The organism is Loigolactobacillus rennini DSM 20253 (assembly GCF_001436505.1).
Classification (GTDB): Bacteria; Bacillota; Bacilli; order Lactobacillales; family Lactobacillaceae; genus Loigolactobacillus; species Loigolactobacillus rennini.
In genome coordinates this window covers 1-43,098 of sequence record NZ_AYYI01000006.1, presented here as the reverse complement: position 1 = coordinate 43,098, position 43,098 = coordinate 1, and the positions used below count along the sequence as shown (strand labels likewise).

Below are 43,098 nucleotides of genomic sequence, written 5' to 3'. Positions count from 1 at the left end.
AAAATCTGCCATCAATAATAGATAAATCTATTACCAACAACAGATATTGTAGAGCCCAAAAATGCTGTATTCCCTATTTAGTAAAGAATACAGCATTTAATATCAAACATTACATAAGAAAAAACGGAACGATGCGAAAACAAAATCCCCCTAACATAGCATTAAGGCAGTTTTATTTTCAAAACATTCCGCTAAACCCCTACTTGAAATAATATCTAACCAGTTCAAGCGCAGATTTTTCCATTAACTTCTTACCATACTCTGCTAATACATCTGGTGTCACATTTGTCTGATCGCCATATTCTAAAGCAATGGCCACTTCATCTTTAATTGATGCTTCAGAAGTTTCATTAACAAAGAAAATTAAGTGAAGGTAATAAGCTCGCTTATATTTAAATAAATTAGAAACTGCACCATCTAAATGTAATAATTTAGCTAATTGCACCACATTTTCAAAGTCCTGAAGTTTAATTACCACTTCACGTGTTGGTGTGTCTGGATCATTTAAATAATAGCTATAGTCGTCTTTAGCTTCAGCCTTTGCAGAAGGTTTAAGCGTTGTCCGTCGCTGTTTACCCTTGCCACCATCATTTTCCAATAATTGTTGCTTAATGTAGTCCGACACCGCATCGGAATCTTCAGTAAAGTCACTGCCAGACATACCACCTGGTGCATTTTTACTAATAAATAATTCCAAGCCATTCTTATTCGGTAATACCTGAAAGGTCACCGCGTCATTAGCCTGGAATTGGTGATCTGTATCGACTTCTTCAAGAATTGAATAGAAAAAATTTTCGATTTGTTTATGATTACCGAGCAAATCTAATACTGTAATTCCCCGCTCGGATAAATCTTCATTTTCAAGTAAAACGCGAATGGTATTTTCATTAATGCGTTCCATTTCCATATTTATTGCACCCCGCTTTTTTAATCCAGGTACAGCTCTACAAGTACATTGTACCCGAAATCAGTTGATTGTAAAGCAACGCGCATCTTTTTCTTACCATATAATGTTAGTTAATTTGACTATTGATTACAATATCCACAAATCAACATAAATTACACCTTATTATCGCTTATTTAAAGTGTTAATTGCAAATCTTTTTGCGCGACGGTTACTGGAATATCAGGACCGGTTGCTACTTCAGTTTCTGTTTTCAACTTCTTAAAATCTACTGTTTGTGGCAAATGACTGATTAATAAACTTTTAACTGCTGCATCTTTTGCCAGTAACCCAGATTGTGTAGTTGTCATATGCATAATGGTACCTGTTTTCCGCTTCAAGAAATTTGTGTCCGTAATTAATAAGTCGGCACGGCGCGCAAATTGCGGTAAAGCATCAAAATACGCAGTGTCAGCAGTATAAACTAATGTTTTACCGCTATCGCGCTCAACAATTCGCATAGCATAAGCAGGAACAGGATGAACCGTCGGCAAGAAGGTGATGTCAAACGGCCCAATGGTAGATTTGTGCTGTGCTTGGTAAGCTTTACCTTGCGTAATTCCCTGCATCGTCAGTGCGGCAAAATGTAGCGGATCAGCAGTATGCCCATAAATCGGCAGTACTGACTCTTTTTTATGCCCCTGATGTAATTGCCAATAATACTGTAGTACACCAACATCCGCAATGTGATCATGATGGTAATGAGATAACAAAACAGCATCTAATTGCAACGGATCTAAATGATGCTGCAAACTTAATAAAGCACCACTACCACAGTCCAACAACAAATTATAATTAGCTGTTTGCAATAAATAAGCACTGGTTCCCACATCATGGTATGGATACCCACCATACATTCCGAGAACTGTTAATTTCATAGTCATCAATTCCCCACTTTCAAACTAAATTGGTCGCCTTTATTATAACAGTTTTAATGAAAGATCTTCTAGTTAACAAACCTAGTTTTCTATTACCCATTCCTTTAAAAATGCGTTATGCTATAGGTGTAGACAATGTCAATTATGGTAAGGGGTGTCAGTGTCATGACTCGGCAAGTAATCGCAACTTTTGGAACTAAAGATGTTTTAACACAATATCTAAAACGCGAACCTAAACGGCATTTATTATTGCTGCAACCTGTTGCAGCAGATGCAGATTTCCAATTATTGGATTTATCTGATCGCACCACTTTTTTTAATTCCCCGTTCACCTATCAAGTTCGCTATCATTTCGGTCAAAAAGCATTAACTGGCTTTTTTAATTTTACGTATTTAACATTTGCAACACCAGATAAAGCTAAGGTTTTTACGACAAACTTTGCTGACCTTTCAGTTAATAGTCATAGGTTTATTGGTTTAAACCAACTATTTCTTTTAAAACTAGATGCACCGCAAATTGAATACATTATTTTTTCAAGTTGGCAACGCGATGTCGATTTCTTTAATTGGCGCAAGTCCAAAGACTTTCAAACATTAAAACCGTATATGCATGCAGGCGAGAACGTACAACAATTGCACCAAGCGAACTACACGATTCCTGAAAAAGACTAACGCTAACGCACAAATTTTCGATAAAACTAGGCAACTCACGCAATAGTGAGTTGCCTAGTTTTTATAATCGTTTAAATAAACAATTTAGCATGCACTGACATTAAATTTTAAGTTGGCGTGATCATCCGACAATATATTTTTGCGGTTAGCCACCAATAAACAATATAGACAGCTAAATAAATGGCTCCCAATAAATAAGCAAATGTTAAATCTAACTGATTTAACCAAATATTCAGGATGTGCAAGGCAAAGTAAGCATTGATAACACCTAGCGTGATCGGTAATAAAAAAGCAATGCCAGTTTGTAAATAAATAGTATGATTAATTTCACGTTGACTAATCCCTAGTTTAATGAGTAGCGCATACTGCTGCCGTTTTCCCGAGGCTTCAGCCAACTGTTTCAACATAATAATGCTCCCCGTTGCCATGATGAAAATCAAGCTAAAAAATCCAATGATATAAAAATCCAGACCAAACAGTGTGCGTAACCAGCGAGTAGCAGGATACCGTGCTTGTAACATGGGTAAATTATGCTGTGCTGCTGTAGTACGATGAACTTTACTTAACTGAAAAGTATGGAGGTTTTTAGGTGGCTGTCCTGTCTTTTGAGGATCAAAATAATGATAATGTTGCTGGTAACGGTCGATCAACTGCTGGCTTACCTGTTCACTGTGATGACTGCCCGCAAATTGAAAGGCCATTAAATGCGTCTGTGCATTAGCATTTAAACGCTGGAATACCGCATCGCTAACCACTAACCCAGTACCATTGACATAATTATTAGCACCATAAGGGAATGCTGCACTTACCTGCTTTACTTTAAGTTGCTTGACTGTTGTGGCTGTCAACCGGAGTGTCACCACCTGCTGTCGTTTAGTTTGCCCTGCATAAGCAAGTTTACGCAAAAGTAAAATTACTTGTTGATCATTGAGCCGAAATGCCGGTAAATTAGGCTGTAACCGGCGAGCCGCTTGATAGTCTTGTTGACTAATCACAGTTAGCGGGCCTGTAAATGCACCATAATGAAATCCCAGTAGTGAATCTAACTTGAACTGCGCACCAGTCACTTTAAATGTTGCTGGTTGTTTTTGTTGCACAGTCAACTGATGCTTAGTTAAATGCTGTGCTACTGCAGGTGCCAATTGTCGATCAACAGTTAATGCCAGCGGCTGATCAGTATTTAAACCGTCATAACTTGCGGTATAAATCATAGTAATACTACCTAAAACAGTTAGTGTAATTGCAGCTAAAATTGTTACCAGCCAAGAAATATTGACATGGCGGTGCAATCGCTGACTTAAGTTTGCCAAAGTAAATAAGCGAATTTTACGGTAGCTAAAACGGTACCAGTGGCGTAATTGCATTAATAAGGCTAGCAATGAAAAACGATAAAACAAAAAAGTACCTACTAACACAAACACTAAAATCAATAAAGGGACAATTATTGCTGCAGCTGCACCTAAAAATTTGAAATGCGGCAAAATTTCAGTGTAGAATTGTGCCATCCCATAAGCACTCGCCAATAAAGCCAAGCCTAATAAACCTAGTAAATACCGCCAGAAAGTTATTGGCACAACTTTATCCGTTACAGGTTGTCGAAATAATATTGCCAGCGGATAATGGGCAATTAAACCAGCATCAAATAGTGCCAAAAAAATATAAACCAATAAAAAGGTCCCGATGGTTTGCCCAATTGCCGCACCAGAAAACAACAATCCCACTGAAATTGATGCACCAATTAGTTTGACCAACAAGAGAGCAAATAATTTAGCCAATAAAATCCCTAAAAGTAGCCCTAATATGAGTGACAATAAACCTAACAATAAATTTTCCAAAAAGAAATAACCACTGATTCGCCAGCGCGACACACCTAGTAAATTAAATAACGCAATTTCTCGACGCTGCTGCTGAACAAAAAAAAGATTTGCATAAAACATAAACGCCACAATAAAAATTAAAATGAAGGCATTAGTCGACAGTAAACCATTTTTAATCATCTCAGCATCTGGAAGTGTGTGCCATAAATAAGGTGTTAATGCCAGTGCATTAAAGGCAAAATAAATGGTAATTGCTAAAGCACACGCAAACACATAAACAAAATAACGATTAAAATTTTGTCGTGCATTTTTAAAAGCCAGGCGCAGAAGCACCATTTGTTCGACCTCCCCCACCAATCGTTGCCTGCATATCAATCACTTGCTGAAAGAAAGATTGGCGGCTACCTTGACGAACAATTTCTGCAAAAAGTTGCCCATCTTTAATAAACAAAATACGGCGACAATAACTAGCAGTAAACGCATCATGAGTCACCATCACAACAGTTGTACCAGCTTTAGCGTTAATAATGGTTAAATAACGCAATAATTCTGTGGCTGCTTTAGAATCAAGACTTCCGGTGGGCTCGTCAGCAAACAATAAATGGGGCTGAGTAATAATTGCACGTCCGCAGGCCACCCGCTGTTTTTGACCAGGAGAAATATCATCAGGATAACGGTTTAACAATGAGTTTAAGCCTAAAATTCCCACAATTTTTTGCAGTGCTTGATTAATAGCCACAACAGAATAACCTGCAAGCGTTAAGGGTAACACCAAATTTTCACGAACAGTTAAGGCCGCCAATAAATTAAAGTCTTGAAAAATAAAGCCTAGTTGTTCACGTCGAAATTTAGCTAGTGCTGCGTTTTTCATATAGGTTACATTTTTTTGGTTCAAAAAAATCTGACCGCTAGTCGGTCGATCAATGGTCGACATCAAGTTTAACAAGGTCGTTTTTCCTGCTCCTGAAGGCCCCATAATGCCCACAAATTCACCTTGTAAAACTTGCAAACTGACACCAGCTACTGCAGTGACCAGATTAGCCCGGTGGCCATAAACTTTATGAACATCTTGAACATCAATCAACGGCATTTAATCAGTCCCTTTTTATGCATAGAATTCCGCCCTACGACGGTTGTACTTTTTACTAAAATTGCGTAAGCTTAAGCTAAAAATATTTCCAAGGAGACAACTTCATGTTTAGCGTATTTATCGTTGAAGACGATCAAACCATCACTGAATTAATTCGTGAAAAACTCAGCCAATGGCAATTAAAGACTTATGATGTGACCGATTTTAACGAAGTATTCAAACAATTTTTAACCATTAAACCGCAGCTGGTTTTGCTAGACATCAATCTACCTGTTTATGATGGGTTTTATTGGACCCAAAAAATTCGCCGTGTATCGCAAGTTCCAATTATTTTTATTTCTAGTCGTAACACTAACATGGACAAAGTCATGGCAATGAACATGGGCGGTGACGACTACATGACAAAACCTTTTTCTTTAGAAGTTTTAACGGCAAAAGTCAACGCCTTGTTGCGGCGGACTTATAATTATGCTAACCCTACAGGCAATACATTAGCTCATGGTGGTCTAGTTCTCAATTTACAAGATGGCAGCGTGCAAGTAAAGGAACAACAAATTGAATTATCAAAAACAGAATATAAATTGCTGCAACTATTATTACAGCACCATGGTCAAATTGTTAGCCGCGAAAAATTATTACGCGGTTTATGGCACGATGAACGGTTTGTAGATGATAATACATTAACGGTTAATATCAACCGACTGCGCAAAAAAATCGCTGCTACTGGTTTAAAACATTACATTGAAACTAAAACTGGCCAAGGTTACATGATTCCTTAGCCTAGCAATTAGAGGTTAACTAATGTCATTTTTTAAATATTTACGTGATCAACACCTAACCATCATTTTTTTTGCTGCTTGTTTGGCACTCACTGATTTTATGCTCTGGTTACAACCCAAAGAAGTAATGCCATGGCACGATTTATTGTACCTTAATTTATTACTTGGGCTCTTTTTTTGTGGCTTCCTTGTTGCGACTTATTGGCACCAGCGCCAGTGGTATTTGCAAATCAATTCCCGCTGTCAGGCTAAGGCAGCTGGGTTAAACTGGCGCTTAGAACAACCCCAGACTTTTGCACAACAACAAGTTGTTACTTATGTCAATCAATTATTAGATTACCACCAACAAAGCTTAGCACAGCTATTACGCCAAAACCAAGATCAAAAGGAATTTATCGCCAGTTGGGTTCATGACATTAAAGTCCCTTTGGCGGCACTACAAATGCTAAATGAAAGTTACCAAGACAGATTACCAGAAAAAATCAATTTTCAAATGACAGACGAATTAACCCGCATTGATCATTACGTTGAGCAAGTTTTATATTATTCACGCTTAGATGCCTTTTCTAAAGACTACTTAATCCAAGAACACGCATTAAAAACGATTATCAATCAGGTGGTACGTGATAACGCCACTTATTTTTTGCATAAAAAAATCCATTTTCAATTAAATGGTAAAAATTTAACCGTGTTAACTGATGAAAAATGGCTATACTTTATCCTTAACCAAATTATCGCAAACAGTTTAAAGTATACAGCTCCTAATGGACATATTACCGTAAATCTAAGTCAAACTGAACAAGGTGTTAAATTAAGCATTACCGACGACGGCATCGGCATTGCACCCCAAGATTTACAACGTATTTTTGATAAAGGATTTACGGGTAATAATGGTCGGCAAAAAGCTGTTAAAGCAACTGGCTTGGGCCTTTACTTAGCAAAACAGCTCAGTGAAAAGTTAGGTCATCAGTTAACCGCACAATCAACAATTGCCCAAGGTACGACACTAACCCTGTTATTTCCATTTTTAAGCTACTACAATGATGAATTTAACCGATTATTACGTTAAATAAAAACCACACTTTCTGCTAGTTGCCAAGCATTCGCCTAAAATTGGCCTTTGGAAACATAGCAAAAGTGTGGTTTGCTTAATTCTATTTAATTAAATTAGCCCATAACACAACTTTTCCTTGTGATAGAGATTGCTGAACATCAATGATGCGCTGATTAGCACTACCGCGAAATTGTAAAGTTAAATCTTTTTGTGCTAAGAGAAAACGTCCGTCCACCAAAACATCTAATTCACTTAACAATGTTAATTTATCAGGTGTCTCTTGTTGTAATTCATCCCAAGTATAGCCTGTCCAAGACCAAACATCTTTAGTGTGGCCAAATTCAGCCCGCAATCGTCTAACCAATGCTAAACAGACTTGAGTGTTGAGGAATGGCTCACCGCCTAGCAAGGTTAACCCCTGGACATAAGGTTCTGCCAAATCGGCTATAATCTGATCTTCTAATTCTTGTGTGTAAGGCTGTCCATAATTAAAATTTTGGGCAATCTTATTGTAGCAACCTGGACAAGCAAATTGACAGCCAGAAACATACAGACTATTACGGACCCCTTCACCATCAACAAAATTAAAGGGCTTATAATCCGCAATTTTTAATTGACTGAGTTCACTTGCTTGCCATTCTTGTGGTTGCGGATTTTGTGGTAATTTTTTGCTTGCCATTTGTTCTCCTTATTGTCTTGCTTGAGTAGTTTGATCATTTCCTAAAACCATGTGCTTAACTCGGGACGAAATCTCTTTGTGCCGGCCAAAGACCATTGGCCGTTGCAGTGGATTGCCTAAGTAGCCACAAGTCCGCTTAACCACATCACAAGTTTTTGGATCGTGATTGCCACATTGTGGGCATTCAAAGCCACGTTCCGTAGGGGTGAAATCCCCTTTGTAACCACATTTAAAGCACTGATCAATCGGTGTATTGGTGCCTAAATATGCAACCCGGTCATAAGCATAGTCCCAAACCGCTTCTAAAGCTTTAGGATTTTGTTTTAAATTGGGATACTCACAATAGTGAATAAAACCGCCCGCACTGTATTTTGGATAGTCTTTTTCAAAATCCAACTTTTCAAAAGGTGTCGGTGCTTTACGCACGTCATAGTGAAAACTGTTAGTATAATAATCTTTATCAGTAACATCTTTAACAGAGCCAAATTTCTTACGGTCTGCTTGACAGAAAGTGTTGGTTAAACTTTCTGCCGGTGTGCCATACACGCTAAAATGATAACCGTATTCTTTTTCCCAAGTGGCACAATGATCTGCCAACGCTTTAACAATTTCCAAAGTAAAAGCTTTAGCCGTTGGATTTTTTTCCCAAGCATGACCAAAGAAAACAGCACCGACTTCATATAAGCCAATATAGCCTAACGACACTGTTGCGCGGCGGTTTTTAAATAAATCATCCACAGAATCTTCTGGTTTTAAACGTTTGCCAAATGCTCCATGCTCATAGAGAATTGGCGCATTTTCTGGTGTCGCTTGCTTAGCTCGTTCAACTTTATAAACTAAGGCATCCTTACAAATCTGTAACCGTTCTTCCAATAATTTCCAAAATTTACTTTGATCGCCAGCGGTTTCCAACGCAATCCGCGGTAAATTAATGGTGACCACACCTAAATTCATCCGGCCGGAATTTACTTCCCGACCAGTTTCATCATGCCAACCTTGTAAAAAGCTACGGCATCCCATTGGTGCTTTAAAGGAACCAGTAAGTTCGACTAATTTGTCATACATTAAAACATCGGGATACATTCTTTTAGTGGCACATTTAATGGCTAATTGCTTAATATCATAATTTGGTTCACCAGGATTTAAATTTAAGCCCCGTTTAATGCTGTAAACTAGCTTAGGAAAAATCGCAGTTCGATGCTCCCGGCCTAAACCTTTAATACGCACTTGTAAAATTGACTGTTGAATGGCACGCTCAATCCAGCTAGTACCTAAGCCAAAACCTAAAGTTGTAAATGGCGTTTGCCCTTGGGATGAGTACAATGTGTTAATTTCATACTCTAAAGCTTGCATCGCATCATAAATGTCTTTTTGCGTTTTTGTTTTCGCAAATTGATGTTGCTTTGTATCACCCGTAATCCATTTTTGCGCATCCTGCAAATGTTTTTGATAATTAATCTTCGCAAACGGCGCTAACAATTCATCGACCCGGTCTGCAGAGCAGCCCCCATACTGGGAAGAGGCCACATTGGCGATAATTTGCGCCATTTGTGCAGTGGCAGTTTGAATTGAACGGGGGCTTTCAACTTCTGCATTGCCGATCTTAAAGCCATTAGTCAACATTTCTTTAAAATCAATTAAACAACAGTTAGTCATTGGGCTATAAGGTTGATAATCTAGATCATGCCAATGGATTTCTCCCTTTAGATGGGCATTAGCTACATGAGGTGGCATCATTTTCAAACCTTCAGCTTTAGCAACCGTCCCAGCTGTTAAATCACGCTGTGTGTTAAAAACATTACTATCTTTGTTGGCATTTTCATGAACAACAGTCGCATCTTTTTGTAGCAATTTTTGGATAGTAAAATTGATGTCAGTTGCTTGATTCCGCGCAAAATCCCGTTGTGTACGGTAATTAATGTATTCTTCTGCCAATTCATATTGGTGTTCTGCCAATAAAGTATGTTCTACAATATTTTGAATTTCATAAATTTTGACAGCATCTGTAAAGCGTGCTTGAACTTCCGCAACAACTTTATCTGTTATCATTTCAATTTTTTGATTAGTTAGCGGATCAAGTTTGCCATGAATGTGTTTTTCCGCTTTAACCAGTGCTTGATAAATTTTATTCGCGTTAAAAGTGACATGCCGGCCGTCGCGTTTAATGACCGTACTCACTTTTACAGCGTTTTTAGGTTTCATATTTAACATAACTTTGACGCCCTTTCGCAATGTGAAGAAATTAATTTACATCTTTTATGGTAACTGCTATTTGGAGATAAGTCAATATATAGCACTAAAATTAAAAAAATATTCCGTTTGACAACTATATATAGTATGTGCTAACGGAATAATTTCTAAAACTTATCATTGTGAACTTGTTATGCTAAACGCAATCAGTTACCTTCTATCATAGCAGATTATATTTTAATTCACAGCTACTTTATAACTATTAATTTCAAAAAAAAGCAGCACTAAATGTGCTGCTTTCACTATAAACGCTCAGTACCCTTTAAGCTTGTTGAATTGCCGTAATTTCATAAGGCGTCTCCGCTAAACTTGCTTTTAAAGCTGCCTCTTCAGCTTGACCGGTAATTAAGGCTTCACCGGCTTCTAAGTTAACTTTAACTGTTTTAACGTCAGGCAGATTTTCAAATGCTGCCGTCACACTTTTTACACAGCCATCACATTTCATACCTTTTATTTTAATTAATTGTGCCATTAATAACATTCCTTTCTTTATTTTACTGTTGTTAATTTTGGTGCTTTAAAGTGGCGTAGTCGTAAAGCATTTAACAGTACAGATACTGAACTAAAACTCATCGCCGCTCCAGCAATCATAGGATTGAGCAAAGGACCGCCGAACAAATAAAGTAATCCCATGGCCACCGGTACACCAACTAAATTATACGCAAAAGCCCAAAACAGATTTTCTTTAATATTACGCATGGTTTTACGGGATAATTCCAATGCAATCCCAACGGTTGCTAAGTCACTATTTAGCAATACAACATCGGCAGAATCAATCGCAACATCGGTCCCACTACCCATGGCAATGCCAATTTCAGCTTGTACCAATGCTGGCGCGTCATTGATGCCATCACCAACCATTGCAACTTTTTGCCCTTTTTGCTGTAAATCTTGGACCACTTTTGCTTTATCTGCTGGAAGCACCTCACTGACCACTTGGGATACGCCAACTTGACGCGCCACAGCAGCTGCCGTTTGCTGGTTATCTCCCGTTAACATGACAACCTGCCGACCGGTTTGCTGTAATTGCTGAATAGCCGCTTTACTAGTAGGTTTAATTGGATCAGCAACCGCCAATAATGCAATTAATCTATCAGCAACGCCTAAATATAATGGTGTTTTACCATCCGCAGCTAACTGTTGGGCCGTTGCCTCAGCTTCAGCAGTTTTAATTCCAGCCTGTTGCAGCCATCTTTGGTTACCCAAATACAAAGCCTGGTCATTCACTTGACCACTGATTCCATAACCTGGTGTAGCCTTAAAATTTGTCACTGCAATCGCCTGAACACCGCGGTCTTTAGCCGCTTGTAACACCGCCGTTCCTAATGCATGCTCTGAATAGCCTTCTAGCCCAGCTGCCAAAGCCAAAGCTTGGTGCTGCTGATAATGATTAAAAGTATATAGATCCGTTAAAGCTGGTTGCCCACTGGTAATGGTCCCCGTTTTATCTAAAACAATAGTTTCAACACCTTGAATTGCTTGTAATGCCGCGCCATCCTTAATTAAAATACCATTTTCAGCACCTTTACCAGTTCCCACTAAAATAGCAGTTGGCGTTGCTAACCCTAATGCGCAAGGACACGCAATCACTAAAACAGAAACAAAAATGGTCAGACTAAATGTTAAAGATTGGCCAGCAATCAACCAAGCCACTGCTGCAATGGTGGCTAATGCCATAATAATCGGAACAAAGTAGCCAGAAATAACGTCAGCCAATTGCGCAATTGGTGCTTTGCCTTCCTGTGCTTTTTCTACTAACTTTACAATTTGCGCTAAGACAGTGTGTTCACCTACCTGCGTTGCCTGATAGGTTAGTTCACCAGTTTGATTTAAACTAGCGCCGATTACTTTATCACCGGCTTTTTTAGCAACTGGTCGGCTTTCACCGGTGAGCATCGATTCGTCCACTTGGCTCTGACCGGTAAGGACAACCCCATCAACTGGAATGCTACTACCAGGTTTAACTAAAAGATGATCTCCTGCTTTTACTGTGCTCGCTTCAACACTGACCGGCTGCCCATCTTTAAGCAACAAGGCTTTTTTAGGGGCTAAATTGAGTAAGCTGGTTAAAGAGGCAGTGGTTTTTGCCTTGGCACGACGTTCAAAATATTTTCCTAATGTAATTAAGGTTAGAACAGTTGCCACAGCTTCATAATACAAACCACCGACTAGCGGATTTCCTGCCCAAACTAACAAAGTTTGGACAAAACTGTAACTAAAAGCAGCGGTAGTCCCTAGTGCAACTAACGTATCCATATTTGGATGTTTTTTGAACCAAGTACTAAAACCAATCACATAATAATTCCGGCTAAACCACATAACTGGCAACGTTAATAAAAGTTCTACCAAAGCTGTTAATCTTGGGGCCATTTCAACCTGCAACCAACTAGGCAAAGGCGCACCGATCATGCCGCCCATTGAAATGTACAGTAGCGGTAGTGCGAACAAGACAGACGCGATAAAACGCCGGCGCCAAGTACGTAATTCAACCTGTTTTTTATGCTGACGTTTAGCATCTGCTTCCGCAGCAGTCTCAACGTTTTGCGGAGCCGTAGCTAACTGTGCTTGGTACCCTGCATTACTAACAGCATCAATGATCTGTGCTGATTTAACCTGGTTTTTATCAAAACTAAGATGCAACTTTTCAGTCGCTAAATTAACGTCTGCACGGTAAACCCCCTGAATTTGATTTACAGCACGCGCAACTGCTTGGGCACAACTAGCACATACCATCCCACTAATTTGGTAAGTCGCCGTTTCTGCTAACAAGTGTGCGCCGTAACCCGCATCTTTCACTGCAGCCTCAATTGCCGCAACACTGGAAACTTGTGGTTCAAAATCCAACCGCATTTTTTCTGTGGCTAGATTAACTTGACAATCATGTACGCCTGGTAAACGGCTAGCAGCTTTTGTTACTGCTTGGACACAGCTGGCGCAAACCATGCCTTCCACCGAAAATCTTCCTTCCATTTTACTCACCTCAACAGACACTAGCATTTCATGTAAGCGGTAACCCTAACCGCTATTATCAATTTAGCACTTATGTTTACATTTGTAAACAAAGATAACAAAAAATAGGGGATTCCCTTATTTTAGGGAATCCCCTATCGAGAAAATTATTACTTAAGCTTTAAGGTCAAGGCATTTAAAGCAACAACTACTGTTGACAGTGACATCAAAACCGCACCAACTGCCGGGCTTAAGATTAAACCAATCGGCGCCAAGATACCTGCGGCAAGTGGCAGGGCAATAATGTTATACCCAGCACCCCACCAGAGGTTTTGCACCATTTTACGCATAGTCCGCCGCGCAAGGTTTAAGAAGTTCATAATGTCTGCTGGATCACTGCGTACTAAGACAACGTCAGCAGAGTCAATGGCAACGTCTGTACCAGCTCCAATCGCAACGCCAATTTCGGCTGCTGCTAAACTTGGTGCATCGTTAACCCCATCGCCAACCATTAATACATGGTGGCCAGATCCTTGGTAATCATTAATTAATTTTGTTTTATCTTCTGGTAATAATTGGGCATAAAAGTCTAACATTCCCAATTGCTTAGCAACAACACGCGCAACTTCCTGATTATCACCAGTTAACATCACTGGACGGATATTTTGTGCTTGTAGTTGCTGAATGAATTTCCGTGCATTTGGCTTAATCTGATCACCTTGGGCCACTAAACCTAGAACTTTTTGACCGGTAATTAAGAAACTAATTGAATTGCCTTTAGCAGCTAAGTCTTGATAAGTTTTGTGATCATAATCAATTTTATGCTGTTTTAAATAAGCTGCAGTGACAATAGCATACTTTTCGCCTGCGACTTCTCCTTGTAATCCGACACCAGATAACTGTTTAACTGCTTTGGCTTCTGGCACCGTGATTTTTTTGGCTTTGGCAGCTGCTAAAATACCCATCGCCAATGGATGACTTGAATTAGCTTCTAGTGCCGCTAAGGTAGTTAAAATTTGTGCCTTTGATTGATCTGCTAACGCGACAATTGCATTAACTTTAAAATTGCCTTCTGTTAACGTACCTGTTTTGTCCATCATGACTGTATCAATTTGCTTAGCACTTTCTAGTGCATTCCGGTTACGCAATAATAAACCATGGGTTGCACCTAAAGAAGTGCTCCGTGCAATGACTAAAGGAATTGCCAAACCTAATGCATGTGGGCAAGCGATAACTAAGACAGTTACTGTACGTGCTAAAGCCACGTTCAAACCACTTAATGGCAACCAAACGATAAAGGTCAATAGGCCAACGGTTGCCGCCGCATAAAACAACCAGCTAGCTACTTTATCTGCTAAATTCTCAGCTTTAGATTTACGCTGTTGAGCTTGTTGAACGAGCTTCATCACTTGGCTTAAATAGCCAGTTTCACCAGTGCCGGTAACTTTAATTGTCAAAGTACCTTCACCATTAACAGCACCGCCAATAACCTTGGCACCAGTAGCTTTTTCAACTAACTTAGCTTCCCCAGTAACCAACGCTTCATTAACTGCAGACTGACCAGCAACAACTTGGCCATCAGCTGGGATTTTTTCCCCTGCTTTAACGACAACTTGTTGATCGGTCTTCAAATTAGCTAAATCAACATCCTGAACCGTACCATCTTTTTGTACAACATGAGCCTGACCAGGCAATAGTGCTGCCATTTTTTCTAGTGCATTACCAGCGCTGCTAACAGCATTCATTTCTAACCAATGCCCTAGCAACATAATCGTAATCAATGTTGCTAATTCCCAGAAAAAGTCCATCTGGTGAGCGACATTGGCCATGAAGTGGTTAGCGATAAACGCCCATAAACTATAAATATAAGCAACCGAAATCCCCATTGCAATCAGCGTCATCATTGCTGGTTTACGCTGGGCTAATTCCATCTTACCCCCTTGCAAAAACGGTTTGCCACCATAGAAAAATAAGAAAGTTGCAATGATTAAAACTAACCAATCTGAACCGGTAAATGTAAATTGAAAGGGTAAATGAATCCCCATCATCGGGGTCAATAGTACGATGGGAATAGTTAAAATTAATGATACCCAAAATTTCTGCTTTAAATTCCCCATATGCATCATGTGACCACCATGCATCATCATATCATCATGATTCATATTACCCATATCGTGATTCATTTGCATTTTATCTGCCATATTTCAATCCTCCTGATTTTAAATTAATTTTGTTGACAAGTTCCTGGCTGACATTGACATTTATTAGGCAAGCAATTACACGGAACCTCTTTAGGCGCCGTTTTTTGTTTTGCCTGTAACATTGAGATTAAGTCTTGAATATCTTGCTGACTCAACGTTGTCTCTTGTATCATTTTTTCCAAAGTTTTACCAATTTTATGCTGGCAAAGCTGTTCGACAAACATCTCACTAGCTGTATTCATAGCTTGTTGTTCGGAAATTGCGGGCTGATATAAATACCGCTTACCATCACGCTTAGCGGTTAAAGCACCTTTTTTAACCAACCGGCCCACCAAGGTTTTTACAGTCGCTGCCTTCCACGCCATTTTCTTAGCTAGTAACTGACTAACTGTTTGACTACTGGCCTGCCCTAACGTCCAAATGATCCGCATGACTTGCCATTCTGCATTTGAAATATTTAATGCTGGGCTAATTTCCATTCATATCCGCCTTTTGTTTACAACTGTAATTTCATTTTTAAGTTTACATTTGTAGTCAGTAATTGTCAACTAAAACACTCAAAAAGCTTCAATATGCTGCGCAACTGCTTTAAAATCAGGATTATGTTATACTTATATTGTGTATATCACCAAGAATGAGGTGAAAATTGTGATTACCATTGTAACAAAAGACGGCGAAAAACATGATTTTAAAGACGCAACTCAAGTGGTCGTAATGTCTAAACACGGATCAAACGCTTATCCATTAGATAAATTTTTAGACGTTAAAGAACCGCGTCGTTACATCATATTTCATGACACCACCCTTTTATATGGGGTTAACATCAGTGACATTGACTCAATCAAAGTAAAGTAAAATAAAGCAGGAAACACCAGCAAAATTAATTGCTGATGCTTCCTGCTTTTTTGATGAACACATTGCTCAGTAGCTTAATGCCCAGTTACTAAGCTTTTGTTACTACTGATGATTCAACTAACTAGCCTTATTGAACTAACGCTTGATCAGCTAAATAGCGTTTTAATTTGCGCCGACAGCGTTCCAGTGCATTACGCCTTTGTAAATCAGTAATCTCAGCGACTAAGAAGGTACTTGATGCGCTATGCTTAATGGCTAATTCTTGATAAAACACGGCCCGCTCTAAATCTGATAACTGTCGAATAAAATCTGTTGCGTTTGCGCGAATAAAAACTTGATTAAAAGATTGAAAAGAACCGCGTGCACTAAGCTGCTGTTTAACTTCGAGCTTATCTAAAGGCACAGTGTGTCGATCAATCTGTCGTTTCTTTGCATTCTGTCGTCGAATCAAAGTATAAATTCGGCAAAGTAAGCACCTTTGATAGTAGCGACCAAAAGTCAACCGCGTATCTTCACGGTACCTTTGCGCAGCACGGAAACAGACTAGCCGCGCTTCCTGATCCCAATCATCTGCATCTAAAAGATGTAAATAATACCTTTGCTGCATCTTTTTTAGCATTGGTCGGTAGCGCTGAAATAGTTGCTCTAATGCTTGCGAATCACCATTAGCAGCATTCAAAATTAATTCTTTTGTCTCCATCATTTTGTTTTAACAAGCACGCATTATTAATTTAGCAAGTTAGAAAGCGCTTTACAAGCGAACTCATGTTTATTTGGCCGATTTATCCTGTGCTAATTGATCCCGCAAACGCGCAAGGGAAAATAACTGCTGTGTGTCCCAAGGTGAACGACGATTACGTTCACTTTCTCGATAATGCCGAACATCCTGTGCAATTTCTGCTTTAGCGCGGTTAATCATTAATTTAAATTCACGTGAAGAAATTCGAAAAGCACCACGAGAAAAGACTGTCCATTGTTCAGCTTGGTCACTAGTCACCACCGTAACCTGATTCAAACGATTTTGTAATTTACCTGCTAATTTTTCAATGTAACTATCTGCAGTTTCATCTTCTTGTGTCCAAACAACCTGCAGGTCATACTGAGCGTAACTCTGTGTAATCCCTGGTACATACATTGCATCAAACACTAAAATAATTTTAGCATCTTCATATTTACGGAATTCTGCTAATTGGGCTAACAACTGATCGCGCGCATCAGCGAGTTGGTCTGCATTCTTTAATTTGGCTAACTCTGGCCAATTACCGATAACATTGTAACCATCAATAATCAAAATTTCATGTTTCATGGTAATTCACCATTTTTCTGTTTAACTGTTAGTGCTTGATAAAGTAATAAGCCAGTTGCAACACTAGCATTTAAACTCTGAACGTGTCCGATCATCGGTAAAGTGACAATTTCATCCATTTCCTTTTTTAATAACGGAGAAATGCCCTTGCCTTCGTTGCCAATCACAATCGTAATGGCACCTTGTGCATTCCAATCCCGATAGTCTGTTCCTGCCATATCGGTACCAAATAACCAAACACCACGTTGCTTTAATTCTTTAGCCGTGGCCACTAGGTTAGTTACTCGGACAACTGGTACATGCTCAATGGCACCAGTCGATGTTTTTGCTACAGTGCTAGTTAAGCCAACGGAACGCCGCTTAGGAATGATAATGCCGTGGACGCCAACTGCATCAGCAGTCCGCATAATTGATCCTAAATTATGGGGATCTTCAATTTCATCCAGCATTAAGAAAAATGGTGGCTGCTTTTTAGCTGCAGCACGTGAAAACAATGTATCTAAATCAACATAAGCATACGGCGTAATCGCTAAAACAACGCCTTGGTGATTGCCATGATCACTCATCAAATCTAATTTTGTTTTAGGCACCCGTTGCACTGGTATTTTTTGGGCTTTTGCTTTTTTCTGTAAACTTTCTAAGGCCCCTGCCTTCAAACCAGCTTGCAAAAATAATTTATTGATTCGCTTAGCCCCTTCCGTTTGCAGCGTTTCTTGCGCAGCATGACGGCCAATCACAAAATCAGCTGCTTGGCTGTGCTGATTATTTTTGCCCATGAATGGCACCTTCTTCCACTTTGGCAATGCACCAATTCACAAGTTCCTCTAGCCGTTGCGACTGATTACTAAGCGCTAAATACCCGATTAACGCTTCAAAACCGGTTGAAATTCGGTAAGTGACTGCACTAGTATTTTTAGCGTGCGTATGACTATTAGCGTTACGCCCACGTTTATAAAAGCTCTGCTCCTCATCAGTTAAAATATTTTGTTTTAACATCATTTTAAGCAATCCTGCTTGTGCCTTAGCAGAAACAAAATAAGTTGCTCGGTGCTGTAACCTAGTCGGTTTTGTGATTCCTTTACTCAGTAAATGTCGCCGAATATAAACTTCATAACTCGCATCACCCATATAGGCTAGCGCAATGCCATTTAATTGCTGATAATCTACCTTTTCTGTCATGATTGCCTCCGCCAGCGCGTCCCTTGCGGTGTATCTTCCAATAAAATTCCTTGTTTTCGCAATAAATCACGGATTTCATCGCTGCGCTGATAATTTTTTTGTTTTCGTGCCATCTGGCGTTCTTTTAACAGATTTTCAATGTCTTGATCCAACAAAGCAGTTGGTTTAAACGTTACACCAAAAATTTGTAGCCAATCTGTAAAGCTGGTCAATAATTGTTGCAATGTTGCCGCGTGCACTTCTGGCTGCTCGCTGTAAATATTCATTAATTTAGCTAATTCATAAACTTGGGTCATCCCATTTTGTACGTTAAAATCGTCATCCATCGCAGTTATAAATGCCTGGGTTAAATCAGCAAGTTGCTGATCGACTTGCTGATCATGACCTGTAACAGTCTGCTTTTTACGGTAGTTTAAATTGTCATAAGCAATACGCAATTTTTGCAAATTATTAGCTGCTTCTGCTAGAGTTTCCTGACTATAGCGGATGGGACGCCGATATTGTGTGGTTGCCATAAAAAAGCGGATCACTTGCGGATCGATTTTCTTTAATAAGTCATGCACTGTCACAAAGTTACCTAATGATTTACTCATTTTTTCATCGTCCGCACCAATGGTAACAAAACCATTGTGTAACCAATAGTTGGCAAATGTTTGTCCAGTCTTAGCCTCACTTTGCGCAATTTCATTTTCATGGTGCGGAAATTCTAAATCTTGGCCACCACCATGAATATCAAAAGTTGGCCCTAAATATTTAATTGACATTACAGAGCATTCAATGTGCCAACCTGGTCGTCCGCGACCCCATGGTGCGTCCCAAGCAATCTCATTTGGCTTAGCCGCTTTCCACAGCGCAAAATCAATTGGATCTTGCTTCCGTTTTGTTTCTTCATCAACAGTGTGCTCACTAGCGCCTTGTTCTAATTGATCAATATTTTGATCTGATAGCTGGCCATAGTGTTTAAATTTACGGGCATGATAATAAACATCACCAGCTACAGTGTAAGCATAGCCTTTGTCCAACAACGCCTGAATGAAGGCGATAATTTCTGGAATGTTTTCCGTCGCCCGTGGTCGAACTGTTGCCGGTTCAATGTTTAATGCCGCTGTATCCTGATTAAACGCAGCAATATATTTAGCAGCTAACTGCGGTACTGTTACCCCATCTTTTTGAGCTTGTTTAATCATTTTATCATCGACATCAGTAAAATTAGAGACATAATCAACATCAAAACCCCGAAATTCAAGATACCGCCGAATGGTATCAAACGCAATTGCTGAGCGCGCATTACCAATGTGAATGTAATTATAAACCGTTGGCCCACAGACATACATTTTAACCTTTCCAGGTGTTAAGGGCTTAAAAACTTCTTTTTTCCGCGTTAAAGTATTATAAACTTGAAGCAAAACTGCCACCTCCAAATTATTTATCATGAAGTAAAAGCGCCTTTTGATTTTTCATCAAAAGACGCTTTACCGTGGTCCCACTTTTCTTTGAAGCTAAATAAACTTCCTTTTTCATTCGTTAACGTGAATGATTCCGACGACTACTACTTTAATCATAGTCGCACTCAAAGAGGCATTTCACTCCGTTTAACTACGCTTTTACAGCTACTGAGCGCTCTCTGTCAAGCTAAAAGAAGCTACTTATTCTTATCATCGTTTTAGTTTAATTCATTTAATGTGACCGCTAAATGATGCATAGCTTTTTCACGGCCTAACAACTCAATAGATTCGGCAATCGCCGGCCCGTGAGTTGCCCGTGTTGTTGCAATCCGAATTGGCATGTACAATTGACGACCTTTAACGCCGGTTTCTGCTCGTACTTGCTGGATAACACGGTTGATTTCAACTGCATCAAAAATTTTAATCTGCTTACTTAATTCCGCAAATTTTTGTAAAACAGTAGGCGCCGATTCAACTGCAAGTTCTTTTAAAGCAGCATCATCAAGTTTAGGTGGCTCTGTGAAGAAAACAGCCGACTCTTCCACAACCTGTGCTGCATAACTCATCTGATCATGGTATAAACCAATTAATGTCCGTGCCCATTCTATCGTTTTAGCATCTGGATTTTCTGGAATTCGACCTGCTTTAATTAATTGATATATGCCCATATCGGTTACGCGGTTGCTATCCGTCTTTTTCATGTACTGATTATTGACCCATTCCAACTTTTTAGCGTCAAATTTAGCTGGTGAACGACTTAACCGCTTCGGGTCAAACATTTTAATCAACTGTTTCCGATTGAAGATTTCATCTTCACCTACTGGCGACCAGCCTAACAAAGTAATGAAATTAAACATGCCTTCTGGTAAATAACCCAATTCACGGTATTGCTCAATGAATTGTAAAGTTGATTCATCACGCTTGGATAACTTCTTACCAGTCCGTGTATTAATAATTAACGTCATGTGTCCAAAAACTGGTGGTTCCCAGCCAAATGCTTCGTAAATCATCAATTGTTTAGGCGTATTGGCAATGTGATCATCACCACGTAAAACATGCGTGATTTTCATTAAGTGGTCATCAACCACAACCGCAAAGTTATAGGTTGGCATTCCATCTCGCTTCATGATGACGAAATCACCACCAATTGAATCTGAATCAAATTCAATGTGACCCTTAACTAAATCATCAAAGGTGTAGTTTTTATGCACTGGCACACGAAAACGAATGACAGGTTTAACTCCTGCAGCTTTTGCCTTTGCAATTTTAGCGGCTTTTTCTTCAGCTGTTAAGCCAGCATATTCATCTTCGTAATGTGGCATCTCGTGCCGTGCTTTTTGTGCTTCACGCTGCGCTTTTAACTCATCTTCACTGATGTAAGATTCATAGGCCAAGCCTTTATCAACTAATTCTTGAATTAACGGCCGGTAGATATCACCACGTTCTGATTGCCGATACGGACCAACATCGCCTGGCTTATCTGGGCCTTCATCCCAATCCATGCCTAACCATTTTAACATGGTTAATTGGCTTTTTTCGCCACCTTCAACGTTTCTCTTCGCGTCTGTATCTTCAATTCGGATAATGAATTTACCCTTATTATGCCGTGCAAAAAGATAGTTGAACAATGCCGTCCGTGCATTACCAATATGCAAATGTCCGGTTGGACTTGGTGCATAGCGAACACGAATATTTTTATTTGCCAATTAAATTCCGCCTCTTTCAATTTTCCTTTTTAAATTAAGCTAACTCATACAGTACTTCTAATTTTACTGGTCAATCAAATACTTGTAAAGGTAACCAGGTAATTTATTTATTATGTTCACGTAGACTTTTTTGTGCGTGAGCAGGTTTTGTGAAAATCATGCGGCCAGCTGCCGTTTGCAATGCACTAGTAACAGTTACTGCCAATGATTTATGCATGTAATACTTACCATCTTCTACTACCACCATAGTACCGTCATCCAAATAAGCAACACCTTGTTGACGCTCAGTACCAGATTTAACGACGCGCACCGTCATCTGATCACCAGGAATAACAGCTGGCTTCAAAGTATTGGCTAATTCATTAATGTTTAATACCGGCACATTTTGAAATTGGCTGACTTTATTTAGATTATAGTCGTTAGTAACCACAATGCCATCCACTAACTTGGCTAACCTGATGAGTTTACCGTCAACTTCAGTTAGATCTTCAAAGTCACCTTCATACATTTCAACCGGCATAGCATCTGTTTTCTGCAAATCATTCAAAATGTCTAGTCCGCGGCGACCACGCGTGCGTTTTAATGAATCCGCTGAATCAGCAATTAATTGCAATTCATGTAAAACAAAGTTAGGAATCAATAATGTGCCCTCGATAAAACCAGTTTGCGCAATTTCATAAATTCGCCCATCAATAATCACACTAGTATCCAAAACTTTGTATTTGTGAAAATTATCGTCTACTTTCCGATCTAAAACTTTTGCTTGTTCTTCAGGCGTTTCAATTGTAGCTTTTTTAGTCCGAATTTGTAGTAAACGACGCCAATCTTCCGTTCTGGTGGTCCCAATTCGAAAACCGATGTATCCCAATAAAATCATCAAAATAATAGGTAGCAACGTATTCATTAAGAAAAAATCCATCCGGTACAGCGGAATTGAAATAATATTTGCCAAAATTAGGCCGATAATAGTCGCTAAACTACCAAAAAGTAAATAAGTCGGTGTTTGTTTCCCGATAAAAGTTTCTGTCCGTTTGAGCAATCTATCAAACACACCGATGATTGGTCCCACCAAAAAGAATGAAAGAAAATAAGAAATAATTGCACCAACTAAAACATTAACTAATAAATTATTTAAATAGTGGATGGCCCCTAAACCGACTAATTGCCACAATAAAGGTAAAAATGTACCGGTTAGCGAGGCCCCAATCACAATGATCAATCCGATAATAATTCTTTTTTTCATGCTTGTCACCTTCTTTCAATCAAATGCTTTTTTCAGTGCTTCTGCAATCGTGGTCACGCCGATCACTTGAATCGTTTTAGGAACTTGTAAGCGCTTTGTATTATTTTTGGGAATAAAAATGCGCTTGAATCCTAATTTAGCCGCTTCATTAATCCGTTGTTCAATGCGATTAACACTACGAACTTCACCAGTCAATCCTAATTCACCCACAAAACAATCACGCGCTTGCGTTTCTTTATCCCGGTAAGAAGATGCAATGCTAACTGCTACAGCCAAATCAATCGCCGGTTCATTTAGTTTAACACCTCCGGCAGCCTTTAAATAGGCATCTTGATTTTGCAACATTAAATTGGCCCGCTTTTCTAAAACTGCCATAATCAACGCGGCACGGTTACGGTCAATCCCAGTAGTCGTCCGTTGCGCGTTGCCGAAAACAGTGGGGGTAATCAGCGCTTGAATTTCAACTAAAATGGGCCGTGTTCCTTCTAATGACACCACTACCGCAGAACCAGTGGCGCCAGCAAGACGCTCCTCTAAAAAAATTTCTGATGGATTAGCGACCTCGTGTAACCCGTCCATCTGCATTTCAAAAATCCCGATTTCATTAGTAGAGCCAAACCGGTTTTTCACAGCACGTAAAATTCGGTAAGTCCGTTGTTGATCACCTTCAAAATATAAAACTGTATCCACCATGTGTTCCAAAATTTTAGGCCCAGCAATAGCACCACCCTTAGTTACATGCCCGACGATAAAGACAGTAATTTGATTTTGCTTTGCTAATCTCATCAAATCTGCCGTTACTTCGCGAACTTGTGCAACACTACCGACAGCTGAATTTAAATCCGGTTCCTGCATGGTCTGAATGGAATCAATCACTAAATAATCTGGCTGCAATTGTTTTACTTGTTGTTGAATGCTGCCCATATCCGTTTCTGGGTACAAATATAATTGGCTATTGCCGACACCTAAACGATCGGCGCGCATTTTAATCTGAACCGCACTTTCCTCACCCGACACATAGAGAACCTTCTCTTGATGGCGGCTCAACTGGCCAGAAACTTGTAACAGTAAAGTTGATTTTCCAATACCAGGATCACCACCAACTAACACTAAAGAGCCAGGGACAATGCCACCGCCTAATACTCGGTTCAATTCAGCTAATTGGGTTTTTACCCGTGGTTCTTTTTCGACATTCACACTAGTCAGTAGCCGGGGTTTGGCAATTTGGCCAGCTAAATTAGACTGTGCGTGTACTTCTTTATTTTTTGTGGGCAATTTTTCTTCTACCATTTGGTTCCAAGCACCGCAATTCGGGCAACGACCTAAATAGCGCGGAGAATTATAGCCACAATTTTGACAGACAAATTGTGTTTTTGGTTTTGCCACAGCAGACATCCTTTTCTAGAGTATTAATTTTAGTTTAGCGCTTATTAACGGACTTAAAATCCAACCTTCGGCGGATATTAACGCCCAGAAGAACCAAAACCGCCAGTACGAGTGCTTAGTCCTCCACGATCACCATCAGCTTGTAAATAAGGCATAAAAATACCCTGGCCGATGCGGTCACCCTTTTTAATCACCACATCACGAATACCTAAATTAACTAACTGAAAGAAAATTTCGCCTTCATTTTTAGCATTATTATAATAATCAGCATCTACAATCCCAATGCCATTAGGTAAAATTAACCCGCGTTTAATCGGACCACTAGAGCGGTTAGCTAATAATAAGTATTCATCCGGTTGCATGTAAGCTTTGATTCCAGTAGGAACTAAAAGCGGCCGCAACGTTTTCTCAGCGGCTAAATAGTCTTGGTCGGTTAACGCTTGTTGCTTTCGCGCCTGCCACAACCAGTATAAAAAAGGCCTACGCCAAATACTGGGCAGTTTAAAATCAACTGCTGCCCGAAAATCATAGCCGGCTGCTTGTTTAGTTGCACGCTGAGGTAATTGTAAATTGGCCTCTTGGTAGTGGGTTACAATTTCAAATCCACGTTTCATAAAATAACTCCCTTATTCCGTTTACTTGCTGGTTATCTAACGCCTTTAATCATAGCATTTATTCCTTTAAATGGGTAATCAAGTGCCACTTTTTATACACCATGAAACTAGTGTCTTTAAATCGTTTTCTTGCCTTTTACTAAAACAAACTTTACAATAAATTTAATCATTATTATTGAGGAGGTTCCTTATGGAATTTGCGTATGAACCCGGCCGTTTTTATAATAACGATGCAACTGGGCGTTTGGTGGCCGAAGTAACTTTTCAAACACTCAAAAATGGTCAAATTTTAGCTGTCGACCACACATTTGTTCGAGAAGATCACCGCGGACAAGGCATTGCCCGTCAATTAATTGAAACGATGATCACTTATGCCAAAAAGAAACAGGCAAAAATTTTACCCATTTGTCCTTACGCTAAGAAATTTTTTGCTAAGCAACCTCAATATGCAGACATTGTCGCACAATAATACATTTAGTTAGCTGACAAATCATGAAGTAAAAGGTTAGAATAGACTTAATATCACATTAAAGGAGTGATGATTCTTGGCAAAAGAAATTAGTAAAGAAGCCATTTCAGATTATCAAGCAAAATTACATCAGGAGCCGCAGGCAGCGGCCTTAAAACGCGCCGTAATGAATAATGGGATTTTAGCAACTAGTGAAAACACCGATTCAAAGGTTGCGATGACCCCAACTTTTTCAATCGACCTAGCAGCGGAAAAAGTTTCCGATCAAAAACAAAGCGGTCGCTGCTGGATGTTCGCCGCTTTAAATACCATGCGGCGTAGCATCGCGGCACAGTTTAATTTAAAAGATTTTGAACTCTCCCAAAATTACACTAATTTTTGGGATAAGTTTGAGAAGGCAAACTATTTTTATGAAAACATTTTAAATACAGCTGACCAACCATTATCTAGTCGAAAAGTTGCATTTTTATTGGCAACACCGCAACAAGATGGTGGTCAGTGGGATATGTTGACAGCATTAATTGCTAAATACGGTATTGTGCCGCAATCTGTTATGCCAGAAACCTATAATAGTGAGCGTTCAAACGAAATTAACGCCACATTAAACCTTAAATTACGTAAAGATGCGGTTAGCTTGCGGCAAATGGTTGCTGATAAAGCAAGTGAAGCTGACATTGCTGCAGCAAAAAATCGCTTCTTAAGTCAAGATTATCGTTTATTAGTCTATGCTTTAGGCGAACCGCCAATGAAGTTTGATTTCCAATACCGCGATAAAGATAACCACTATCATTCAGACCGTGATTTAACGCCACAGCGCTTTTTTGAAAAATATGTGGGCTGGGATTTAGATCAATACCAGTCAATTATTAATGCACCAACAGCTGATAAACCTTACAATCATCTTTATACAGTTGAAATGCTAGGCAATGTTGTAGGCGGTCGACAAGTACGTCACCTTAATCTTGATATCAATACTTTCAAACAGTTGGCAATCAAACAATTGCAAGCTGGTGAAAGTGTTTGGTTTGGTTGCGATGTTGGACAATCTTCCGATCGTAAATTAGGTATCATGGACACTGCTATTTATGATAAAAATGCACTTTTCAACGTTGATTTAGATATGACTAAGGCACAACGATTAGATTATGGGGAAAGCATGATGACACATGCCATGGTCATCACTGGCGTTGACTTAGTTGCAGGCAAACCAACAAAATGGAAAGTTGAAAATTCTTGGGGTAATAAAGTTGGTGAAAAAGGTTATTTTGTAATGAGTGACGCTTGGTTAGACCAATACGTTTACCAAATTGTCATCAATAAAAAATACCTTTCTGACGACCTATTAAAAGCAACCAAAGAAGATCCAAAAGTTTTAGCACCATGGGATCCAATGGGCGCGCTAGCATAAAAAGATATTCACTTCGTGTAAAAACTAATAACTGAAATTGCAACAGCCGACCGATTCATTTGGACAATGAAATCGGTCGGCTGTTTTTATCAAATCCCAATCATTATAAAACAAGCTTATCTTTAATTTGTAAGCGGCGATCTAGTGTATAAACAATCGGCTGTCCGTTAGCCACCTCAACTTTATCGATGTCTTGATCTGATATGCCTTCTAAATACTTAATTAATGCGCGGATAGTACTCCCATGCGCGACAATCAACTGATCATGACCATCAATTAATTGTGGACCAACATGATCCACCCAATATGGTACCAACCGGGCTAAGGCCATTTCCAAACTCTCTGCTAACGGCTCAAACTCATAACCCAAACGCGTATAACGCCGGTCATGATCAGGATGCGCTAATTTAGGTGGAACTGTCCGGTAACTACGACGCCACAATGCCACTTGCTTAGGGCCAAATAGTTTACGCGTTACTGCTTTATTTTGCCCCCGCAAAGCACCATAATGCCGTTCATTTAAACGCCAAGTTTTGTATAGAGGCAAATCGCTGATATCTAATTCAGCCATCACAATATTAGCAGTGATAATAGCTCGCTGTAAAACCGAAGTGTGCACAGCGGTGAAGTTAAAATGATAGCCAGCCAAACATTTTCCTGCTTGTCTTGCTTCCGTCGCACCGTGTGTGGTTAATGGGACATCTGACCAACCGGTGTACACATTATCTTGATTTGCTTGGCTTTGTCCATGTCGTAATAAAACCAGCTGTGCCATTTTGTTCCTCCTCAACTTATCATCTATATCATCTTAAACTTAATCATCAACGTAAAATGGTCATTAAAATTGGAATCACAAGTAAACTTAATAAAGTAGACGCTGTTACCATTAAAGCAGCATAATCAGCATCTGCACCATACAGCTTGGCAACAACAGGCGCGTTGGTCATCACTGGCATGGCTGATTGCAAAATAAAAACTTGCTTCATCAGTGCAGGCACAGCTGCTGGCAACACTAACGCACTCATTAAAAGTGGCGGTAAGATAAAACGACCAACTAAAATCCCAATCGTATAGCGATCAAATCGTAATTGTTTAACACCTGCACCAGCAATAGCAATGCCAATAAAAATCATTGATAAAGGAATGGTTAAACTACCAATATAATTGAAATCAGAAAGCAAAAATTTAGGTAGCTGAATTCGTAATAAAACTAGCACAACCGCTAATAAAAAACCTAATAACGGCGGCGAAAAAATCTTTTTAAGCGTCGTTAGCCAATTAAATTTTGCTGTTTGCCAACCATCCCGTTTAATTAGATAAACCCCTAAAGTCCAAAAGAAAGTTGTGTTTGCCATGTAATAAACTAACACGTAAGGAACACTTTTAGCGCCAAACAACGCCATGTTAATTGGCAAGCCAATAAAGACTGTATTAGAATTAAAAAACATTGATTCAAATAGACCGCGACGATTATGACGAATTTGTAATAGCCGAGCAGCCGCAACAGAAATACCGAATAGAATCAACATAGAGACCACTGGAAATTTTAAATTTGGTAGTAGCTGGCTTAATTCCGTTGCAGTAAAATTTTTAGTGATTGTATCTAACATATAGCATGGTAATGCAACTTGTGTCACTAACCGGGCAATCAACCGACTACTATGATCATCAAACCAGCCAGCACGAGCCAAAAAATAGCCAACTAAGACCATCACTAAAATAACCAGTACCCCGCTAATACTGTCTAAAAAGACACTCATCAAATGACACCTACCCTGTAATACTTATCAGTATAACATTTTCACAGGCTTTTCAATAAAATTTTTTAAAAAATTGCGGCTTTAATCCGATGGTGCCACTAAAGCTAAATATTTAGCTTGACGTTGTTGCTTAAGCTTAGCAGGCGACCAGGTTTGTAGCTCCGTCAATTGTGTCGTCAATGCTCGTTGCAGCCGTTGCACTGTGTGCTGATCTTCAGTAATCACCTGATCTGCCAACCCTAATTTCAGTAGCTGCGGCGCAGTCATCGGTAAATAGGCAGTTAGTTCCTGTCGCCGATTTTTCAAAATTGCTTGCACCGCTTCCGGTGAAGCCACTGAATACAAACTATTTCCCAACATTAAAATCCGATTACAGTTTGCCAAAGCCAATGCACCACCACTTTGACCTTCACCCAAAAAGACAGCGATATTAGGAACAGGTAATTGCCCCATTTGGCGAATGGTCGCTGCAATTGCCTGGCTTTGTCCAGTACGTTCAGCTGCAACGTCTGCTGCCGCACCGGGCATATTAATTAATGAAATAACTGGCCAATGAAACTTAGCGGCTTGTTTCAAGCCACGGTTTACTTTCCGGTAACCTGCTGGACTAACCGCCCCAAAATGATAGGCCAAGCGTTGCTGAATGGTCGCGCCCCGATTGACACCAATCATCAAAACAGTTTGCCGCATAAAGCGGCCAAAGCCAACTGTTACTGCAGGATCATCGCCTTGATACCCATCACCGTGGAGCGCAAAAAAATCCGTCGTTAATGCAGTAATTACGGTTGCAGCACTTAATCGCTTAGACGAACGTATTTGTTTTAATTGGTCTTTTAACATAACTTAATTCCTCTTAATGTAATCTGAGCAGCTGACTGACGACTGCCGTTAAATTTGAACGTTGAACGACTGCGTCAAGTTGACCTTGTCGGTATAAACTATCTGCCGTTTGAAAATCAGTAGGCAGCACTTCGTGACTAGTTGCTTCAATTACCCGTTTGCCAGCAAAACCAATAGTTGCCCCAGCTTCTGCTAATACAATATCTGCCGCAAAGGCAAAACTAGCACTAACACCACCCATAGTCGGATCAGTTAAAATGTTTAAAGTAAACAATCCAGCTGCATTTAACGCGTCATAAGCCGCCAAAACAGTATTCATCTGCAATAAAGATAAAATACCTTCTTGCATGCGTGCACCACCAGATGCAATGACCAAAATCAAAGGTAGTTTTCGTTGCTTAGCTGTTTCAATAGCTTGTCGCAGTCGTGCACCGACCACAATATTCAATGTTCCCATCATAAAATGGCTATCCATTACACCTAAGATAAACGTAGCACCTGCCAATTGTGCCTGTCCCGCAACAAAAGCTTCTTTTAAACCGGTTTTTTCTCGTGCTTGTGCTAATTTTTGCTGATAGCCAGGAAAAGTAAATGGTACTGTGTGTTCCGCAAGTTTTGGTAATCTAATAAAATCGTTTCCAGTAGTTAATTGTTGAATTCGTTGTTTGGCTGTTAATCTTAAATAATAACCACAATAAGGACAAATTCGCAACTGACCCCACTCTAATCGATGAACGTGCCGATGACAGCGCGGGCACTGTTGCCATAATCCCTTTTTAGGGAAGTGACTCATTGTGCATCACCTACCAAGTGGGCCAAAAAGTGGATATCAACTAAATTAGCCCGATAACTAGGCAAACCCATAATTTGCTTTAACAAAGGCAAATTAGTCCCAATACCGCTGATTTGTACTCGTTGTAAACAACATTGCATTTTAGTAACGGCTTGTAACCGGGTAGGCTGCTTAACCAAAATTTTTGCAATTAATGCATCATAATAAGGTAATATCTGATCACCTTCACGATACCCAGTTTCAACACGTGCACCAGTAAATAAACGGAACTTCGTTAATTGACCTGTAGCTAACAAATTTTCCTGTGGTTGCGCATTGAGCCGGACTTCAATGGCATGGCCCTTAAAAGTTGCAATTTTAGGTTGTACGGTTTTACCAGCTGCAACTTGAATTTGTGTTGTGACCAAATCCGCGCCAGTTGTCATTTCTGTTACAGCATGTTCGACCTGTAGTCGAGTATTCATCTCCAGAAAATAAAACTGCTGCCCAGTAAATAAAAATTCCAAAGTCCCTAAACCAGTATAGGCTAAGCCAGCCATTAACCGCTGCGCCAATTGATAAAGCGTTTGCCGTTGCTGTGGCTGCAAAATAGCCGCCGGACTTTCTTCGACAACTTTTTGATGGTGACGCTGTAAACTACACTCACGGTCCCCTAAAATTTGCAGATGTCCATTATGATCTTGTAAAATCTGAACTTCAATGTGCCGAGCATGGGGTAAATATTTTTCTAAATAAACCGCATCATTTAAAAAGGCTTGGCGCGCTTCTTCTTGAATCAGGTGATATTGATGGCGCAGTTCGTGGTCTGATGCCAAAACGCGCATACCTTTACCACCACCACCAAAATTGGCTTTCAACATCACAGGATAGCCCAATTGTTTGGCTTTGGTTCGTAGATCTTGTTCATTTTTCAACTGCATGCCACCAGGAATTACAGGGACGCCTTGTTGACGGGCAAACTTTTTTGCCGCAGCTTTATCTGCCAATAATTCAATAACTGATGCTTTTGGTCCGATAAACGTCAAGCCGCATTCGGCACACATCTGAGCAAACACGGCGTCCTCAGCTAGAAAACCATAACCCGGATGAATTGCATCTGCGCCACTGAGCAATGCTGTCATCAAGATACCTTCTCGGTTTAAATAACTAGATTGCGCAGTGTCTGGACCTACACAATACGCTTCATCTGCTTGTTGGACAAATAAACTATGTTGCTCTGCTTGCGCATAAACAGCAACAGTAGCGATCTTCAATTGTTGACAAGCGCGAATGATCCGTAGTGCTACTTCACCACGATTCGCGATCAAAATTTTTCTAAACATTAGTCTGCCTCAGTAATCTCAAATAATGGTGTGGCATACGCCACGGTTTGCTTATCACTCACATGAATGGCAGCCACCGTGCCCGCCACTGGACTAGTAATATCATTAAACAACTTCATACTTTCAATCTGTGCTAAAGTTGTACCCGGTTTTACTGTTTGCCCCACTTCCACAAAAGGCTTTTTTGCATCATCTAACAAATGAACAATTCCTACCATCGGGCTTTTTACCACTTTACCATTTGTTGGTCGAACAGCAGCTGGTTTGGTAGCCGGTGCATGTGCTACTTCCCCCCGGCGTACATGTAAGTACAGATCAGCATCGCGCAATTCAATATCATCAAAATTGCTCTTATCTAAAACGGCTAATAAATCAGCAATGTGTTTTTTGTCCATCCCAAATCCTCTTTCTATAATCGCATTAACAGACTACCATAAGCTAAGCCACCACCAAAGCCTGCTAAAACTGCCAATTTACCTTTTGCATTAGGATAAGCTTCCGCTAAAGCCATTGGTACACCAGCAGAAGATGTATTACCATAACGTGTAACATTGACAGGAAATTTCGTCATGGGTTGCTTTAAAGTTGCCGCAATTTTTTCAATAATCCGTAAATTTGCTTGATGGCAAATAAACAGATCGACGTCATCCGGCGTCAAATGATTAGCTTTTAGCAACGTTAAGATTTGCTGCGGTACGGTGGTCGTTGCAAATTCAAAGACAGCCCGTCCTTGCATGGTAAAAGGAGCGATCATCGGTTTATGCGGCGTCGTCACTTGTGTTAAAGGTGCAACACCACCACTTTCAATCACATCATGGCGCCGCCCGTCATTTTGGACACGGCTAGCGATAAAACTCTCTTTTTCTGCAACTTGCGTTTGCGATAACAAGACACCCCCAGCACCATCACCAAAGAAAACTGCTGTGGTTCGATCTTGCCAATCCAACATTTTACTGTTAGTTTCAGCACTAATCACCAACGCGTGTTTAAATTTACCTTGACGCAAAAACTTTTCTGCAGTATCTGCTGCAAAAATAAATCCCGCACAGGCCGCACTAACATCAAATGCCATGGCATTGACAGCACCAATTTTATCTTGAACTAGGCAAGCTGTTGCTGGTGTCAAGTAATCTGGGGTAATGGTTGACACAATAATTAAATCAATGGCTTCAGCGGCAATGCCACTTTGCTTTAACAGTCGTTGTGCAACTTTGCCAGCTAGCTCAGACGTGTTTTCCCCTAGCGCAATGTGCCGGGTCTTGATGCCGGTGTGACTTTGAATCCACTGGTCGCTAGTCGGCATTAACTGACTTAATGCCGCATTTGTGATGACATGCGTTGGAACATATTTAGCACTTGCCGCAAGCGTGACATGATTTGACATGAACTAAGCTCCTTACCTACAACGTATAATTTTTTCTAAACAAATTAATTATAATAAGCCTAATCGGGATAAACAAGTCACTGATACAGAACTTGACTTTTTATTAAGAATTCAAATTAAAAATGTCTCGCAATCATCAGTTATTACTAAATGATTACGAGACGTCAATCGTTTTAAACTAATTGAACTAATTGCATTAAAATTGGTACGACAACAACAAACAAAACGGTACTTGTGGTGACAACATTTGTTGCATATTCCACATCACCATGCGCTTGTCCAGCCAGAATTGGCAAAACTGCTAATCCAGGTGCTGCCGCTTGAATAATTAAAGTGCTAGATTCCAAATTAGGAATTTGCGCACCACCATGCGTGGCTAACATTAAAATACCGATCATGACAGCCGGTGTGAAAATAAACCGGCCTAATAATGCCCAAATTGTATCTCGATCAAAGTGGATCGAAGCTAACCCAGCATCTGCTAACACAATGCCAATATAAATTAACGACATCGGCGTAACAATACCACCGACCATGGTTAACGTACTATTAACCCAGTTTGGTACTGGAATTGCCAACAATAAGAAGACTAAAGCAACTAAAAAGCCTACTAATGGTGCTGGTAATAGTTTACGCCAGTTAAATTTAGCCGTACTTTTATCCTTTGTTGGATCATCATTAGTGATGAAGAAAACGCCAATTGCCCAAGTAGATACCGTATTTAGCACATAGTAAATTAAAAAGTAAGGCATGCTGGCTTCTCCAAAAAGTGCTAAGTTTAAAGGCAGGCCAATAAAAATGGTGTTAGCGTTGACGAACATATTAATAAAAGTCCCCCGGCGCCCAGGCCGTACGTGCAATAATTTGGTCAATACCCAAGCAATAATATAACCGATAATGAAACTACCGGAAGCGTATAAAAGACCGCTGGACAGACCAATTAACTTTTCTCGCGTCAGATACTTTAAAACTGATGAAAAAATGGACGCAGGTAACGCAATATTCATAATTAAAAAAGAAATACTAGTTTTAAATTGATCATCGAATTTATTTTTTTTGCGCAAATAAAAGCCTAACGCAATGACCAAAATAATTTCAACAACACTTTCGATTGATGTTACAAACGCAGTCATACTTGCACCTCACTACTTATATTCTGGTTGCCACTTCATTGCTTCTACTGCAGCTTTCACATCATGAATTGGCTGCTGATTTAAACCTTGTTTTACTGCACTTTTTACCACTGCTTGCGCAACTGTTTGAGAAAAGGCTGCTAACTTGGAAACTGGAGGCAAAACAGCCGCTCCTGGCTGTGCTGAATCAACAATACCACCCAATGAATGCGCAGCTGCTGAAATCATCACATCATTGAGTAATTTAGCATGTGCTGCTAGTGTACCCAATCCTAATCCTGGGTAAACCAAAGCATTATTGGCTTGACCAATTTGATAAGTCACACCGTGATAGTGAACATCTGCTGCCGGTACACCGGTTGCGACTAAGGCACGTCCAGATGTCCATTTTATCAAATCTTCAGCTTTTGCTTCAGCAAGTTTAGTCGGATTAGATAACGGGAAAATCATTGGCCGCTCTGTATGAGCTGCCATTTCTTTAACAACAGCTTCTGTGAAAGTACCCGGTTGCGTTGAAGTCCCCACTAAAATGGTCGGATGAACTGCCTTAACAACAGCTTCCAAATTGGTTAACGCGTCCGGATCAGAAAATTCATTCCGCTGCCGGGCAAATGGTTTTTGCTCCGGTGTCAGCGTTGGATCGTCCGCAAATAATAATCCTTGTTTATCTACCAAGTAAAAATGCTTCCGCGCTTCTTCTGGTGACATCCCTTGTTCTACCATTTCGGCAAAAATGCGTTTCGTGATGCCAGCACCAGCAGTGCCAGCACCAAAGGAAAGATAAATTTGGTCCGTGAATTTTTCACCAGAAATTTGCAGACCACCTAAAATACCGGCCAAAACGATAATACCAGTTCCTTGAATATCGTCATTAAAGGTGGTCATTTTAGTTTGATACCGATTCAAAATGTTAGCAGCATTATTTCGTCCAAAATCTTCCCAATGCAAGTATAATTCTGGAAATAAATCAGTAGCTGCTTGCACAAATTGATCGACAAATTGTTGGTACTGCTGGCCCTGGATGCGCTGATGCCGATTGCCAAGATACAAGGGATCCTTTAACAATTGCTGATTATTCGTCCCAACATCTAAGACAACTGGTAACACAGTACTTGGATCAATCCCCGCAGCGGCAGTATAGACCATCAATTTGCCCACGGCAATATCAACACCATTTGTTCCCCAATCACCAATGCCTAAAATGCCTTCAGCATCGGTTACAACGATTAATTTAATTTGACGACCAGCAGCAGCTTGCTTTAAAGTTGTTTTAATGCTTTTCGGCTGATCGATTGACAAAAAAGCGGCACCTTGTGGTTGCACAAATAATTCACTGTACTGTTCAATGTTTTCCGCAATGGTAGGGTCATAAACAATTGGCATAAACTCTACCAAATGTTGGCTAAACAATTGATAGAATAAAACGCGGTTTGTATTAAAAATAGTCATCAAAAACAAGCGTTTCTCTAAATCAGATGTTTTGGACTGATATTGTTGATAGGCTTGTTTTGCCTGTTCCGATAATGTTTGCACCCGCGGTGGTAACAAACCTGTTAAACCTAATTTTTCTCGCTCTTTTGGTGTAAAAGCTGTTCCTTTATTTAAGAATGGATCATTTAAAATTGCAACACCATTTTTCATCAATAAGCACTCCCTTATTGCTTTAAATTATGACTATAGTTTATTGTTACTTTTTCTTATAGTCAAACCAAAGGGTTAGCCTAAATAAATTTTATATGAACTTTGAAAGGGGCCATCCAACATGAATTTTCGCGACTTAAATTATTTTGTTGCTTTAGCTAAACTAAAAAATTACACCGCAGCGGCACAGCAATTTCACGTTAGCCAACCTACTATCACCTACGCCATTAAACGTTTAGAAAAAGAATTGCAAGTTAGTCTGCTTCAACGAGATCAATCACACCGCCAGATTGAGCTGACACTGGCCGGACAACAATTCTTCCAGCATGCTAAGTTAATCCTACACGAACTGACAATTGCAAAACAAGAACTTGCCAGTACCAAACAAGCTAAAATCCGTTTTGGATTACCACCGATTATTGGTACTTATTACTTTCCGCATTTGGCAAGTTATTTAGCTCAGCATAATTTGATTCAACACCTTAATACTACCGAGGCCGGTTCCGCAGCTTTACTAGATCAATTAAAAGCAGGTAAATTAGACATGGCTTTATTAGGGTCAATCCAGCCTTTAACTGATCAGGTTGTTCAAGCCCAAGTTTTAACAAACTGGCCTTTTAAATTGATCGTTAGTCCACAGCATCCACTAGCAAAACAGACACAAGTTAGTTTTAAGCAATTAGCGACAGAAAAATTCATTACATTACAAGAAGGCTTTGTTCACCCGTTAGCTTTGCAACAACTTGCAAAGCCTGCTGGATTCAAGCCTGAAATCATCTACACAACACCTGACATTAATTTATTAAAAAATATGGTTGCCCAAAATATCGGCATTGGTTTTTTAACCTCATTAGCTTTAACGCAAACAGACACCATTGTGCCGCTAAAACTCTCCGATAACAGACAACCACAATTTTTAATTTCTTTAGCCTATCGTCAAAATCAAACTCAATCACCGTTAAAAAAACAATTGTTTGCCCAATTGCGAAAAGGATTCACTACCATGGAAGTTTAGTGACACTTTCTTAAGACTAGTTAGTCGCCGTATATTTTTGTAAACCTTGATAGATTAATTGTGCAACTTGTTGCTGGTAACTTGCCGAACTAATCGACTGGTAATCAGTGGTGTCATTGATATAACCCATCTCCAATAAAACAGCTGGCATCGTACTATCTCGAATAACTTGAAAATTACCATAAGCAGTACCGCGATTAGTCAAAGCCAATGAATTTAATTGTTGCGACAAAGTTTGAGCAAATTTTTTACTTGCTGCATGATAATAATAAGTGGTAAATCCTGAAGCAGTGTCTGCTTCAGGTGTCGAATCAAAGTGAAAGCTAATGAATAAACTTGCACCAACTTGATTAGCAAGTGCAGGACGCTGGCGCAAAGCCACGCTTTGATCATGACTTCGAGTCATAATAACACGGGCGGCACTAGTTTTTAATTTAGTTGCCAAAGCTTGTGCCATTTTTAATGTATAATATTTCTCATAAGTGCCATTAGTAGCTAACGCACCAGAATCAGAGCCACCATGCCCAGCATCAATGACGATTGTTTGTTCTGCTAACCGATCAGTAGCTTTAGTTGCGTCATATTGACTATGAATGAGCCAAGTTGGCAGCCAGCCTATTTTACCGCGATAAAAAATTTTAACCCAGCCTTTTCTTTGTTTTAAACGCGTAACGGTTGTGTTCTTAGTAATTGTAGTCACCTCACGACTAGAATTAGGCGCTGACCGCACAATTAAAGCTGGCGCGGTTATCGTAATTTGTTGGCGCTGCCGGTAATGATCGATTCCCAACCAAAATGCACCGCAAATCACTAATAACAAAAGTAATTGAAATAATCTTAACCGATTTACCCGTTTCTTCCGCCGTTGCATTCTCCGCACGCGTGTCACCCTTTTACTAAAACATTTTAATTTGTTGTTAATTAAGTTTAACGCACCGACCTAAACTTAAACTTAAAAAGATAATGTTTTATTTTACCGAATTAAAATTAATTAATCTAACTAAATAGTGGAATTTACTTAAAATTTTATAAATAACGTTTAATGACGAATTAAAGTGCCAACACTAAATTAGGCATTAGTCAAATTTAACTGCACCATACCATTTTTATAGTGAACTGTTGTGAAATACCACAAGATTATTTTAGCTCAAATATTTACAACTAGAGTTGCCCAAACTTGCAATGAAGCTTTTTTTACACCGTTATAATACTGTCCTGAAAACCTACAAAACTAAAAAATACCAGTCATTAGAAAATGACTGGTATTTCCATTTTGTTTCTTACTCAATTTACAGATAACTATTTCCGTATCATAATACTTAATTGCTTTGCCAACTAGCTGCAGTTGGGGTGAAAATTTTGTTTGCTTGTTGAGTAGTTAAATTAATATTAAATACTTTTTTATAATATGTTTTGGTTTCATCAATAATATTAATATCCTTGAATTGTTCAGGATAAACTGTTTTCGCTAACCACAATAAAGTGATTGGTGTATCGACACCTGGCGTGTAACTGCGGTACATTCCCATTGGCATTTTATAAGCTTGCTTATTTTTAATTGCATTAACTTTACCCCAATCATAATTACCTACTGTATTATGATAAAGATCTTCAGGCTGGGCAGTATTAAAGTTAGTAATCAAAATTTTATCAGGGTTCAATTTATAAATTTGCTCCATATTAACGCGCGTCAAATTATTTGAATGCGGAATATTGACAACATTTTTCGCACCGATTGCATCTGCCCAATATTGTGCAAACGAATCAACCCCACCAGTTAAAATTTCTGTACTATTATATTGACGTAAGAAGAAAACTTTCTGTTGTTTTTCTGGGCTAATATTTTTCACCCGTTTTTGAAACCGTGTATAAACTTGATCACTATAATTTGCAACTATTTTTGCTTTATCGCTTTTAGGAAAGACTTTAGATAAAAGCTTAATCCAATTATTCAAGGTTTTAATCGCATTACCGTGCCATTTACCTACTGAAACACCAACCGCTGTGAAATCAGCATCTTTCAATTGTTTCCCCATTTTAGTATTTTCTGCACCATAAAAAACAACATCTGGTTTAACCTTTTTTAATTCTTCCGTGTTAATATCAACACCATCATTAAAACTGGTTTTTGCTTTTAAAATCCCAGGATACAATTCAGATAACAAATTATTTTTAGCCGCTACCATACTGGGCTCAGGCATGGTCACAATTTTATTGGCAGAATTAAAGAACACCGCTAAAACCGAAGGTAATGGCCAAACAGAACCAACCACTGCTACCCGTTTGATTTTCCGTGGCACTTGTACTTTATCGCCTGCTTGATCCGTGATTGTTTTGGTTGTTTCACGAATTTGACTATTCTTATTAGTATTGCGATTATCACAACCAGCTAATGGTAGGACTAATACAAAAATAGCCAATACCTTGACAAATAATTTTACAAATTTTTTCATAATCAATGTTCCTCCAAAAGACAATGACAAGTTATTAAATCGTAATGTCTTAAATGTCTAGTAAGCTGAAGCTTTTGAAGACGGATTAAAGATTCTCTCAGCTTGCTGGGTGGTTAACTCAACATTAAATACCTTTTTATAATAGTCTTTAGTTTCAGTAATAATATTAATATCCGCAAATTTATCCGGATAAGCTGTTTTTGCCATCCAAAGCAAGGTGATCGGCGTATCTGCCCCCGGTGTATAACTACGGTACATTCCTAAAGGCATTTTATACACTTGTTTATTCTGTACGGCTTTAACTTTGCTCCAATCATCATGACCCATTTTATTCTCATAAAGATCTCTAGGCTGTGCAGGTGTAAAGTTAGTAATAAAAATCTTTTCTGGATTCCATTTATATACTTGTTCCATTGTAACTTGTACTGTTAGCCCATTATTATTGACAATATTCTTTGCTCCGACTGCATTTGCCCAATAATTGCCCCAATGATTTTTTCCAGAAGTAAGTATCGTTGAACCATCATATTGAAACAAAAAGAAAACTTTTTGTTGTTGAGTTGAATCAATGTTTTCTATGCGTTTTTGTACTAATTTATAAGCTTGATTGCTATAATTTTTTACAATTTTTGCTTTACGATTTTTTGGAAACATTTCAGATAGTAATGAAATCCAATGATTTAAAGTTAAAATTGGATCATGGTGCCATTTTTCTGTTGAAATTCCAACAGCTACAAAACCAGCGGTTGTCAGTTTTTTCTTCATGCTTGTATCTTCAGCTTTATAAAAAACAACGTCCGGATTAGTTTTCTTTAAATCTTCCGTATTAATATCCGCACCATCATTGCCACTTGTTTTAGTTTTCAATATTTGTGGATAGAGTTGTGATAAAGTGCCATTTTTTGCTGCCGCCATGCTGGGCTGTGGTATTGTTACCAATTTATTTGCTGAATTAAAAAACACTGTTAAAACCGATGGCAATGGCAAAATACCAACGACAGCAATTCGTTTAATCTTCTTTGGCACAGTAACCTTATCGCCTGCTTGATCCGTAATTACCTGTGTAGATTTAGTATTATTAGTCATGTTTTTGTTTGCCTGCTGGCTGTTACGGCATCCTGTGAATGGCAGTATCATCATAAAAACAGACAATAACGTGATCCCTGATTTAATTAATTTCTTCATCATTAATACTCCTCCGCACTAAACAGCCTGAAACTTTACTAAAAATTCATCAAAATAATCGACAAAATTTGGCATCGAATCATGATAAACTCGCCCAGAAAAAGCTTCGTGTGATGCAGGAATGAAATTGGTAGTTGATGGACAAATCGGTTGGTACAAGGGATCTGCAATAATGGTATTAGCTTGAGCCAGATAAGGTTTCAATTCATCTTCATCACTAACGGTAAGGCACCCTGGTGATAATAATTCTGGTGCTGTATCTACTGGGCAAAGTACAGTTGCACCTTTACCAGTGACATCATATAATGCATTTGCCAATGATAAACGGTTAATGCTTTCGCCAATGATTACAGTCTGCTTATCAGGATGTGGTAAGCAAACTAATTGATTTTTTCCTGTATTTGCCGCCGCTTTAATTGCAGAAACAATTTTATCCGTTAGTTTTTCGCCATAAGGTGTGCCGATCACATACGGAATACCAAAACGTTGTTGTAGGATTTTAGCTGCGGATAATCCAGCAGCTGAAACCACTAAATTTACTTGTGCCGCTGCTGACTTTTTAATATCAGTAAAAGTCCCGCCCATAGCCCAATTCGATTGAATATTAAGGCCACGTTTTTTTAAAATAGCCTCCATCGCTGCTACAGTTCCATTGAGCGAGAAGTCCAGCGGGGTTACACCTAATAAATTAACTGCTAAAGATGCAGCTTTCACATCCACATTTTGACAAACACGTTTTGCCAATTCTGCATAAGCTAAGCTAGCTCCGGAAATATAAGAATGCATCCCATCAGTATCAAAGCCAAAAGTCATTATCCCAGTCGCATTTTCAATTTCTCGCGCCAACGCTGGAAAATCTGTGCCTATTACCATCGGAATCGGCGATCCAGTTAACGCAATAAAATTCGGCTGTAGCCGCTGTGCTGCAGTGACTGTATCATTGATAAACTTATCATCATCTCCAAGAATGGCTTCAGTTTCTGTTAACCCAGAAATAAACACTGAGCTTGCCATATCATACCAGCGTGGTTCATCATGTGTACTATAAATACCAGCATAACCTGCTGCATCATGCATGACGGTCATGCCGCCTAGCTCATAAAGTGCTGAGCAAACCCCCGAAGTGTCACAAGTATAAGTAGAAATAATCTGCGCCGTATGTTTCATATACAACCACACCCCCAATTAAGCCCCTTAATTTGAATCAGTGATTTGGTATCCTTAGGCGTCTGGAAAGCTGCAATCATTTCTTCAGCCAATCGACAAATCCCGTCAAAGCCATATAAGCCAGCACCTTCAACAATATTGACAAAATAACAACTGTCCAAAAAATAAGCTGCCTTCTGCCCTAACGCCAGCACTTTTTCCTGACTGCCACGTGGTGCTGCTCTCATCCCAACATCAATTGTCGGCCGCAATTCCAATTGCGGTGCTAACTTTTGTAAAGCAGCAATATCGACTTTGTCTTCTTCCTCAAATTCATCAATGTATACAGTTTTAACGTTAAAGCCATGGGCTAATAATAAACGCGCCAAGCCTAATGAGCGTGAGCTAAAAGTATAGTCGATCGCAATCGGTGTATTGCCAATAATTTGATGTGCTTTTGCTAAAGCTTTTTCACAACGCTGGATCAACTGCGGGTCTGGTTGATAATCTAATCCCAATTGATCACTTAATTTTTGTAGATTTTGACTGATCTCTTGGTAATCGTAGCTGAATGGCAAATGTAAATGCTGTTGACCAAATTTAATTTTCATATATTTTCCAGCAGCAATTGCTGGTGCACGAGTCGTAATGGCGAGCACGCTGGTTGCCATTTTCTGGTATGCAGCATAGTCTTTTGAACTGGCCACTTCCCGAATAAGGTATCCATTTTCAGCTAATAATCGGTATAAATCGCTACTATGATCTAGCGGGAAATCGTTGCCAATGATATTAATTGATTTTTTATCCAGCGGGGCAGGTTTTAGTAACGTATATAACTGACGCCGCATTTTTTGATCTGGATTCCATTTTCCTTTACGCATAATTGGATTCATGTAACAATCTGTGAATTGAATATCCGGATGGTTAGTACGTAATGTGTCATAAACTAAATGTAAATCAATGCCTAGAAATTGATGAATGCAGCTAGTAAATACCAAGATCGCCGGTGGCTTCTCAGGCAGTTCCTCAATGATATGACCAACACCATTAATAACTTGATCTTCCATATCCCCTTCAAGCACATTTTCTTCACTAACTTCAATCGTAGAAAAGCGATCTGAAACACCTAGTTCGGCAGCAGTAAGGACAACACCACGCAAACACCCTTTAGGACAAACATAAATTAAATGCGCTTGGGGCAGCGATAACGCCACGTGTGCAATTGTCCAATGGCCGCGGGCCGGCGCAGAATACTCCAAACCAATGGGAAAAGGATGGGGAAATTTTGCTTCACTGATTGGTATGCGTGTTAATTTCACTTCTGACTGCATATTTTTTAACATGATAGCACCTCACAATTAGTAACGATCCTTTTGGTTAATTCATTATCATTCCAAAAATAATTTAAAATTAGGTTGGATTGGCTTTTTCCTTCGTCAACTTTTTTATTTGGTAGATTGTAAAATTTAAGTTGAACATATTAATGGACAGAAAAACCCATAA

General features: G+C 39.4%; 40 protein-coding genes and 1 other annotated feature. Of the genes, 7 read left to right on the top strand and 33 right to left on the bottom strand.

Annotated elements, in window-relative coordinates; all coding sequences use genetic code 11:
- Positions 1–199 precede the first annotated feature (199 nt).
- Both FC24_RS01280 and FC24_RS01275 read right to left on the bottom strand, forming a co-directional pair.
- Positions 200–907 carry an adaptor protein MecA gene (locus tag FC24_RS01280; RefSeq protein ID WP_057873062.1) on the bottom strand — a complete coding sequence of 236 codons (708 nt, stop codon included), beginning with the start codon at positions 905–907 and terminating at the stop codon, positions 200–202.
- A gap of 173 nt (positions 908–1,080) precedes the next feature.
- Entirely contained in the window at positions 1,081–1,821 is a 741-nt protein-coding gene (locus FC24_RS01275) for an MBL fold metallo-hydrolase (protein WP_057873063.1), read from the bottom strand.
- A gap of 165 nt (positions 1,822–1,986) precedes the next feature.
- Between FC24_RS01275 and FC24_RS01270 the strand changes: the two genes are divergently transcribed.
- The gene (locus FC24_RS01270; RefSeq protein WP_057873061.1) at positions 1,987–2,493 is read left to right on the top strand and encodes a hypothetical protein; all 507 of its coding nucleotides are present in this window, start codon (positions 1,987–1,989) and stop codon (positions 2,491–2,493) included.
- Positions 2,494–2,600: 107 nt separating this feature from the next.
- Here FC24_RS01270 and FC24_RS01265 read toward each other — a convergent pair whose 3' ends face one another.
- Both FC24_RS01265 and FC24_RS01260 read right to left on the bottom strand, forming a co-directional pair.
- Positions 2,601–4,646, bottom strand: a complete 2,046-nt coding sequence (locus tag FC24_RS01265; protein WP_057873060.1) for an FtsX-like permease family protein — start codon at positions 4,644–4,646, stop codon at positions 2,601–2,603.
- Positions 4,621–5,400: an ABC transporter ATP-binding protein gene (locus FC24_RS01260; RefSeq protein ID WP_057873059.1), complete on the bottom strand. Its 780-nt coding sequence runs from the start codon at positions 5,398–5,400 to the stop codon at positions 4,621–4,623. The genes FC24_RS01265 and FC24_RS01260 overlap by 26 nt, the downstream gene beginning before the upstream one ends.
- A 104-nt stretch (positions 5,401–5,504) precedes the next feature.
- On the opposite strand from FC24_RS01260, the gene FC24_RS01255 reads away from it, so the two are divergent.
- Positions 5,505–6,179 (top strand): response regulator transcription factor, encoded by a 675-nt coding sequence (locus tag FC24_RS01255; RefSeq protein ID WP_057873058.1) that lies wholly within the window; start codon positions 5,505–5,507, stop codon positions 6,177–6,179.
- Between the two features lie 22 nt (positions 6,180–6,201).
- Positions 6,202–7,248: a sensor histidine kinase gene (locus FC24_RS01250; protein ID WP_057873057.1), complete on the top strand. Its 1,047-nt coding sequence runs from the start codon at positions 6,202–6,204 to the stop codon at positions 7,246–7,248.
- Between the two features lie 85 nt (positions 7,249–7,333).
- Here FC24_RS01250 and nrdG read toward each other — a convergent pair whose 3' ends face one another.
- The 6 genes from nrdG to FC24_RS01220 form a co-directional block, all read right to left on the bottom strand.
- A complete protein-coding gene (gene nrdG, locus FC24_RS01245; RefSeq protein WP_057873056.1) occupies positions 7,334–7,912 on the bottom strand; it encodes an anaerobic ribonucleoside-triphosphate reductase activating protein in 579 nt (192 codons plus the stop codon).
- 9 nt (positions 7,913–7,921) lie between these two features.
- Positions 7,922–10,123: an anaerobic ribonucleoside-triphosphate reductase gene (gene nrdD, locus FC24_RS01240; protein ID WP_057873055.1), complete on the bottom strand. Its 2,202-nt coding sequence runs from the start codon at positions 10,121–10,123 to the stop codon at positions 7,922–7,924.
- A 301-nt stretch (positions 10,124–10,424) separates the two neighbouring features.
- Positions 10,425–10,634: a heavy-metal-associated domain-containing protein gene (locus FC24_RS01235; RefSeq protein WP_057873054.1), complete on the bottom strand. Its 210-nt coding sequence runs from the start codon at positions 10,632–10,634 to the stop codon at positions 10,425–10,427.
- Positions 10,635–10,651: 17 nt separating this feature from the next.
- Positions 10,652–13,132 carry a heavy metal translocating P-type ATPase gene (locus FC24_RS01230; RefSeq protein WP_057873053.1) on the bottom strand — a complete coding sequence of 827 codons (2,481 nt, stop codon included), beginning with the start codon at positions 13,130–13,132 and terminating at the stop codon, positions 10,652–10,654.
- 149 nt (positions 13,133–13,281) lie between these two features.
- Positions 13,282–15,312 (bottom strand): heavy metal translocating P-type ATPase, encoded by a 2,031-nt coding sequence (locus FC24_RS01225; protein WP_057873052.1) that lies wholly within the window; start codon positions 15,310–15,312, stop codon positions 13,282–13,284.
- 23 nt (positions 15,313–15,335) lie between these two features.
- Positions 15,336–15,791 carry a CopY/TcrY family copper transport repressor gene (locus tag FC24_RS01220; RefSeq protein WP_057873051.1) on the bottom strand — a complete coding sequence of 152 codons (456 nt, stop codon included), beginning with the start codon at positions 15,789–15,791 and terminating at the stop codon, positions 15,336–15,338.
- 169 nt (positions 15,792–15,960) lie between these two features.
- On the opposite strand from FC24_RS01220, the gene FC24_RS01215 reads away from it, so the two are divergent.
- On the top strand, positions 15,961–16,167 hold the full coding sequence (locus FC24_RS01215) for a hypothetical protein (RefSeq protein WP_057873050.1): 207 nt from the start codon (positions 15,961–15,963) through the stop codon (positions 16,165–16,167).
- A 127-nt stretch (positions 16,168–16,294) separates the two neighbouring features.
- Here the strand turns inward: FC24_RS01215 and FC24_RS01210 are convergent, their stop codons facing one another.
- The 9 genes from FC24_RS01210 to FC24_RS01170 form a co-directional block, all read right to left on the bottom strand.
- Positions 16,295–16,870 carry a helix-turn-helix domain-containing protein gene (locus FC24_RS01210; RefSeq protein ID WP_057873049.1) on the bottom strand — a complete coding sequence of 192 codons (576 nt, stop codon included), beginning with the start codon at positions 16,868–16,870 and terminating at the stop codon, positions 16,295–16,297.
- A 66-nt stretch (positions 16,871–16,936) separates the two neighbouring features.
- Complete coding sequence (locus tag FC24_RS01205; RefSeq protein ID WP_057873048.1) at positions 16,937–17,473, bottom strand: NYN domain-containing protein; 537 nt, start codon at positions 17,471–17,473, stop codon at positions 16,937–16,939.
- Positions 17,470–18,249: a 23S rRNA (guanosine(2251)-2'-O)-methyltransferase RlmB gene (gene rlmB, locus FC24_RS01200; protein ID WP_057873047.1), complete on the bottom strand. Its 780-nt coding sequence runs from the start codon at positions 18,247–18,249 to the stop codon at positions 17,470–17,472. Before rlmB ends, FC24_RS01205 begins: the two co-directional genes overlap by 4 nt.
- The gene (locus tag FC24_RS01195) at positions 18,236–18,652 is read right to left on the bottom strand and encodes a Mini-ribonuclease 3 (RefSeq protein WP_057873046.1); all 417 of its coding nucleotides are present in this window, start codon (positions 18,650–18,652) and stop codon (positions 18,236–18,238) included. Before FC24_RS01195 ends, rlmB begins: the two co-directional genes overlap by 14 nt.
- The gene (cysS, locus tag FC24_RS01190) at positions 18,649–20,058 is read right to left on the bottom strand and encodes a cysteine--tRNA ligase (protein ID WP_057873045.1); all 1,410 of its coding nucleotides are present in this window, start codon (positions 20,056–20,058) and stop codon (positions 18,649–18,651) included. Before cysS ends, FC24_RS01195 begins: the two co-directional genes overlap by 4 nt.
- A gap of 54 nt (positions 20,059–20,112) precedes the next feature.
- Positions 20,113–20,320 (bottom strand) — a binding site (T-box leader).
- Entirely contained in the window at positions 20,316–21,803 is a 1,488-nt protein-coding gene (gene gltX, locus FC24_RS01185) for a glutamate--tRNA ligase (RefSeq protein ID WP_057873044.1), read from the bottom strand. (Overlaps the previous feature by 5 nt.)
- A 103-nt stretch (positions 21,804–21,906) precedes the next feature.
- Positions 21,907–23,046 (bottom strand): PIN/TRAM domain-containing protein, encoded by a 1,140-nt coding sequence (locus tag FC24_RS01180; protein WP_057873043.1) that lies wholly within the window; start codon positions 23,044–23,046, stop codon positions 21,907–21,909.
- 15 nt (positions 23,047–23,061) lie between these two features.
- Entirely contained in the window at positions 23,062–24,432 is a 1,371-nt protein-coding gene (radA, locus tag FC24_RS01175) for a DNA repair protein RadA (RefSeq protein ID WP_057873042.1), read from the bottom strand.
- 77 nt (positions 24,433–24,509) lie between these two features.
- The gene (locus FC24_RS01170; protein WP_057873041.1) at positions 24,510–25,046 is read right to left on the bottom strand and encodes a dCTP deaminase/dUTPase family protein; all 537 of its coding nucleotides are present in this window, start codon (positions 25,044–25,046) and stop codon (positions 24,510–24,512) included.
- Between the two features lie 190 nt (positions 25,047–25,236).
- Between FC24_RS01170 and FC24_RS01165 the strand changes: the two genes are divergently transcribed.
- Together FC24_RS01165 and FC24_RS01160 are read left to right on the top strand one after the other, a co-directional pair.
- Complete coding sequence (locus FC24_RS01165; protein ID WP_057873040.1) at positions 25,237–25,515, top strand: GNAT family N-acetyltransferase; 279 nt, start codon at positions 25,237–25,239, stop codon at positions 25,513–25,515.
- Positions 25,516–25,591: 76 nt separating this feature from the next.
- Positions 25,592–26,923 (top strand): C1 family peptidase, encoded by a 1,332-nt coding sequence (locus FC24_RS01160; protein ID WP_057873039.1) that lies wholly within the window; start codon positions 25,592–25,594, stop codon positions 26,921–26,923.
- A 103-nt stretch (positions 26,924–27,026) separates the two neighbouring features.
- On the opposite strand, the gene FC24_RS01155 is transcribed toward FC24_RS01160, so the two are convergent.
- The 9 genes from FC24_RS01155 to FC24_RS01115 form a co-directional block, all read right to left on the bottom strand.
- Complete coding sequence (locus tag FC24_RS01155; RefSeq protein WP_057873038.1) at positions 27,027–27,698, bottom strand: 2,3-bisphosphoglycerate-dependent phosphoglycerate mutase; 672 nt, start codon at positions 27,696–27,698, stop codon at positions 27,027–27,029.
- Positions 27,699–27,744: 46 nt separating this feature from the next.
- Positions 27,745–28,683 (bottom strand): AEC family transporter, encoded by a 939-nt coding sequence (locus FC24_RS01150; protein WP_057873037.1) that lies wholly within the window; start codon positions 28,681–28,683, stop codon positions 27,745–27,747.
- An 81-nt stretch (positions 28,684–28,764) separates the two neighbouring features.
- Entirely contained in the window at positions 28,765–29,523 is a 759-nt protein-coding gene (accA, locus tag FC24_RS01145) for a carboxyltransferase subunit alpha (protein ID WP_057873036.1), read from the bottom strand.
- A 13-nt stretch (positions 29,524–29,536) separates the two neighbouring features.
- Positions 29,537–30,316, bottom strand: a complete 780-nt coding sequence (locus tag FC24_RS01140) for an acetyl-CoA carboxylase carboxyltransferase subunit beta (protein WP_057873035.1) — start codon at positions 30,314–30,316, stop codon at positions 29,537–29,539.
- Positions 30,313–31,638 (bottom strand): acetyl-CoA carboxylase biotin carboxylase subunit, encoded by a 1,326-nt coding sequence (locus FC24_RS01135; protein ID WP_057873034.1) that lies wholly within the window; start codon positions 31,636–31,638, stop codon positions 30,313–30,315. Before FC24_RS01135 ends, FC24_RS01140 begins: the two co-directional genes overlap by 4 nt.
- Positions 31,638–32,033 (bottom strand): acetyl-CoA carboxylase biotin carboxyl carrier protein, encoded by a 396-nt coding sequence (locus FC24_RS01130; protein ID WP_057873033.1) that lies wholly within the window; start codon positions 32,031–32,033, stop codon positions 31,638–31,640. Before FC24_RS01130 ends, FC24_RS01135 begins: the two co-directional genes overlap by 1 nt.
- Positions 32,034–32,047: 14 nt before the next feature.
- Positions 32,048–33,022 carry a beta-ketoacyl-ACP synthase III gene (locus FC24_RS01125; RefSeq protein WP_057873032.1) on the bottom strand — a complete coding sequence of 325 codons (975 nt, stop codon included), beginning with the start codon at positions 33,020–33,022 and terminating at the stop codon, positions 32,048–32,050.
- A gap of 173 nt (positions 33,023–33,195) precedes the next feature.
- A complete protein-coding gene (locus FC24_RS01120; RefSeq protein WP_057873031.1) occupies positions 33,196–34,155 on the bottom strand; it encodes an AEC family transporter in 960 nt (319 codons plus the stop codon).
- Between the two features lie 12 nt (positions 34,156–34,167).
- A complete protein-coding gene (locus tag FC24_RS01115) occupies positions 34,168–35,796 on the bottom strand; it encodes a malolactic enzyme (RefSeq protein ID WP_057873030.1) in 1,629 nt (542 codons plus the stop codon).
- A 121-nt stretch (positions 35,797–35,917) separates the two neighbouring features.
- On the opposite strand from FC24_RS01115, the gene FC24_RS01110 reads away from it, so the two are divergent.
- Positions 35,918–36,811, top strand: coding sequence for a LysR family transcriptional regulator (locus FC24_RS01110; protein ID WP_057873029.1), 894 nt, complete (start codon positions 35,918–35,920; stop codon positions 36,809–36,811).
- Positions 36,812–36,827: 16 nt separating this feature from the next.
- On the opposite strand, the gene FC24_RS01105 is transcribed toward FC24_RS01110, so the two are convergent.
- The 5 genes from FC24_RS01105 to FC24_RS01085 all read right to left on the bottom strand — a co-directional run bounded on the left by FC24_RS01105 (position 36,828) and on the right by FC24_RS01085 (position 42,938).
- Complete coding sequence (locus tag FC24_RS01105) at positions 36,828–37,682, bottom strand: N-acetylmuramoyl-L-alanine amidase family protein (RefSeq protein WP_057873028.1); 855 nt, start codon at positions 37,680–37,682, stop codon at positions 36,828–36,830.
- Between the two features lie 448 nt (positions 37,683–38,130).
- Positions 38,131–39,264: an ABC transporter substrate-binding protein gene (locus FC24_RS01100; RefSeq protein WP_057873027.1), complete on the bottom strand. Its 1,134-nt coding sequence runs from the start codon at positions 39,262–39,264 to the stop codon at positions 38,131–38,133.
- A gap of 57 nt (positions 39,265–39,321) precedes the next feature.
- Positions 39,322–40,452 carry an ABC transporter substrate-binding protein gene (locus tag FC24_RS01095; protein ID WP_157059062.1) on the bottom strand — a complete coding sequence of 377 codons (1,131 nt, stop codon included), beginning with the start codon at positions 40,450–40,452 and terminating at the stop codon, positions 39,322–39,324.
- A 15-nt stretch (positions 40,453–40,467) separates the two neighbouring features.
- Entirely contained in the window at positions 40,468–41,616 is a 1,149-nt protein-coding gene (locus FC24_RS01090) for a nitrogenase component 1 (protein WP_057873025.1), read from the bottom strand.
- The gene (locus FC24_RS01085; RefSeq protein ID WP_057873024.1) at positions 41,613–42,938 is read right to left on the bottom strand and encodes a nitrogenase component 1; all 1,326 of its coding nucleotides are present in this window, start codon (positions 42,936–42,938) and stop codon (positions 41,613–41,615) included. The genes FC24_RS01090 and FC24_RS01085 overlap by 4 nt, the downstream gene beginning before the upstream one ends.
- Between the last annotated feature and the right edge of the window lie 160 nt (positions 42,939–43,098).

Excerpts from the sequence above, each read along its gene's own strand:
- FC24_RS01280 (WP_057873062.1), bottom strand. The coding sequence starts at position 907 with ATGGAAATGGAACGCATTAATGAAAATACCATTCGCGTTTTACTTGAA.
- FC24_RS01275 (WP_057873063.1), bottom strand. The coding sequence starts at position 1,821 with ATGAAATTAACAGTTCTCGGAATGTATGGTGGGTATCCATACCATGAT.
- FC24_RS01270 (WP_057873061.1), top strand. The coding sequence starts at position 1,987 with ATGACTCGGCAAGTAATCGCAACTTTTGGAACTAAAGATGTTTTAACA.
- FC24_RS01265 (WP_057873060.1), bottom strand. The coding sequence starts at position 4,646 with ATGGTGCTTCTGCGCCTGGCTTTTAAAAATGCACGACAAAATTTTAAT.
- FC24_RS01260 (WP_057873059.1), bottom strand. The coding sequence starts at position 5,400 with ATGCCGTTGATTGATGTTCAAGATGTTCATAAAGTTTATGGCCACCGG.
- FC24_RS01255 (WP_057873058.1), top strand. The coding sequence starts at position 5,505 with ATGTTTAGCGTATTTATCGTTGAAGACGATCAAACCATCACTGAATTA.
- FC24_RS01250 (WP_057873057.1), top strand. The coding sequence starts at position 6,202 with ATGTCATTTTTTAAATATTTACGTGATCAACACCTAACCATCATTTTT.
- nrdG (WP_057873056.1), bottom strand. The coding sequence starts at position 7,912 with ATGGCAAGCAAAAAATTACCACAAAATCCGCAACCACAAGAATGGCAA.
- nrdD (WP_057873055.1), bottom strand. The coding sequence starts at position 10,123 with ATGTTAAATATGAAACCTAAAAACGCTGTAAAAGTGAGTACGGTCATT.
- FC24_RS01235 (WP_057873054.1), bottom strand. The coding sequence starts at position 10,634 with ATGGCACAATTAATTAAAATAAAAGGTATGAAATGTGATGGCTGTGTA.
- FC24_RS01230 (WP_057873053.1), bottom strand. The coding sequence starts at position 13,132 with ATGGAAGGAAGATTTTCGGTGGAAGGCATGGTTTGCGCCAGCTGTGTC.
- FC24_RS01225 (WP_057873052.1), bottom strand. The coding sequence starts at position 15,312 with ATGGCAGATAAAATGCAAATGAATCACGATATGGGTAATATGAATCAT.
- FC24_RS01220 (WP_057873051.1), bottom strand. The coding sequence starts at position 15,791 with ATGGAAATTAGCCCAGCATTAAATATTTCAAATGCAGAATGGCAAGTC.
- FC24_RS01210 (WP_057873049.1), bottom strand. The coding sequence starts at position 16,870 with ATGATGGAGACAAAAGAATTAATTTTGAATGCTGCTAATGGTGATTCG.
- FC24_RS01205 (WP_057873048.1), bottom strand. The coding sequence starts at position 17,473 with ATGAAACATGAAATTTTGATTATTGATGGTTACAATGTTATCGGTAAT.
- rlmB (WP_057873047.1), bottom strand. The coding sequence starts at position 18,249 with ATGGGCAAAAATAATCAGCACAGCCAAGCAGCTGATTTTGTGATTGGC.
- FC24_RS01195 (WP_057873046.1), bottom strand. The coding sequence starts at position 18,652 with ATGACAGAAAAGGTAGATTATCAGCAATTAAATGGCATTGCGCTAGCC.
- FC24_RS01180 (WP_057873043.1), bottom strand. The coding sequence starts at position 23,046 with ATGAAAAAAAGAATTATTATCGGATTGATCATTGTGATTGGGGCCTCG.
- FC24_RS01170 (WP_057873041.1), bottom strand. The coding sequence starts at position 25,046 with ATGAAACGTGGATTTGAAATTGTAACCCACTACCAAGAGGCCAATTTA.
- FC24_RS01165 (WP_057873040.1), top strand. The coding sequence starts at position 25,237 with ATGGAATTTGCGTATGAACCCGGCCGTTTTTATAATAACGATGCAACT.
- FC24_RS01155 (WP_057873038.1), bottom strand. The coding sequence starts at position 27,698 with ATGGCACAGCTGGTTTTATTACGACATGGACAAAGCCAAGCAAATCAA.
- FC24_RS01150 (WP_057873037.1), bottom strand. The coding sequence starts at position 28,683 with ATGAGTGTCTTTTTAGACAGTATTAGCGGGGTACTGGTTATTTTAGTG.
- accA (WP_057873036.1), bottom strand. The coding sequence starts at position 29,523 with ATGTTAAAAGACCAATTAAAACAAATACGTTCGTCTAAGCGATTAAGT.
- FC24_RS01140 (WP_057873035.1), bottom strand. The coding sequence starts at position 30,316 with ATGAGTCACTTCCCTAAAAAGGGATTATGGCAACAGTGCCCGCGCTGT.
- FC24_RS01135 (WP_057873034.1), bottom strand. The coding sequence starts at position 31,638 with ATGTTTAGAAAAATTTTGATCGCGAATCGTGGTGAAGTAGCACTACGG.
- FC24_RS01130 (WP_057873033.1), bottom strand. The coding sequence starts at position 32,033 with ATGGACAAAAAACACATTGCTGATTTATTAGCCGTTTTAGATAAGAGC.
- FC24_RS01125 (WP_057873032.1), bottom strand. The coding sequence starts at position 33,022 with ATGTCAAATCATGTCACGCTTGCGGCAAGTGCTAAATATGTTCCAACG.
- FC24_RS01120 (WP_057873031.1), bottom strand. The coding sequence starts at position 34,155 with ATGACTGCGTTTGTAACATCAATCGAAAGTGTTGTTGAAATTATTTTG.
- FC24_RS01115 (WP_057873030.1), bottom strand. The coding sequence starts at position 35,796 with ATGAAAAATGGTGTTGCAATTTTAAATGATCCATTCTTAAATAAAGGA.
- FC24_RS01110 (WP_057873029.1), top strand. The coding sequence starts at position 35,918 with ATGAATTTTCGCGACTTAAATTATTTTGTTGCTTTAGCTAAACTAAAA.
- FC24_RS01105 (WP_057873028.1), bottom strand. The coding sequence starts at position 37,682 with ATGCAACGGCGGAAGAAACGGGTAAATCGGTTAAGATTATTTCAATTA.
- FC24_RS01100 (WP_057873027.1), bottom strand. The coding sequence starts at position 39,264 with ATGAAAAAATTTGTAAAATTATTTGTCAAGGTATTGGCTATTTTTGTA.
- FC24_RS01095 (WP_157059062.1), bottom strand. The coding sequence starts at position 40,452 with ATGATGAAGAAATTAATTAAATCAGGGATCACGTTATTGTCTGTTTTT.
- FC24_RS01090 (WP_057873025.1), bottom strand. The coding sequence starts at position 41,616 with ATGAAACATACGGCGCAGATTATTTCTACTTATACTTGTGACACTTCG.
- FC24_RS01085 (WP_057873024.1), bottom strand. The coding sequence starts at position 42,938 with ATGTTAAAAAATATGCAGTCAGAAGTGAAATTAACACGCATACCAATC.